We start from the raw sequence: 56,048 nt of genomic DNA, 5'->3' as shown, positions 1-56,048 counted from the left end.
CCGGCGGTAATGCCGCGCGACGGACCGCCGAGGCCGTGGGCCCGCCTCCGACCGGAGGGAGCGATGATAGCGGGTACGCAGGCCGGGCTTCCTTACCGCCCACGCCTGGCACCGGCCGAATCAGGAACCCTGGGCTAGCGCTTGCACGCCTCGCGCCCCACGTAGTCCGCGACCGACCCCGGTGCGACCGGCGCCATGTCCGGGTCGGATTTCGACCGCGCCATGTCGGCCAGCGTGGCGCCGGTGCCCAGGTACTTCACGGTGCTGTTGAGGCAATCGTAGAAGCGCTTGGCGTAATGGGTGCCGCTGGCGCCCGTGCGCTTGGTGATGACGGTGCGGCCGGGCCATTTGCCACCGATTTCCAGGATGTAGTACTGGGCCTTGGCATCGCCGGGGATGCCCAGCGGCCATTCGTAAGCGCAGGTCGCGGCCGAGAACAGAAGCAATGCCGCACCGAGGGCAAGACGTCGCATCGTTATCTCCTTTGGCGCCAAGCCCGGGCCAAGCGGCCACAGCCGGCCGCCACATGATGCGCCCGCCGCGGCGCCAGGTCATGCCGCGCAGCCGCATCGCCCCGCCCTGCCGCCTGCCCTGCCCGAACCCGGGCCTAGCGCGCGCGCCCGCAGGCGGGATGGGTGCGGCCGGCGGTGGGATTGGGCAGCCCGAAGAAGCCGAGGATGTGCGGGGCGGCGCCGTCGATCTGTTGCAAGGGGGCCGCGCTCAGGTCGCCGCGACAGTAGGCCGGGTGGGTCTCGGGCTGGCCGTAGCTGTTGTTGAGAATGAGGAGGGCGGCGCGCTCGCCCGGGGATTGCCCGCCGTGCTTGTCTTCCAGGCCGCCGTGGTCGGACGCCACCACGATCAGCCAATCCTCATTGGCGTAGTTGGGACGAGCGACGAGAGCGTCCAGCACCTGCTGGATCTGCGCGTCTTCCTTGCGGATCATCTGCTGGTAGTGGGGATTGCGCGGCTCGTAACAGCAGACGTGCACGTCCACGTTGTGGAGGTAGTAGAAGATCGCGGTAGGCGCCCGATCCTGGGCCAGCCAGCCTTTGACCGTATCGGTGGCCTGCTGGGAATCTTTGTCGGCGTTGGCGACTACCTGATCCGCGCCCTGCGGCAGCAGGTTATGGGTGATGTTGTACCAATCGCCGACCACCGCGATGGTGGCGCCCGGATCGGCCTGCTCGATGAGGTCGAAGACATGCGGCTTGAGCATCGGCAGGGCTTTGTCGTTGCCGGCGACGCCGTGCTGGTCGGCCCAGAAACCGGTGAAGACGCTGGCCCAGCCGGGGCCGCTGACGGTTTTCTGGGTTCCGCCGGCCAACAGATTGCGGTGGTAGGCGCCGCCGCGCATGAGCGCGGCCAGGGCCTGGGTCTGCGCGCAGCCGTCGCAGGCCAGGGCATCGCCGCGCAGGCCGTCGATACCGATCACCAGGACGTGGCGGTCCAGGGTTGCGGCCGGAGGTTTCGGTGCGGTGGTGGAGCAGGCGGCGAGGAGGAGAACCAGGACCGACCATAGGCGATGCGCGCGCATTGGGGAGTTTTCCTGAGGTTTGACGGGTGGCCCGGCCCTGGTCCTTCAATCGCAACGCACTCGGTCTGGCGCAGGTATGGGCACCGTCCGAGGCTGCGGGTCCGCCTCCGATCGGACGCAACGATGATAGCGGGTACGCCGGCCGGGTTTTACCGCTCACGCCTGGCAGCGGCCGAGTTCAGCCCGCCTCCAGCCCGCCGCGCGGAACTGTATAGTTCCGGCGAGCAAGGCGGGCACGGTGCCCGGCCAAGAAACCTGGGGAATGTCATGGGTCTGGTGCAGGCGGTGGCGGGTGCGGTCGGCGGCGTGCTTGCCGACCAGTGGAAGGACTTCTACACGGTTCCCGACGGCCTGCCGCCGACCGCGGCGCTGTTCGCCGCGGTGCCGCGCGGCACCAATGCCGGCCGCGGTTCGAATACCGGCGGTTCCTCCAACATCATCAGCAACGGTTCGAAGATCGTGGTTCCCGAGGGCTACGGCTTGCTGCTGTTCCAGGACGGCGCGATCACCGGATTCGCCGCCGAGCCGGGCGGCTACGAATGGCGCTCGGACGACCTCAACTCCAAATCCATCTTCGCCGGCGACGGCCTGGTCAGCTCGCTGATCAAGCAAAGCTGGGAGCGCTTCAAGTTCGGCGGCCAGCCGGGCGCGCAGCAGGCCGCGTTCTTCGTCTCGCTGAAGGAGTTGCCGGACAATCGCTTCGGCACGCAGTCGGAAATCTACTGGAACGACGGCTTCCTCAACACGCAGGTAGGCGCGCTGACGCGCGGCTCCTACACCCTGAAGATCGTCGACCCGATTCTGTTCGTGAAGAACTTCGTGCCGGCCACCTATCTGCGGCCCGGCCAGGTCTTCGATTTCACCGACGTCGACAACGCCGCCGCCAGCCAACTCTTCAACGAAGTCGTCGGCTCGCTCGCCCCGGCCTTCAGCCTGTATACGAACGATGCGGACAAGGGCAACCGCATCACCAAGATCCAGCAGGACTCGCTCGGTTTCGCCAAGAGCCTGTCCGATGCGGTGGAAGCGGGCTATCAGTGGAAGTCCGACCGCGGCCTGGCCATCGTCAAGACCGCCATCGTCTCCATCGAGTACGACGCCAACACCCGGGAACTGCTCAAGACCGTGCAGCGCGCCGACGCGCTGTCGGGTGCGCGCGGCAACTCCAACCTGCAAGCCAGCGTCGCGGCGGGCATCCAGTCGGCCGGCGAGAACGGCGGCGCGGCGGGCCTGATGGGCGTCGGCATGGCCACGGGCATGGTCGGCGCAGGCATCGGCAGCCTGCAGCAGCCGGTGGCGCCGGCCGCGGCCGCCGCCGACGATCCGATCGCCAAGTTGAAGAAGGCCAAGGAGATGCTCGACCTGGGCCTGATCACGCAGGCCGACTACGACGCGCTCAAGACCAAGACGCTGGGCCTGTAAACCGGAGCCGCGTAGCCGCCATGTCGAACCCTACCCGTTCGTCGCCGCCGCCGCTGCCGCCGTACACCGGCCCGGGGTCGCCGCAGGACGTACCGCCCCTGCCCGGCAGTTCGCCGCTGGATCCGGCCGCCTTGCCCGAGCCGATTCGCGACGAGCTGCTGGCGCCCGATCCGGTCGCCATCGACACGTCCTCCGACGAGCTCAAGGACGGCCTCAATCGCTGCCCGAAATGCGGCGCATCCGACATCCGCCACAAGCCGGGCAGCGACCTGCTGATCTGTCTGTATTGCCGAAACGAGTGGCACGGCGCACGGGTGGAGGAGGAGTTCGGACTCGGCGAGGGCCTCGACCAGCTCAAGGGCACCGTCGTCGCCTCGGGCGCGCGCGACATCGCGGCCGACGCCGCCAGCCTGATGACCTTCAAGTGCACCGGCTGCGGCGCCGAGGTGACGGTCAACACCGACACCGCGATGACCGCGCGGTGTCACTGGTGCCGGCACGTCTTCGGCGTCAACGAGCAGGTGGCCAACGGCGCGGTGCCCGACGCGGTGCTGCCGTTCCACATCCGCAAGGACGATGCGGTCGCCCGTATCCGTCAGTTCGTGGACAAGCGCCGCTTCTTCGCCTTGAAGGCCTTCAAGGAGCAGTTCACGCCGGAGAACGTCGTCGGCGTCTATTTGCCGTACATGATCGTCGACGGCAAAGCCAGCGCCGACATCGCCGGCGAGGGCGAGATCCAGACGCGCCGCTACACCCGAGGCAGCGGCGACGACAAGAAGACCTATTACGACGCGGACGTCTACCGCGTGGAACGGCACGTCGACTTCACCGTCGACGACCTGCCGCTGGAATCCTCCACCGAGCGCGGCAATCTGGATACCCGGGTCAACACCAACAACATCATCAACACCATCCTGCCGTTCGACACCAAGAACGCGGTGAAGTGGAACGCGTCCTATCTGTCGGGCTTCAGCTCGGAGAAGCGCAATACCGACGTGCAGCACCTGCTCCCGCGCCTGGAGGACCAACTGCTGTCGATCGCCCGCGCTCAGGTCGAGGGGTCGGTGGAGCGCTACGGTCGCGGCGTGCGCTGGGAGCGGGAGCGGCTCGACGTCCACGGCACGCGCTGGGTGTCGATGTACTTGCCGGTGTGGCTGTACTCCTACCACCAGCCGGGCAGCAACGGCGGCATGCTGCATTACATCGCAGTGAACGGCCGCACCGGCGAGACGATGGGCAGCGTGCCGGTGCAGCAGTGGAAGCTGCTCTTGACCGCCATCACCGTCGGTACCTTCCTGGAAGGCATCGCACTCTGGATCGTGGGGAACTCTTAGTGAGCGACGACAGCGGACTGTGGCTGCTCCTGATCGGCCCGGCCGGCGCCGCCGGCCTGTATTGGAGCCTGTACCGGTACTACCGCAACACCGACAAGTCGCACGCGTTCGAACGCGAAACGACGGTCGAGGCCCAGCCGGTGACCGGCTCGGACCAGAAGATCGGCGAGGTGACGGGAACGCGGGAGACGGAGATCGACGGCAACAACGTGCAGGCGTACCGCAAGCGCGTGCAGCGCATCGGGAGCGATACGGGCTGAGTTGTGCCACGCAGTGTCGGCGCCCGAGGAAGGCCCCTCGAGGCCTCCTTTTCGCTTCTTTAGCGCTCCGCCCGCATCCGGTCTATCACCCGCACCGGCGTGGTCAAGCGCCGCCCGCGAGCAGCTCGTCCAGCTGCGCGAACTGTTCGGGCAGGCCTTCGGCCGAACCGGCGAGGGCTTCGTCCAGGGCGGCTTGCGTGGGGTAGAGTTCGTGCAGGGTGACCCGTGTCCTGCCGGCGTTTTCTTCGAACGTCACCGTGGTCACGGCGCCCTGGTCGCTTTCCTCGTTCGTCCACACGATGCGCTGGTTCGGCGTTACGTCTGTGTACGTGCCGAAGAACGCCATCGGTTGCTCGGTGGCGGGATGGCGGAACACGAGGCGGTACTTGCCCCCGGTGCGGACATCCATCTCGCACGAGAGCAGCGACAGGCCCGCCGACTTCGGCACCCACCACTGTTTGAACAGTTCGGGCCTGCTCCACGCCTGGAAGACGATGTGGGCGGGAGCATCGAACGTCCGCATCGCGACGAATTCGCGGTCGGACTTGCGCTCCACGACGGTGCGATCGATTGCGGCGGGACTAGCTTCGTTTCCTTTTGGCATTTGCCCTCTCCTCGCGTTTCAACTGTTCGACTACCTGGTCGAGCGCGTCGAAGCGCGCACTCCAGAGTTGGCGGTGCCGCTCGATCCAGGCGGCTTCTTCTTCCAGCCGACGCTGTCCGAGCTTGCAGGTTCGTACGCGGCCGACCTTCTGAGTGGTCACCAAGCCCGCCTGCTCCAATACGCTGACGTGCTTCTTCATGCCCGTGAGGGTCATGTCGAACTTTTGGGCAAGGTCGCTGATGGAGGCTTCCGAACCCCCAAGGTGCTCGAGCACGCCACGCCGGGTAACGTCGGAGAGCGCGGCAAAGGTCGCGTCGAGGCGGTCTTGATAGTGAACCATATGGTTCACTGTAAGGCGCGCGTGGACGATTTGCAAGCGGATGGCCGCAGGCGGGCGAATCGCGGCCGGCCCCGGCCTCGTGGCGCATGGCCCTGCTGCTTAAGAGGGCCGCCGCCCATTGCGCGCTTGCTTCGCCTTCGGGCTGTCCTTCCGGGCACGGACTCGGTAAAAGAACCGGCACCCGCAGGCGAAGCCGAAGACCCATGATCGACCGCGAACAACTCCATCGGGACGGCTATGCCCTGCTCCGCGGCGAAATTCCGGCGGAGTGGCTGGGCGATCTGCGCCGCGCGTTCGATATGGGCGTGCAGCCATCGGAGCGATGGCCCGTGCCGCGCGGCCCGGACTGGCGCCATTCGCTGCTGGACCTGGATCCGACCGTGCAGGCCGTCTGCCGGCTGCCGCGCCTGCTGGCCGCGGCCGGCGCGCTGATCGGCGAGCGGTTTTTCCTGGCGCAAGTGGAGGGTCGCGAGCCCTTGCCGGGGCTGGGCCATCAGGGGCTGCACCGCGACCTCTCGGCGCGGCGGCCCGGCGATACCGTGAACGCGCTGGCGTTCCTGGACGACTACGGCCCGCACAACGGCGCGACCCGCCTGGTGCCCGGCAGCCATCGCCCGACGCGGGACGCACCGCCGCCCGGACCGGACGACGAGTCCCGCAGCATGCAGGTCGCAGGCGCCGCGGGCGACGTCCTGGTGTTCGACGCCGATCTGCTCCATGCGGGCAGCCTGAATCCCGGCGATCTGCGCCGGCGCTCTCTGCTCATCGGCTACTTCGCGGAATCCAATTACGCACGGCACCTGCAAACGGTGCGGCTGCGCGGCATCCGGATGGACACCGGCGAACGGTTCGAGCCGTAAGGCGCAGTTACGGGCGTCGTGCTTTTTACTTACCAGCCGACACCGGCGATTCCCACATGACAGGTAAGGAGCGAGGCCCCCTCCCGCCGCGGCGGGCGAGAGGGCGCCTTCCTCATGCTGCTCTTGAGGCCTGCGGTTTTGATCGGCGACTTATTGGTAGCGGGCAACAACGAAGGTCACGGGCGAGTTGCCATAGCCTGCCACGACGATCTTGCCGTCGGCCTGTATGGCGAGCCCTTGAACCGCGGCATTCGCGCTGCCGACGGAGGTGACGACAGGCCCGAAGCTGTAGTCCTGGTTGCCGTACGGGTCGTAGCGATTCAAGGTCAGCTGGCGGTAGCTGCCCGCGCTGGAGTAGCCGCCGACGATGATGCCACCGTTGGCATCGATGGCGACATCGCTGCCGATCGCGTTGCCGCTGCCGATGGCGGTAAGGACCTTGCCGGTGCCGGATCCGAAATAGCTGTCCAGCGCGCCGGTGCTGGTGTAACGAACGGCGGCCATTCGATAGTAGCCGCCGCTCGCGCTGTTCGCGTAGCCAGCGGCGACGATGTTGCCATCGCTTTGGATCGCCAGCGAAGTGGCGACGGCGGAGTTGCCGGCGAAAGTGCCGCCCACATTGGTCAGAACCTTACCGCCGGTACCGAAAGTGGTGTCCAGCGCGCCTGTGGTGGTGTAGCGCGTCAACGCGAATACGGTGCCGCCGCTGGATGCGTAGCCGGCCAGCACGGGTTTGCCGTCGGCCTGGATGGCCAGGCTGTTGGCGAGGGCCGAGCCGGTGCCCACCGCCGAGGTGACGGTGCCCGTACCGCCGCCGAAGCTGTAATCCAAGGTGCCGCTACCGGTAAGCCGCGCCAGCGCGAAGCCGGAACCGGCATAGCCCGCAACCCAGATCGAACCGCCCTGGATCGCGACGGCGTAGGCTTCCGACGCCCCCGCGTAGAAATTGACGGTCGCCTTGCCCGAGCCGCCGAAGCTGGTGTCCAGCGAACCGTCCGTGTTGTAGCGAACAATGGTGAAGTTGCGAGTGGAGGTGAAGTTCGGGCACGAAGTGCCTGCAACGACGATCTTGCCGTCGTCCTGCAGGGCGAGTGCGCGCGCCTGTCCCGAGCAACTACCGGACAGCGTGGTGGTGACCTGGCCGGTGCCATTGAAGCTCGCGTCCAGCGCACCGCTCGTCGTATAACGGGCCAGGGCGAACTCGCCGAGTGCGTTCTGGCCGGCGGCAACGATCCGCCCGTCCGCTTGGATGACGACCCGGGCGGCGGCACCGTAGTTGCCGAAGGCGGTGGAGGTGGTGCCTGCCGAACCAAACGTGGGGTCCAGCGATGCGGCCTGTGCGGGCGTTGCCGATGCGCTGGCGGCACCGAAGGCCACGACCAACGAGACCTTCATCGTATTGCTGATCATTGCTTGCTCTCCTTGTTGACTGCGGTTAAGTCCATTTGATTGCTTCAATTTACCGTCGCTCGCTGTGCGGCCAACGGCGTGCCGAATGCGCAAGGTTCGAAGGCGGCCGTGAGGATGCACCGCCTGGCAAAGGTATCCGTGCCCGATTACAGATTTCGCACAAGCAGCCGTGTAGCGCGACTTCCTTTCACGGTTACGAGGGCGGGTCGAAACATCGTTGGCTACCAGAGCGAGCGCGGCGGCCGCCTGCCGTCTACCCGGTTGCGCAAGCGCGACGAGTATCCATCTTTACGTCATCTTGCGACAGTAGAGCGCCCTGCCCCGGCGGCAATGCCAGCGGCCCGACTCATCTGCGGGGATAATCGCTGACGCTCGGAGGAACTGCCGAAGCTGATCCGCACGATCGCCCACAGGCCACTGCCGACGATCAGGCGGGAGCGGACGGACAGGAGCTTTCAGTTGTCACGCCGCTCCGGCAACACCACCCGCACTTCCAAGCCGCCGCCCTGGCGCGGAACGGCCCTCACTTCGCCCCCATGCATTTCGATCGCTCTTCGTGCGATCGCCAGGCCCAGACCTACGCCGTGCGACGCAGCATCGCCGCCCTCCGCACGGGTGAACGGCTGGAAGATGGTTTCCAGCATATGCGTGGGAACACCCGGGCCGCGATCGGCGACCGTTGTCGTCAGGACATGGCCATCTGCGGAGACATGGCTGCGGATCTCGACCCGCTCGCCTTCGGGACTGAACCTGGCTGCGTTCCGGATCACGTTCTCGAAGGCCCGGTAGATCAGTTCGCCATTGACCGCCGCCACGAACTGCCCAGGCGCCTCGATGGAGACCGAACGCCCCGACGCGCGCGCCTCGAAGTCGGCGTCTTCGGCGATGGCGTGCAACAGTTCGATGATGTCCACGCGTTCGGGACTCGCCTTTTCCGCGTCCGCCTCCAGGCGATGCAGGGTCAGCAACTCCTCGATGAGCGCATCGAGTCGTTCGCTCTCCCGCACGATGCGGTTGATCATCGCGTCGGCTTGGGCAGGATCTTGGCGCAACAGGCCGATCGCTGCCTGCATTCTCGTCAGGGGCGAGCGTAGTTCGTGGGAAATGTCATGCAGCAGGATCTTCCGCGACTCGGTCAGCTGCTGGAGCTGCGACGCCATCCGATCGAAATCATGCGCGAGATCGGCGATCTCGTCGCGACGCTGGCCCATCAAGGGCAGTACGCGCGTGTCCAGCCGGCCTGCCGCGACCTGGCGCAATGCCCAACTCAGGTGCTGCAACGGTCGCGCCAGATACCAAGCCAGCGCCAAACCCGTAATCAGGATCGCCACGCCAGCAGCCGCGAGCGGCACCGCCACCTTGGTAACCGAAACCCCTGCCGGGCGCTCCACATTCTCATGTTTTGGCTGCGCCGGACTGGTCAGGTAGAAGTAACCCGCGGTGCCCACGATCGTAAGCGTCGTGCTGATCCACAGGGCGATCACGAGCTTGCGGAACAGGCGGACGGGCTTCCACTCCATGTCAGTCCTCCAGGAGTTGATAGCCCAGCCCACGCACGCTCTGGATCCAAGGTTGGCCGTCCGGCCGCGTACCCAGCTTCTGGCGGATGCTGCTGATATGCACATCGATACGACGGTCGAACCGGGCCAGGGGACGGGAGAACGCCTGCTGGGAGATATCCTGCTTGCTCACCAGCTGCCCGAAATGGCGCGCAAGCACCTCCAGCAAGCGGAATTCGGTGCCCGTGAGTTCCAATGGCGCGCCGCGCCACGTCGCGCGCCGGCTTCCGGGCGAGAGAACGAGCTCTCCGGCCTGCAGCACGCGCGAAGCCGCGGCGTCTTTCGCTTCGCGCCCCTCGGTGCGTCGCAGGATCGCGCGTATCCGTGCCACCAGTTCGCCCGGCGTGCAAGGCTTGGGAACGTAATCGTCCGCGCCCATGTCCAGCCCCACGATCCGGTCGATGTCATCGCCACGGGCCGTGAGCATCAGAATCGGCACCGCACTGATAGCACGTATCCGGCGCAAGGCCTCGATACCCGACAGGCGCGGCATCATGATATCGAGCACGATCAGCGCGTAATCGTTCGACGCCGCCTCGGCGACGCCCATCTCGCCGTCGTGGACGGCCGCGACATCGAAGCCCTCGCGCATCAGGTACTGCGACAGCATCGACGTGAGGTCGACGTCGTCGTCGATAAGCAGGATCTTGACCATGCGGGCAAGTATCCACCTGTTCGCCGGTGGAAATCACCGGTCTTCCAGCGGCTTTACTCAGCTTAACCTCCCCGAACCGCAGTCAACCATCGGCGCTCCCAGAATGCGCGCACGTTTTCATTCCGGACATGCGGCCACCCACCTGCCGGCTGTGGACGAGCCCGAATCGAAGCGCCCATTCCACTACCGCCAGGCCGGGCTTTCCAATGAAGAATCTGCTGTGGTTCGTGCTGTTGACAGGATTTTCGTTCAATGCGTTTGCGCAGGCCCAAGGCGAAAACGAGGTCGCGCGAACTCCCTCGCCGTGGGGCTTGGGTGTGGCGATGGCAGTGTCCGACAGCCCGTATGCCGGAGAAGGGACGCGCGTCATTCCCGTTCCGCTGATTACGTATCGGGGCGAACGGTTCTACTTCAGAGGCGCCTCGGCTGGCTGGATCATGGTGGCGGGCGACGGCTTCGAGCTCGCTGCGGTGGCGAAGCCCCGCCTCGCCGGTTTCGACGCCGAGGATCTCGGCCGATCGGAACTGGCCAGGAACGGCATCGACCGTGATTTGCTGGAGGACCGGGACAATAGCCTCGATGCAGGCCTGGGCATGACTTGGCGCGGGCAGGCCGGCAAGCTCGAAGTCGAGTTATTGGCGGACGTGGCCGATGTGAGCGGAGGCCAGGAGGTTTCCGTGCAGTACGGCTACCCCATCGCCTTGTGGAAGGGGATGCTGACCCCGACCATTGGGATGAAATGGTTGTCCGAGGACATGGCTAACTACTACTACGGTACGCTGGATGCGGAAGTTGCTCGGGGCGTGATCGACTACAAGCCGGGCGCCGTCACGATTCCCCGCGTGGGCATCTCGTACTTCAAGCCGCTTGGAACGAAGTGGTCGCTGCTGGTCGCCGCGCATTACGACTCGTTGCCCGACGAGATCAAGAGCAGCCCCCTCATCGATCCCGACGCTGATGGCGCCGCATCCATGTTCATCGGCTTCTCCCGAGGGTTCAAGACCCGGTGACGAAAAGCATGCAAGCTCCATCGTCATGACCACGTTGGCGATGGGTGCGGGCATGTTGCCGCCGCCCTCCAGCAGCTACTGCCATCCACCGTGCTCAGCCATTTGCTTATTCCGATGGCGGTTAGCCTGTATGAACGACTTCCTGCAATGGATCCGTCGGCGCTTCCTGCCGCAAGTATCCGCAACACGCGCAAGGGGAAGTCTTGGTCATGAAAGGCACCCAACCCTCCGCTCCACGCGATCGCGATGCGCAAGCGCTGCCGCTGGGCGACGCAATGTCCGCTGCGGATCGAGCGAACTCAGGCCGGTCTTCTCGACCTGTGCTTTCCGCCGGCTTGCGGGCGCCGATAACGCGTTCCCGGTCTAGGCCAACATGGGTATCGCCAACGCCTGCTCCACGGTCTTCCGGCGGACAGGGTCTTTTGGGTCGGTCTCGGCCATAACACGTGCTCCAGAACGAAGAATCAGTCGTGGGGTGGCTCACCGGGAAGGACGCCCAGTTGCCGAAGCCCCGTCATCCAATCCTCCGAATGCCAGGTATGTACGATCTTTCCGCCCTTGAACTCGTGGATATCGATCGCCTGGATGGAGAGCTTGCCTTTGCGTGCAGGAAAGCCCAGGAAGGAATGGAGCTGCGTGCCGGTGATGTGCGAGCGGACGACTACTTGATTGCCCTCCTGAACCATGTCCTGGACTTCAATATCGAAATCCGGAAACACGGTAGTCAGGGAAACCATCAGCTTCATGGCGGTTTTCTTTCCGCCACGTTCGACCGATGGCGTCTCGTACCAGTCATCGGCCAGGACGGTTGCAAGCAAGTCGGGATCGTGCTTGCTGAAGGCCTCGTACCAGACGGCCGCCCGCTGGCGATTGTCGATCGCGTGCGCACTCGTCGATGCGCCGGCCGTCGAAACGGCAAGCGCAAGAACAAGGCGACTGAGAAGAGGTTCGCGTCGAACCGCCATCACGGCACCAGGACCATAGGGCCGAACTTCCGGCGTGCCGCAATATCGGCATGAGCCGCCGCGGCCTCCTTCAGGCGATACGCCGTCGCCTCGTAGCTTCCGAACGTACCGGCCCGGTATGCCGCGAACACGTCATTGGCGGCGGTCAGAACTCGGCCTTGCAGCTGCTGCGCCATGGGCCCACCGACGACCCGAACCTTGCGCTCGGATAGCGCTGCCGGATCCAGTTCCGGCGCGCCGGAGGCGGCGCCGATCGAGGCGATCGTTCCGCCATCGCGCACGGACGCCGCCGACGCTTCGAAGGTGGCCTTGCCCACGAATTCGTACACCACGTCGACCCCAGCGGGGGCCAGGCCGCGTATCTGCTCAGCGAACGAAGGGTCGGTCGAGAGAAGGGGGTGCTCCACCGAACTACGAATCGCTGCCAGCTTCCCCTGCGAACCGGTTGTGCCAATGACGCGTGCACCCCGTGCCCGCGCCCAACGTGCGACCAGGAGCCCCACGTTACTGGAGACGCCCTGGACCAGGACGGTATCGCCGGCGCTCAGCTTGTAGAACCCATTAAGTGCGGCCCAAGCGGTCAGGCCTTTCGTGAGGATCGTAGCGGCCTCGACCGAGCTCACGTCCTGCGGGATCGCGAGCAAATCGGCCGCGTTGATCAGGCGGACTTCGGCATAACTGCCGGGCGAAAGAAAATAAGCCACGCGGTCGCCTACCTGGACGTTGTCCACGCCAGGCCCGATCTCCTCGACCACGCCCGCGCCTTCAACCCCTGTAACGCCTGGCAGCGGCATGGGGAAGATGCCTTGCCTGAAGGCCGTGTCGATGAAATTGACGCCGATGGCATCGTGCCGCAGACGGACTTGACCCGCCTGGGGACGGCCTACGAACTCGTCCTCGGGAATCAGAACCTCGGGGCCGCCGTACTGGTGAAATCGAATCGTGGTGGTCATTGCGCTACTCGTTATGGACTAGGCGGGAAGGAGTGGATGCAGGCTAAGCATCGATCTGGCGATGCAAAAGCCTGTATTTCTCGATACCGCCTATCGCTTGCGTCGATAGGTGCCGCTTACGCGGCCGCGGGCTCATTGTTAGCAGCCCGGTGAAACCTGGCGTCCATGCTGAGCGCACCCGGCCCGAAAACGACGATCTGCAAGAAGCCGCCGGCCATGGTCAGATTCTTGAGGAAATGGATGAGCTGGTTCGGGTCGCCGAACGCCGCATGGAAGCTCGCTGCCGTGACGATGCAGAACAAGGCAAGCACGCCGGCCACCAGTCGGGTTCGATAGCCCAGCACAAGAGCGGCGCCACCGATGACTTCGATGACGATGGCAACGACGAGCGCTACGTTTGGTAGGGGCAGGCCGACCGAAGCGATGTAGCCGGCGGTCGCTTCGGCATTGGCGATCTTGCCGACACCGGAGATCAGGAAGATCGCCGCCATGAGTAGCCGGCCCAGCAGGCCAAGCACCGAGGCAAGGCCGGTTGCATCAGAAGCACGATCAGTAACGGACCAGGTGGCCATGGCAGTTCTCGTTGAGTGTTTGGCGGGTTGCGCTCATGCGCGCGGTTTGGGGTTACAGCACGGACAGCAATCCGCCATCAACAAGCAGCGGGATACCGGTCACGTAGCTCGACATGTCCGACCCTAGCCACACCACGGCGTCTGCGATTTCCGAAGGTTTGCCCAGACGGCGCAGCGGCGTCCGCTGGCGGAACCCTTCTGAGGCTTCCGCGACACCAGGCGTACTGCGCAACAACGCTGTGTCGATGGTTCCAGGGCACACGGAGTTGACCCGAATGCCCGATGGCCCCAGCGCATCGGCCATGGCCTTGGCCATCACCACGACACCGCCCTTACTCGTGGAATAGGCGACCGTCATGCCCGCGCCCGCAATACCGCCCATGCTGGCCATAAGCACGATGCTGCCGGGCTTGGAAAGCGATTGCATCTGGCGGGCTGCCGCCTGTGCGCAGAACAGAACGCCGTCGAGGTTAACCGACATGAGCCGGCGATAGTCCTCTTCTGCAACATCCGCGCCATCCGAGCGAAGCGTGATGCCTGCGTTGCATACCATCAGGTCCACGCCGCCGAACTCTTCGGTCGCTTCGACCAGCGCGTCGACTTCTTCACGCTTGCTAACATTGGTACGAACGAAGCGTGTCGTTACCCCCAGCGCTTCGATCTCGCTCGTCGTGGTCGCCCCGCCCTCGCGCGGCGCCTCGACAACGTCCGAAACGATGACGGCTCTTGCACCGTGCTGGGCGGCACCAACGGCAATAGCGCGTCCGATGCCGCTTGCGGCGCCGGTCACTACAACGACTTTTCCTGACAGAAGCTTGCTCATTTCTTCTGACCTTCCTTAGCGGGCTCCAGGTCCTTCTGAAATGACTGGAACGCTGACTCTTTCGGCTTGGCCGTCAACTGCGACTGGAACGTGGCGAAGTCGGCGACTTCCCAGTGTTCCGCCAGCTTTCCGCCTTCGATGCGATAGATCTGAAAGGCGCGGAAGTCCACCTTGTTGCCCGTCGCCTTTAACCCACCAAAGTCGTGCAGCTGGGTGCCGGAGACCCGATTCATCACGGCGACACGGTCGCCCTCGGCGACGATCTGTTCGATCGTCCAGGTGAAGTCGGGGAAGCTGGCTTTCAGGCCTTCGAGGTAGCTGCGGATGACATGGATGCCGGGCGTCTGCCCTTCGAGACGATCGCCGTAGTCGGCCGTAACGATTTCATCCAGATGGCTGAAGTCGGCGCGATTGAAGGCGTCGAAGTAACGGCGCACTACCGCCTTGTTGGCTTCGATTTCGGTGTCGGGCTGCTTCGCCATGACCGGCTGGAAAGCGGCTGACACGAGCAGGGCCGCGAGGGCCAGGCGAATGAAGAAGGCGGGGGTTTTCATGGAGCGCGTGTCCTTAGTCTTCGAAAGCGCGATGGAGTTAAGAAACCGGCGGCAGACCGCCGAGCTGCTGCATCAGCGAGAAGAGGTTCGCCACACCCCAGTGATCGGTGATCTTTCCGTCGCGAACGCGCATCGCGTCGACAGTCTCGAATTGGATCTTTCGTCCGGTCGGCGCGATGCCGAACAGCGGACCGCGGTGCGTTCCGTGATAGGTCTTGAAAGTGGTGACCACGTCGCCGTCCACGGTCTGCCAGTGAATGACGGGATTGAAGTCCGGGAACGCTTCTCGAAGCCGGTGGTAGAGGACGCGGACGCCATCCTTGTCTGGCGTTGTCCCCGGCTGCGGTGTGTGATCGACAAAGTCGTCGGCAAACAGTTCTTCGAACAAGGAGAAGTCGCCCTGTCCCTGTACCTGCTCAGTGTTCGTGCGGACAATAGTCTTGGCCGCTTCGGAGGTTGTGCTACTGGTCATGGATAACTCCAAGTAAGAATGGGGCCGACAGCGGGCGCTCAATGGGGAGGTGCGATCCGCGCCGGCCCGGAACGGTCAGTCGAACAACTTGGCGGCAGTGCGCGCGACCAGTTCGCCCTGATGGCGGGCACCGGCCAGGTCGATTTCGGTGGGCTGCCTGGAGCCATCAGCGCCGGCGACCGTGGTGGCACCATAGGGCGCACCGCCAACGATCTCATCGACGCTCATCTGTCCCTGATGGCTGTAGGGCAGCCCCACGATCGTCATGCCGAAATGCAGAAGGTTCGTGATGATCGAGAACAGCGTGGCTTCCTGTCCGCCGTGCTGCGTAGCCGTCGAGGTGAACGCGGCACCCACTTTTCCGTTAAGTGCGCCGCGCGCCCACAGGCCACCCGTTTGATCGAGGAAGGCAGCCATCTGCGAGGTGAGTCGGCCGTAGCGGGTCCCGGTGCCGATCACAATGGCGTCGTAGTTCTCGAGCTCTGCGACTGTGGCGACTGGCGCCTCCTGATCGATCTTGTAGTAGCTCTTGCGCGCAATCTCTTCTGGAACCGTCTCCGGAACGCGTCGGATGTCCACCGTAGCGCCGGCATTACGCGCACCCTCCGCGACGGCCTCGGCCATCTTTTCGATGTGCCCGTAAGAGGAGTAGTACAGAACAAGAACCTTGGCCACGAGAGTCTCCGAATGTGTTTTCGCGGTGGCGCCAATCGGGCGTAGGGTGCCCGATCGCGTGATGAAGAGAGGGGCGTCAGACGCCGGGGCCAGACTTCCCTGCGAGCAGTTGGAATTCCCACGACAGGTTGGTCGCAGTCGCGCCGCCGTGCTCAAGCAGCGCCGGGATCAGCTTGGCCGCCGACTCTTCGCGCGCCCAGTCGCGCTGCAGTTCCGATGCAAAAACGATCCATGTCATCGGCACGGCACCGGCCTGGATCATGCGAGCAATGCCCATCTCGTGGGCCTCCACACTCGTACCACCCGAAGCGTCCGTCACGAAGTACACCTCGTAGCCGTCACCGAGCGCATGGATCACCGGGAACGCGAGGCACACTTCGGTCCACAGGGCAGCGATCACGACTTTCTTTCGACCGGTACGCCTGACCCATTCAACGCACGCCGGGTCTTCCCAGGTGTTGATTGTGGTGCGGTTGATCGGCTTCTGTTCCGGAAAGACGTCCAGCAGCGGCTTAACGATGTAACCGCCGCGGTCCTCGACCACGCTGGTCAGCAGCGTTGGCACATCAAAGACCTTTGCAGTCTTGGCCAGGGCCACCACGTTGTTCATCAGCAAGGCGGCGTCGATGTTCTTGACGCCACTGAACTGGAATGGCTGATGGTCGATCAGCAGGAGTACGCAGTTGTCAGGAGTGATCAGCGCTTCTTTGCCGACTTTTCCTTCGGTTGAGTTGCTCATACATGCCCTCGCTTCATTGGTGAGTGAGGGTCACGTTACGAGGCAAGTTGAAAACCCGAAATCCGTCGTCGGCGTAGATTGTTCTTACGCCTTTCGGTTAGTTGTCGATCAGTTCGCTATCTGCTGTACTGGAATGCGCACAAAGCGCCACTCAATCCAGGTGGATGATGCCGCGCTTGAGGGCCGTGACGACCGCTTCGGTTCGATCCTGTGCCTGGAGCTTGCTCAGTATGTGAAGCACATGGACCTTGACGGTCGCCTCGGTCCGATGGATGTGTGCGGCGATCTCTTTGTTGCGAAGTCCGCCGGCCATCAGTTGCAGGACTTCTAGTTCGCGGACGGTGAGTTCGATACGCGGTACGTATTGGGCCAATCGACGCGCCACCGCGTCGGGCAGTATCCAGCCTTGCCGCCATACCGCTCGAATGGCATCGGCAACTTCGTTGCGCAGCACATCTTTGAGAAGGTAGCCGCGTGCGCCCGCCTCCAGAGCCCGGTGGATGTCGGTATCCCCTTGAAAAGTTGTCAGCGCAATGATCCGCGCTGTTGGGAACTCCTCCACGATCTTCGCAATGGCCTCCACGCCTCCCATGACGGGCATGCTCAGATCCATTAAGGTCACATCGGGCCGATGCGCTCGATATGCATCCAGCGCCGACGTGCCATCGCCTGCTTCGGCGACCAGTTCCAGGTCTGGATGCAGCGCAAGGACAGCAGCCAAGCCGTCCCGGTAAATGGGGTGATCGTCGACCGCCAGCACGCGAATCCGCCGGGTCTCTTCGTTGACGGCCAGCGGCTGCTTTTTGATGACGGACATGGTTCGATGCTGCTCCTGTTGGGGACCACCGGCAATCCACCTATTGGCTAATCTTTGCAGTTCGCGCGCGCAATCTGCGTATCCGGGTCGCAATTCCCGGAATCCATCGCAACCAGCGCCAGCGAGGCACCCGCAGACGCACTTCGGTACCAGTGCCAGGCTGGCTGTCCAAGGCGATGCAACCACCAATGCACTTGGCCCGTTCGCGGATACCCTGAAGCCCCCAGTGCCCCAGGCGCTTCGCCACCACAGCTGCGTCAAACCCGCGCCCATCGTCGCGCACGGTGATGCGCAAGCTGCTCGGCAGGTACTCAAGTTGGATGACAACGTTGCTGGCTTGTGCGTGCTTGCGCACGTTCACCAGGATTTCTTCCACGATCGAACGGATCTGCCCCTTGATCTCCGCGGCGAACTCGTACGTCGCACCCGGCGCACAGACGACATTCACTACGGTATCGGTGTCAGCGAGAATGCGGTGGGCGCTGACGTGAATGGAGGCGGCCAGGTCGTCTGCTTCGGTCGGCAGTCGAATGTCCCAAACCACCTTGCGTGCGTCAGTCAGCGTACGATCCACCAGGTTCAGGATGCGATCCAGGCTCGCTCTCTCCGGGGACTGCACGCCTAACCGCTGATCGACGGCGTGCAGTTGCAGCGCGATGCCACCGAACCCTTGCAACAGCGAATCGTGGATATCCCGGGCAAGTCGATTTCGCTCATCAAGTATGGCCGCACCGCGAATGCGAAGGGCTGCGCGATGGTACATCCACAGCACGAGCGCCAGGCTGAGGATCACTACGGCGACAAACCATGCCTGGAGGTAGAACGGCGCCAGCACCCGGAGCGTGACGTGGGACTCCCGGGCGGACCATTGCCCGCGTACGTCACGGGCCGATACACGAAATCGATAGATGCCCGGAGCCAAACGCGTGTATGAGGCTACGCGCTGCGTGCCTGCGTCGATCCAATCAGGATCAAACCCATCCAAGCGGTATCGGAAACGCACATCGGGACCGTGCGACAGGTCTAGCCCTGTGTAGCGGATATCTATGCGACGCGTTGCCGGCTCGATCACCAGCTTGTTCAGATCCGTGTGCCGCACGCCATCGGTCGCGACCTCATCGATGTAGACCTTCGGCGTCGCGCCCACGGGGCGGGCCCTAGCAGGATCGACCGAGACGATGCCATGCCCCATGGCGAACCAGAGCTTTCCGCTTGGCTCCCGATAGGACGAGGGATGGGGCCAGGCCGCGGGATCACCTCCCGGCAAACCGTCCAGAGATTTGAAGCTGTCCACATCCACCAAGCCTGCAAGCTTGCCGTCGGCTACCGCGATCAGTTCTGCGATCCGGATGCGAGTGAGACCGCCTAGCTGCCCCAGCCAGAGCCTCCCCCGGTCATCCACCTCCGCCGCGCCTATCCAACTTTCCGGTAATCCGTCCTTGACAGCGACAGTACGGATACGGCCGCCACCGACACGAACAAGTCCCTCGTCCGAGCCCACCCACACGGTGCCTTTGGGTGCTTCGAACAGGACGTTAGGCCTGATGCCGGTTTGCTGCGGCGCGGGCCACGGCACGAACGTCTCGCCGCCTAAGAGATTGATGCGGGTGACGCCCGTCAGGCTCGCGATCCATACCGCGCCGCTGGAGTCTTTGAACAGCCGCAACACGAAGTCGTCTTTTTGCTTGACGCGTTCAAGCCGTCCATCGCGGCCGCGAAAGAGTCCCCGCCAGGTCGCTATCCACAAAGCCCCTGCAGGATCTTCGAGCATATCGGTGACAGGAGGCAGCCCTTTGTAGCGAAGTTCTGCGGGCTGGCCGGCGACAAACCGCGACACGTCGCCGTTGGGACGCCCGACCCACACGCCCCCTTGCCGCGCCGGCGCTAGCGACAGCACCAACTCAGCGGGGCTTTCGCTCACCCGTTGAAACGACGATTCCGGGGCGGCGATACGGCCGTGAAACAGGCCGCCCGTCGGAGGCGTTAGCCACACGCCGCCGTCCGCGTCGCGGAGCATACCGCCTGGCATGTCGCTGGGCAGACCGGTGCGCGCAGTGAACGCTTCCACCTCCAACGGCCGAAATCGATTCAGGCCATCGCGTGTAGCCACCCACATGTTGCCCTGCTGGTCCGGCAAGATGTCGATGACCCGATCGTCCGACAGGCCATCGGCACGCGTGACTGAGCGGAATCGCTTTCCGTCGAACCAATGAAGACCCGCACCATAGGATCCCACCCACAAAGTTCCTTTGGCGTCTTCAGCCATGACTGATACGGCGCCGAATCCCTCGGTAGCCGGCAGTGGAAAGTGTCGGATCTGCCCATCTTTCCACCGGGCAATAGCGGTTTGCGTGCCAAACCAGATCGATCCATCACGGGTTGCGTAAACGCGGCTCGGGTTGCGGACATCTGCACCCGCGGGTAGCGCGACCCGAGTCAGTTGTCCGGCGCGGATGCGGTAGACGGCGCCCTCTCCCGCGGCGATCCAGATGTCACCGTTGTCGTCCACCGTCATACTGCTGCCGGAATAGCTCACTAGCGTTCCGGGGAGTTCGCGCTGGTGACCGCCTCGATCGATGACGAATACCCGGCCACTTCGCGTTACGGCCCACAAGCGATCCTCAGGATCAACGGCCGCTGCATTAATGATGTCAGCCTTGAACGATTCGTTGGTGGAGATCAGTTCGACCTGATCGCCCACTATGCGGAAGAGTCCGCTGCCGCTGCCGACCCACAGACCACCCTCGCGGTCTTGCGCAAGCGGAATGGTGATAATCCGTGTGCGCCCGCGCAGTGCGGGCGAATTGTCGGCGGTGAAGGCCTTGAACCGCACGCCATCGAACCGCACCAGTCCCGACTGCGAGGACAGCCACAGATACCCATCTTGGGTCTGCACGAGGTTGGAAGTGAATGCCAGCTTCACCTCTTCCTGCGAGCGCCAGATGTCGACCTTGTAACGATCAAAGATAACCGAGGCTTGCTGCGCGGCGACGCGGTACGGAAGCGCAACCAGAAGCAACGTCATCAGAAGGACGTAACCCAGCGACGATTTTCGACTGCAACTACTCATGACGAAACCTTACAGGCAGGCCGTCCGCGGCCCGCCCTGAATACGAATGCATTGGCATCAATGCTTCAACGCCTCGATGAATGCACGCCCCACGGGACCGGGCGGCGCATCTTTGCGGTATACCGCCTGCATTTCCAGGCTGGCGCGCGTGCGTGCATTCGCGTGCGTACGGATCTCCACCAATTGCCCTTGGTCCAGTTCCTCTTGAACCATGTGCGCCGGCATATGCCCCCAACCGAAACCGGCCCGCAAAAAGGCATGCTTGGCGCCCAAATCCGCCAATCGCCAAGTCAGTGGCGAGATGACGCCGAAGTTTCGCCCTGACGACAATGGCGTGCGGTCGGTAAGCACCAGTTGCACGTGCTTGCTCAACTCGCCGTTGGAGAGCGGCTTTCGCGATTTCGCCAAAGGATGTGCGGGAGCCACGACGGTGGCGAAAGGTAACAGCGCTAGCGGCTCCGCCACCAGTTCGTCCGGCACGGTGGGTAGCGAACCGATCACGCCGATACGGCAGGAGCCGTCCAGGACCGGCTGAACTACGCCGCCCAGCGCCTCGACATATAGACGCAACGGCGTTCTGGGAAAGAGCTGCCGGCAGTGGCCAACGGCATGGGTGATGGCTGGCATCGGATACATCACGTCCATGGCCACCGACAGTTCCGGCTCCAACCCTTCGCGAATCGAGCGAGCCCGCGCCTTGAAGTCGTCCATGTGGTCGGCGACCGCGCGCGCGTCGCGCAGCAGGGACTGCCCCTCCTCTGTCAATTGCGGGTAGCGCCCGCTGCGCTCGAACAGCGAAACGCCCAGCTGCGCTTCAAGATTCGCCAGCGTGTGGCTGACGACCGACTGTGCGCGTCGCAACTTTCGGCCCGCGGCGGAAAAACTGCCCTGCTCCGCCGCGGCGATGAAGGTGCGGATCTGGTCCAGCGTGACTCCGTCGAGCATATATCTACCCTTTAGATGGATAGCATAGGAAAATATAGGCTACCAAGATACATCGGCCGAGCCTACCGTGGCGTCACTTCCACAGGGATGCCGCCATGACCCGACCGACCCTCAAGCTCGTACAGCCCGAAAGGCCGTCTCCCGCCCGCCGCATCGTGTTCCAGGGACGCGGCAACACCCGGGGGCCGATCACCCGCCTGGTCAACCCCTCCGACCTGGGCCAGCTCATCAAGCCGTTCGTGTTTCTGGACCGCGGCGCCCTTCCGCCGACCGGCGACACCTTTTTCGGCATCCACCCGCATTCGGGCATTGCGACGCTGACGATCGCGCTCAGTGGCGGCCTGCAGTACGAAGATACGACCGGCCAGTCCGGCCAAGTCCCCGCCGGTGGGCTGGAGTGGATGAAGGCCGGTGCCGGCGCGTGGCACGACGGTCGTGTCTATACCGCCGAGCCGCTGCGGTTCTTTCAACTCTGGTTGGCTCTGCCGGCGGCGTTGGAGAACTCACCGGCCGAGGGCCAATACATCCCGCCCGAGTTGGTCGAAAGCGAGGGCCCGGTCACCGTCGTCCTGGGCCGTTATGGCCAGGCGCGCAGTCCCATCCGCTCCCCCGACAACATCCACTACTTCCTGGTTCGCCTTAACGACGGCGAGACATGGCGCTACCAACCGCCGCAAGGGCATACCGTCGGTTGGATCGCCGTTGACGAAGGTGTGGTCAATACCCCTGCGCCCGTCGCCATCGGCGAGATCGCGGTATTCGACGAGTCCGACGCCGCACTCGAATTCACAGCGCAAGGGCCGACCACATTCGTGATCGGCACCGCCATCAAGCATCCGCATGACCTGATCACCGGCTACTACTCGGTCCACACCAGCGCCGATGCGTTGGAACGAGGCGAAGCCGAGATCAAGCGCATCGGCACCAAGCTTCACGCAGCCGGACGGCTTCCCTAGACCCTGCGCGTACTGCCAGCAGCACTCATCGTTTCACTCCCTACCTATCCATCCGGAGAACTCCCATGTCCACCATCGTTTCCACCGCAGCCACCACCTCCAGCATCGCCCGCAGTAGCGCCGAGTTCGTCGGCCGCGCGCTCCTCGTCGTTCTCTTCCTTATGTCAGGCCTCGGCAAGATCAACGCTTACGAGGCCACCGCCGGTTATATGGCGTCCATGGGCGTCCCGGGCTTCGCTCTGCCTGCGGTGATTGCCCTGGAAGTCCTGGGTGCCGCCGCAATCGTCCTGGGCTTCAAGACCAGCATCGTCGCCGCAGTGTTGGCCGGCTTTACCCTGGCGACGGGCCTGCTCTTCCACAACAACTTCGCCGACCAGATGCAGATGATCATGTTCTTGAAGAATCTCTCCATCACCGGCGCATTCCTGATGCTGGCGGCCAACGGCGCGGGCGCTTTCAGCGTCGATGCCAAGTCCGCGAAGTAAGTTCGCTGAACCGGGCGCCGGCCATCCGCCGACGCCTCACCCGAGCTTGGCCATGACATACGCAATCATCGGTTCCGGCGCCATCGACAGTGGCATCGCAACCCAGTTCGACCGCGTCGGCGGACGTTCAAGTTGCGAATTCCCGTGGTCCGACTTCGGCGCAAGACCTGGCGAGTAACTTGGGCTATCGGGTCAAGCCGGCCTCGCTTGAACAGGCGCGGCAGGCGGATGTGATCTTCCTCGCCGTGCCTTTCGCTTCTGCTCTTGCGGCACTGGGGGTTGGGGCTTTTGGCAGGAACGCATCTTGGTGGACGCCACCAATGCCGTGGAATTTCCCTCGTTTCGTCCGAACGACCTGGGTGGGCGCTCATCGGCCCATCGCATTGCCGAGAACCGCTTTGGGAAACAATCCATCAATGAAAATGGGGCTCCGGAGAGCCCCATTTGGGTACTGCGACTTAGGCACTCGTACTAGCAAGTTCCAGCTGCCCAACTAGCGCCTTCAAGGTGCCCGCACAGCTCAGACGCTCAACCGCATTTGCTGTAGCCGCAGTTCAAGCAGGTCGCGCAGCCGTCCATGATGACCACGGCCTTGGTGCTGCACTTGTGGCACATGGTGGCCGAGGGCGGGAAGGACACGCCTTCGCCGGTGACTTCGATATCTTCGGCGTGGCCGCTGCCTTCGCCCGTCTGGACGGGCGCGGAGACGGTTACGTCAGAGTTTTTTTTTGAGCGCTGCTCGTAGGCGGAGCGCTTTTCGGCGATCAGGGCGCGCTGGGCGTCGCTCATGTCGGGGTCGTGCATCATGCCGATCGACTTGAGGTGGTCCTCGACGATGGCGCCCATCTCGGCGACCAGCGAGGGCATGTAGACGCCGCCGGGCTTGAAGTAGCCGCCGCGCGGGTCGAACACGGCTTTCATCTCGTCGACCAGGAAGGTGACGTCGCCGCCCTTGCGGAACACGGCGGACATGATGCGGGTCAGGGCCACGATCCACTGGAAGTGGTCCATGTTCTTCGAGTTGATGAAGATCTCGAAGGGGCGGCGCAGTTCGTGCTCGGTGCCGGCGTTGAGGACGATGTCGTTGATCGTCACGTACAGGGCATGCTCGAACAGCGGCGATTTGATCTTGTAGGTGGAGCCGATCAGGATCTCGGGGCGCTCGATGCGTTCGTGCATCTGGATGACGTCGGCGGTCGGCAGTTCGTCGGCGGCCTTGCGCGCGGCGGCTTCGGACCGGGCCGATTCCTTCGCCTTGTCTTCCGGGGTGACGACGCTGTAACCCTTGATTTTCTTTTCGATCTTGACGGCCATGGGCCAGGCTCCTGTTGCGGTGGTGCTTTTCTAGTTTTGGTCTGTGGTGCGCGGCTGAGGCGCGGCCCTCACCCCGCCCTCTCCCGCGAGCGGGAGAGGGGGAGCATTACGGGCTTACTTCTTCTTCGCGGCCTTCTTGGCGGCCTTCTTCCTGGCCGGCTGCTTGACGACCTTCTTGGCCGCCTTCTTCACGGCTTTCTTGGCCGCCTTCTTCACGGCTTTCTTGGCGGCCTTCTTCGCTGGCTTCTTGGCGACCTTCTTCGCGGCCTTCTTGGCGGCCGGCTTCTTGGCGACCTTCTTGGCTGCCTTCTTAGCGGCCTTCTTGGCCGGCTTCTTGCCGGTGGCCTTGGCCTTCAGCGCGGAGGCTTCCTTCTTGGCCTTGGCGCTGGCCGAGGCGAGCTTCTTCTTGGCGGTGCCGACGGCCTTCTTGGCGGCCTTGCGCGCCTTGGTGGCGGTCTTCTTGACCGACTTCACGGCGTCTTCGGCACGGGTGGCGATGGCGCTGCCGATGTTGGACGCGGTCTCTTTGACGTTCTCGGCGGCCTGGGTCAGGGTCGCCGTCACTCCATTTCCGTTGCTCATATGCCCTCCTCGTGGGCGCTTTCGTCGGCGTTACGTCTTGGCTATGTGTAATCGGGGTGTTACCGGAGCGATCCTATACCCGGTGTGCGCGCAAAAACACTGAACGGCGTCGCGCGCGCCGGCCTGGCTGTGGTGGGCGGCGCCCGGCCGGGGGGGCGCTGCGCGAGGCGTTTGAACGGTCGCCTCCGCCGGAAAACGGGGGATTCTGAGCGGTTGGGGTTTCGGCGTATGCGGGTTTCGCGGAAATCCCCCTGCCCCCCCCTTTTGCAAAGGGGGAAAGGCGAAGGCTCAGAACTTGCCGTAATAGCCTTCCTTGAGCGCGTCGAACAGGTTGGCGGCGGTGTGCATTTCGCCGTCGTATTCGATCTGCTCGTTGCCCTTGACCTCCAGCACGCTGCCGTCTTCGAGCTCGAAGCGGTAGGTGGTGTTTTCCAGGTCGGCTTCCTTGACCAGCACGCCCTGGAAGGCGGCCGGGTTGAAGCGGAAGGTGGTGCAGCCCTTCAGGCCCTGCTCGTGGGCGTAGCGGTAGATGTCCTTGAAGTCCTCGTACGGGTAGTCCGTGGGGACGTTGGCGGTCTTGGAGATCGAGCTGTCGACCCACTTCTGGGCGGCGGCCTGGACGTCGACGTGTTCCTTGGGGGTGATGTCGTCGGCGGCGATGAAGTAGTCGGGCAGCTGGGCGCCGGGCTCGTCGCTGAACGGCATGGCCTTGGCGTTGATCAGCTCGCGGTAGGCCAGCAGCTCGAACGAGTAGACGTCGACCTTTTCCTTGGACTTCTTGCCTTCGCGGATCACGTTGCGGCTGTAGTGATGGGCGAAGGAGGGCTCGATGCCGTTGGAGGCGTTGTTGGCCAGCGACAGCGAGATGGTGCCGGTGGGCGCGATCGAGCTGTGGTGGGTGAAGCGGGCGCCGGCCTCGGCCAGCTCGTCGACCAGCTCCGGCGCCACTTCGGCCACGCGCTGCATGTAGCGCGAGTAGCGCGCGTGCAGCAGCTTGCCCGGGATTTCCTGGCCGACCTTCCAGCCGTCCTTGTGCATCTCCGGACGCTTGCGCAGCATCTCGGCGGTGACGGCGAAGCGCTCTTCCATGATCGGGGCCGGGCCCTTCTCCTTGGACAGGGCCAGGCCCATTTCCCAGCCGGCCACGGCCATTTCGCGCGCGATGCGCTCGGTGAACTCGCAGGAGGCGGCCGAGCCGTACTTCATCTTCAGCATGGTCACGGTGCTGCCCAGGCCGAGGAAGCCCATGCCGTGGCGGCGCTTGCGCATGATCTCGGCGCGCTGTTGTTCCAGCGGCAGGCCGTTGACCTCGACCACGTTGTCGAGCATGCGGGTGAACACGCGCACGACTTCCTTGTATTCCTCCCAGTCGAACTCGGCCTGGTCGGTGAAGGCGTTGCGCACGAACTTGGTCAGGTTGACCGAACCCAGCAGGCAGGCGCCGTAGGGCGGCAGCGGCTGTTCGCCGCAGGGGTTGGTCGCGCGGATGGTCTCGCACCACCAGTTGTTGTTCATCTCGTTGACGCGGTCGATGAGGATGAACCCGGGCTCGGCGTAGTCGTACGTCGAGACCATGATCATGTCCCACAGGTGCCGCGCGCGGATGTGGCCGTAGATCTTGCAGGCGACCAGGCCGTCGTCGCGGGAGATGTAGTTCTTGTGGGTCGGCCATTCGCGCCAGACGACCTTGTCGGCGTCGTCGATGTCGAGGTCGCCGCGTTCCTTGATGTTGACCGGGAACACCAGCGGCCAGTCGGCGTCGGACTTGACCGCTTCCATGAAGCCGTCGGTGATCAGCAGCGACAGGTTGAACTGGCGCAGGCGGCCGTCTTCGCGCTTGGCGCGGATGAAGTCCTTCACGTCGGGGTGGCTGACGTCGAAGGTGCCCATCTGGGCGCCGCGACGGCCGCCGGCCGAGGACACGGTGAAGCACATCTTGTCGTAGATATCCATGAAGGACATCGGACCGGAGGTGTAGGCGCCGGCGCCGGCGACGAAGGCGCCGCGCGGGCGCAGGGTGCTGAATTCGTAGCCGATGCCGCAGCCGGCCTTGAGGGTCAGGCCGGCTTCGTGGACCTTCTCGAGGATGCCGTCCATCGAGTCTTCGATGGTGCCCGAGACGGTGCAGTTGATCGTGGACGTGGCGGGCTTGTGCTCCAGCGCGCCGGCGTTGGAGGTGATGCGGCCGGCCGGGATCGCGCCGCGGCGCAGGGCCCAGACGAAACGCTCGTACCAGTACTGCTGCTTCTCGGAGGTCGGCTCGGCGTCGGCCAGGGCCTTGGCGACGCGCTGGTAGGTGGCGTCGATATCGGCGTCCAGCGCCTCTCCGGTCTTGGTCTTCAGCCGGTACTTCTTGTCCCAGATGTCCTGGGATGCGGGCTGCAGCGGGATGTCCTTGTCAGCCGCTTCCGTCTTGACCGCCTCGAGGCGAACCGTACTCATGCCTGTCCTGTCTCCTTAACTGGGGCGGGCCGTTCGGTTGCGCCCGCCGCCGGGTGAGTCTTGTTGTGATTGCTGGTAATCGGGGTGTGTCTGAATCTGGGTGTTGCCGGTTGCGTACCGCACTTGCCTGCCGCTGCCGCGGTGGTGGCTGGCCACCGACGGCTACGCGCGCGATCGCGCCATTACGCGCCGCGTGCGAGATTGTGTTGATGGCATCGGGCCGAGCTTGCTCCTGTCATGCGCCGCCCCCCGTTGGCGCCCAACCGACCCAAGCCGAACCCCTAAGCTTGGGCTCCCGTCGCAAAGACAACCACTACATGTAGTGTCGAAGCGAGGACTCAAGCTACGCCCGGCCCTGGGCGGTGTCAACGGTTTTTTTGATGGCAGTCACGTGTCGGGACGGGGTCAAACGTCACATGCGCGCCTAACGTAAACGCCTTGCGAATGCGGCCACAAATCGTGTGTAGGCCGTGCATGCGAACCTTGGAACGGGACACTTCATCGCATATTTAGCGCGCTTGACCGACACTTCGTTCAGCTGCGTGTACGCCGCCGGCAACCGGGCCCGTCCTGGCCGGGCCGCGGCGCGGCCCGCCTTCCCTTACGACCCTTATCCGGAACGGTTCCACGATGCGTCCTCGTCCCCTGCCGACCCTGTTCGCCCTGACCCTGGCCGCCGCGTTCGGCGGTTTCGCCGCGACCGCGATCCGCGACGGCCTGGAAACGCCGGCCCAGGCCTCGCCGGCCGCGGCCGCGCTGCCGGCGGTGTCGGCGCTGCCGACCGCGGTGGGCGGCCAGCCGGTGCCCTCGCTGGCGCCGATGCTGGCGCGGGTGACGCCGGCGGTGGTCAGCGTGCACACCAAGCAGACCATCCGCATCCGCAATCCCTTCGCCAACGATCCGATGTTCCGGCGCATGTTCCCGAACATCCCGCAGGAGCGGATCAACGAGTCGCTGGGCTCGGGCGTGATCATCGACGCCAAGAACGGCTACGTGCTGACCAACCACCACGTGATCGAGGGCGCCGACGAGGTCTCGGTGACGCTCAGCGACGGGCGCACGCTCAAGGCCGAGTTCACCGGTTCCGACCCGGACACCGACATCGCGGTGATGAAGATCCCGGCCGACAACCTCAGTTCGCTGACTCTGGCCGATTCCGACGCGCTCAAGGTCGGCGATTTCGTGGTCGCGGTGGGCAACCCGTTCGGGATCGGCCAGACCGTGACCTCGGGCATCGTCTCGGCGGTGGGCCGCAGCGGCCTGCGCGGGCTGGGCTACCAGAACTTCATCCAGACCGACGCCTCGATCAATCCGGGCAATTCCGGCGGCGCGCTGGTCAATCTCAACGGCGAACTGGTCGGCATCAACACCGCCAGCTTCAATCCGCAGGGCAGCATGGCCGGCAACATCGGCCTGGGCTTCGCGATCCCGGCCAACCTGGCGCGCAACATCAAGGACCAGTTGATCGCCAACGACGGCGTGGTGCGGCGCGGTTCGCTGGGCCTGGAGTCGCAGGACGTGGACGCGCGCCTGGCCCAGGCGCTGAAACTGGACGAGCCGCGCGGCGCGGTGGTGACGCGGGTGTTCGCCGGCAGCGCGGCGGCGGCGGCGGGCCTGAAGGCCGGCGACGTGATCCTGGCCGCCAACGGCCAGCGCATCGACAGCCGCGACGCCCTGCGCAACTTCGAAGGCCTGCAGGCGATCGGCGGGCGGGTGTCGCTGGAGGTGCGCCGCGACGGCAAACCGCTGCAGTTGGCCGCGACCCTGCGCGAACAGCCCAAGGCCTACGCGGGCAAGGACCTGGACGAACGCCTCGGCGGCGCCAGCTTCGCCGAACTGCCCGAGCGCCTGCGCCAGTCCGGCGCCTCCGGCGTGCTGATCGAATCGGTGGCGCGCGGCAGCCGCGCCGAGCGCAACGGTCTGCGCTCCGGCGACGTGGTGGTGGCGGCCAATGCCGGCGATTTCGAGGATTTGCCGGGCTTCCGCGCGAGCTTCACACGGCCTCCGGCACAGTTGGTCCTGCGCGTGATGCGCGGCAACGCGGTCGCCAACCTGTTGATGCAGTAATGCGGACCCGGGGATGAGCGATCATCGCGGGACGCGCAGCGCAGACGAGTTCCGCCCTTATCCCAGGAGAATGCAATGAGCCCTACCTCGACCGACGCCATGAAGGCCAACCTCGGTGAAGCCGGATCTCACCTCAAGCAAGCCGCGGCCGACGCCGGCGTGGCGATCCGCGGCGCCGCCGGCGCGGCCAGCGACGAACTCAAGATCGGCAAGGCCAACGTCAAGGCCGATCTGGCCGACGGCGCATTGGCGGGCATCGCCGCGGCCGAGCACGCCGGCGGCGCGGCGCGCGAACAGGTCGACGTGCTGATGGACAAGGGCCGCGACCTGATCGAAAGCGCGGCCGAACTGGTGCGCGAGCGTCCGCTGGCCTCGTTCGGCGTGGCCTTCGCGGCCGGCTTCATCATCGCCAAGCTCGCCCGCGGCAGCGACAAGTAAGAGCGGGCATGCAAACCACGGGGGACCAAGGCCCGCCGCAGCCGCCGGGCGGCGGCGATGCGGATGCGCGCGAGCAGGACGCGGCCGCCCGGGCCGCGCCCGACCTGCTGGAATCGCTGCGCCAGCTCGGCGACACCGGCCGCGCCGGGCTGGGCGCGGCCGGCGACGCCGCCAAGGCCCTGCGCAGCCTGGTCGCGGCGGACATCTCGCTGGCGCGCAGCGCGCTGGGCCGCGCCCTGGCCCTGATGGGCGTGGCGATCGCGTTCGGCGGTTCGGCCTGGTTGCTGTTGATGGCCACCTTGATCGTGTTCCTCAGCCGCACCCTGGGCGTGCCCTGGTCGCTGGCGCTGCTGCTGACCGCGCTGCTGAGCCTGGCGGTGACGGCCTGGGCCGGCTGGCAGGCGGTGCGTTATTTCGAGCACACCCGCATGCAGGCCACGCGCCGGCAGCTGGCGCGGCTGGGCATCGGCGAACTGGCCGACGTCACCCCGACCCCGGGCTCGCCGGAATCGGCGCGCGAGGCCGCGCGGCGCTGGCCGCCGGACGGCCCCGGCGCGGGCAAGGACGAACGCGGCGTCGATCTGACCCCGCCCTGATGCCGCATCCCTCTTCCGATCCATCGCCCTGCGAGGCACGCCCGTGAGTTTCGAACAGCTGATCGCCAAGGTGCACCAGGCCGAAGACGTGGTCGAAGCGCAGGAGCGCCGGCTGGTCGCCCACCTGGGCCGGATCAAGGGTTCCTGGCGCGAGGCCTGGACGCCGGGGCGGATCGTGATCGCCGGCCTGGTCAGCGGCTTCGCGGTGGGGCGCGCCGAACCCCTGCGCGTGGCGGCCAAGAGCGGCGGCATGATGCAGATGGTGTCGATGCTGTCCAGCCTGTTCGCCGGCGGCAGCGCCGGGGTCGCGGCGAGCCAGGCCGAACGCGCGGCCGACAACACCGAAACGGTCGCCGCGGCGGTCGAGGAAGGCGAAGACGCCGTCGTGGCGCGCGCCGAGGCGACGGTGCAAGCTGTGCGTTCCACCGCCGATCCGATCGACTTTTGAACGCGCCCGAACCCGATCCTGCCCCCGCTTCCGACGCGTCCGCGCCGGCCGACGACGAACCGCCCGCTCCCGCGCCGCCGCCGCGTCCGCGCGCGCCCGCCTCGGTGGTGGTGCTGGCGACGCTGGCGGTCGGCGCCGCCTTGTGGGCGGCGCAGGCGCTGATCCTGCCGATCCTGCTGGCGGCCTTCTTCGCCCTGATCGGCAACCCGATCATCCGCGGCCTGCGCAGGCTGTGGCTGCCGCGTTTCGCCGCGGCCCTGATCGTGCTGATCGGCGGCCTGGCCGCGGCCGGGCTGCTGGCCAACCAGCTGATCGAGCCGGCCGGCGAATGGGTGCGGCAGGTGCCGCGCGAGATGAAGCAGCTGGCGCCGAAACTGCGCGAGATGACCAAGCCCATGCAGGAAGCCAACCGCGCCGCGCAGAACATCGCGCGCGCCGCCGGCGGCGAGAGCACGGCCAAGCCGGTGCAGGTGGTCAAGACCGAGCTCAACGATCCGTACAAGTCGCTGACCTCCACGCCCAAGTACGTGGCCTCGGTGCTGGCGGTGGTGCTGCTGACGTTCTTCTTCATGGTCTACGGCGAAAGCCTGCAGCGCAACGCGATCGGGCTGTTGCCCGGCTTGCGCGAACGCAAGATCACGGTCGACATCCTGCAGTCGATCGAGCGCGAGATCTCGCGCTACGTGCTCACCATCAGCCTGATCAACACCGCGCTGGGCCTGGCCCTGGCCGGCAGCCTGTTCTGGCTGGGCGTGCCGCTGCCGGAGGCGCTGCTGTGGGGCACGATGGCGGCGGTGCTGAACTTCGCGCCTTACGTGGGCCCGCTGATCGGCATGGTGACCATGCTGCTGATGGGCTTCGTCGCCTTCGACGAGGCCTGGCGCGCGCTGCTGCCGGCCGGCCTGTACCTGCTGCTGCACACCATCGAGGGCCAGATCGTGACCCCGATCGTGCTCGGCCGGCGCATGCGCCTGTCGCCGCTGGTGCTGATCCTGGCGCTGATGTGCTTCGGCTGGCTGTGGGGCATCGTCGGCCTGCTGCTGGCGGTGCCGATGCTGGTCTGCGTGAAGCTGGTGCTGGCGCGGATCCAAGGTCTGGAGAAGTGGTCCAAGCTGCTGGAGTGAGGCCCGCGGGCGAGAAGCCGCGCCTGAGTGAAAACCCCTAGGCGTTTCGCACGGGATTAGCGCGGCCACGGCGGCTTTACGCGCTAAAATGGTGCGATGACTTTCCCCGTTCGCGCCATCACCCTCGACCTCGACGACACCCTCTGGCCGATCGCTCCGGTGATGGTCCACGCCGAACGCGTGCTGGGCGACTGGCTGCGCGAACATGCGCCGCGCACCGCGCAGCGCTGGCCGACCGAGGCGATGCGCGCCCTGCGCGATCAGATCGCCGCCGAGCACCCGCAGCTGGCGCACGATTTCACCCATCAGCGCAAGCTCACCCTGGAACGCATGCTGCGCGACTCCGGCGACGACCTGGCGCTGGTCGCGCCGGCGTTCGAGGTGTTCTTCAACGCACGCTGCGAAGTGCGGCACTACGACGACAGCGTGGCCGCGCTGGAGCGCCTGGCCGCGCGCGTGCCGCTGGCCGCGCTCAGCAACGGCAACGCCGATCTGCAGCGGATCGGCCTGATGCATTTGTTCCGGTTCCAGCTCGGCGCGCGCGAACACGGTGCGGCCAAGCCGGCGGCGAGCATCTTCCACGCCGCCTGCACGCGCCTGGACAAGGAGCCGCAATACGTCCTGCACGTCGGCGACGACATCGAGCTGGACGTGGTCGGCGCGCAGCGCGCCGGCTTGCGCAGTTGCTGGATCAACCGCGTCGGCGACGACGGCCGCCGCCGCGAATGGCCGCACGCCGGCCTGCGCCCCGACCTCGAATTCGACACCCTCGCCGCGCTCGCCGATTGGCTGGACGCGGCCCAGACTCCGGACACCGCCGCCGCATGAACCTGCCCCTGGGCTTTACCGATTCCGCCGCCGATGCGCTGCCGCTGCATCTGGTCGCGCGCGCCGACTTCGCCGCCTGGCGCGCGACCCTGGCGCCGGGCACCGCGGCCTGGGTGAGCGCGCAGGGCTACGAAGCCGCGGCCGGCACCCTGCTGACCTTGCCCGGCGCCGACGGCGGCCTGGGCGGCGCGGTGCTGGGCATCGGCGATGCGCTGGACCCGTATTCCTACGGCCACGCCGCGTTCGGCCTGCCGGCGCGGACCTGGCGCATCGAGGGCGCGCACGACGCCGCGACCCTGGCGGCGCTGCGCCTGGGCTGGGGCCTGGGCAGCTACCGCTTCAGCCGCTACAAGCAGCCGCCGCGCGCGCCGGCGCTGCTGCTGGTGGACCGCGAGGACGCCGAAACCGACGACCTGATCGCCGCCTGCCTGCGCGTGCGCGACCTGATCAACACCCCGACCGAGCACATGGGGCCGGAACAGCTGGAAGCGATCGCGCGCGCGATCGCGCTGCACCATGGCGCGCAGATCGACGTGGTGGCCGGCGACGAGCTGCTGAGCCAGAACTTCCCCGCCATCCACGCCGTCGGCCGCGCCTCGCACCGCGCGCCGCGCCTGATCCGGCTGAGCTGGGGCGACGCCGCCCATCCCCACATCGCCCTGGTCGGCAAGGGCGTGTGCTTCGACACCGGCGGTCTCGACCTCAAGCCGGCCGACGGCATGCGCAACATGAAGAAGGACATGGGCGGCGCCGCGCACGCGATCGCCCTGGCCGAGCTGGTGATGGCGCGCAAGCTGCCGCTGCGCATCACCCTGCTGGTGCCGGCGGTGGAGAACGCGATCGGTCCGGACGCGTTCCGTCCCGGCGAGGTCATCGCCACCCGCCAGGGCATCAGCGTGGAGATCGACAACACCGACGCCGAAGGCCGGGTGGTGCTGTGCGACGCCTTGACCCATGCCGGCGAACTGTCGCCGGCGCTGGTGCTGGACTTCGCCACCCTGACCGGCGCGGCGCGAATCGCGCTGGGCCCGGACCTGCCGGCGCTGTACAGCAACGACGACGCGCTGGCCCAACGCTGGCTCGATGCCGGCGCCCAGCAGCGCGATCCGCTGTGGCGCATGCCGCTGTGGCGCCCCTACCTGCGCTACCTCACCAGCGCGATCGCCGACATCGCCAACGGCGGCCCCTCGAAGATGGCCGGCTCGGTCACCGCGGCGCTGTACCTGGAGCGCTTCGTGCCGGCCGCCCTGCCCTGGGCGCACCTGGACGTGTACAGCTGGAACGACGCCGACCGCCCCGGCCGGCCCGCCGGCGGCGAAGCCCAGGGCCTGCGCGCGGCCTATGCCCTGCTGAAATCCCAGGCCAGTGCAGGGCCGTAGAGAGGCACGCTAAAAACGCTTTCAGGCACAACAAATACCCGTTAGAGTGCGCGCCTTGGGCCGAGTCTGTGACCGCCGTCACTAATGACTAGCCGGCCGGCAGCAACCAGCGACCGCGGCACCGCCGCGGCCGCCGGCATCCAACGGGGATTCTGGTGAAAACGATACGTCTGGCTCTGACGCTGGCGCTGGCTTGCGCCGCGCTGCTCCCGCAATTCGCGCACGCTCAGTTCGCCACCGGCGGCACCGGCCTGCATCGCTCGCGCATCTTCTGGGTCGACTGGGGCAACAACGGCCAGAACGTCTACAGCGGCGCGACCATCACCCGCGGCTTCAACATCGGCACGCCGGCGACCACCGCCAACCGGCTCGATATCACCTGCACCCTGTCGAACGCGAACACCACCGCCGGCACCCAGGGCCTGTTCGTGTACACCCCCGGCAGCTGGCAGGGCGACGGCCTGGACGAGCTGTACAACATTGGCGGCAACCAGCCCGGCACCGGCACCAATCCCAACACCCTGTCGGTGGGCCTGCGCGTCAACGGCGGCTCGACGGTGGAGTTCGACTTCAACTGCTCGGCGACCCTGGGCGGCGCGCCGTTCGCGCTGACCGGCCTGGTGTTCGCCGACGCCGAGGCCAGCGGCGGCAGCGAATACGTGGCCGCGCGCCTGACCAGCGGCGGCACCCTGCGCGTGATCGACCAGATCAGCCAGTGCGGCAGCTCCAGCACGGTCAACGTGATCGCCGGCACCCCGCAGGAAGTGCGCTTCAACGGCCCGACCGCGCCGCAGAACAGTTGCGAAAGCAACGCCACCGCCAGCCTGCGCGCGGGTCCCTCGCTGGTCGGCTTCGTCGACGGCGCCACCGGCGCGCGCGTGATCGCGCGCGGCGGCGGCGTGTCCGCGGTCGCGGTGGGCGCGGTGCTGGAACTGGAATTCTCCGAGGCGATCCCGGCCAGCTACGGCATCGCCGCGCACGTGCTCAACTCGGCCTGGACCGGCGGCGTCGCCGCCAACGGCGTCAATTTCAACAACCCGGCCAACCTGGCGACCCTGATCTACAACGCGCGCCTGGGCGCGACCGTATCGCCCGACGTCGACGCCACCGGCGCGGTCGGCGGCAGCGACGTCGACGCCCTGCCCAAGACCACCGGCCCGCTGGGCGCCGGCTACGCCAACGTGGCCGCGCCCAACGCGCTGCCGGGCGGCAGCTACACCATCGCCAACGTCGCCTGCGTCGGACCGGCGCAGGTACGCGGCTGGATCGACTTCAACGGCAACGGCGTCTTCGACGGCGCCGAGGCCTCCAATGCCGCCGCCTGCGCCGCCGGCAGCGGCAGCGTGTCGCTGACCTGGACCCTGCCCACCGGCGGCGGCTACGTCGCCCAGCCCACCAGCCACCTGCGCCTGCGCCTGGCGCCGGCCCTGAGCGGCGTCGCCGCGGCCACCGGCGTGTCGACCAACGGCGAAGTCGAGGACTATCGCATCGCGCTGCCGGCGCTGGTCCCCAGCCTGCGTATCGGCAAGATCAGCCAGACCCAGACCGGTACCTTCAACTTCACCGCGACCAACCTCAGCAGCGCCGCCTTCGCGGTGACCACCACCGCCTCGGCGACCCTGGCGACCTCGGCCAGCGCCAACGTGAGCTCGACCGCGGCGGTGGTGACGATCACCGAGGCCGTGCCGGCCGGCTGGACCATCGCCAGCGCCAGTTGCAGCGACGCCAATGCGGCGATCACCGGCAACCCGGCCAGCTTCGGCAGCCTCGCCGGCGCGGTGCTGACCGTGCCGACCAGCGCACTGCGCGCGCGTGCCGACATCACCTGCACCTACAACAACCGTCTGCTCACCGCCGACCTGGCGATCAGCAAGTCCGAGGTCGGCGGCGCCAGCGCCTTCACCCCCGGCGCGACCAGCACCTACACCTTGCAGGCCTGCAACAGCGCCGGTCCGGACGCGGCCAGCGGCGCCAGCATCAGCGACCCGCTGCCCAGCGGCGTGCGCCTGACCGGGCCCTGGAGCTGCAGCGGCAGCGGCGGCGGGGTCTGCCCGGGCAGCGGCGGCGCGCTCGACGACACCGCGGTGGCGGTGGCCGGGATCGATCTGCCGGTCGGGGCCTGCGTCAATGTCAGCGTGCCGGTCCGTTTCAGCCCGAACGCGAGCGACTACTGAGCCGTCCTGGCACGCTCCTGACGCTCAATACCACCTTTCCTGAGCAACAAATGCGCAAATTGCGCTGAGGCAGTACGCTACGGAACAGCAGCCGAGGATGGCCGCGCCGTGGCCGCCGCTACGTGATCCCTGAAAGCGCCCCGCGCATCGGGGCCAACGGCGGCAGCTGCAGATTCGCATGCCGGCACCAGCGCCCTGGCGCCGGGTTCAGGGAGGAAGAGGAATGCTGGATCATGCAACGCGCCGTCTCGGCGTCTTGGGCTTGGCCTTGGCCGCGGCGGCGTTCGCACCCGCCGCAGGCGCGCAGGTCCAACGCACTTTCGTCAATCTGGGTTTCGAGCAGCCGGTGCTGACCGGCAGCAGTTGCTACCTGATCGTCTCCTCCAGCGTGGTGCCGGGCTGGAACACCGACCACCCCTCCAACCTCGTCAGCGGCAGCTGCACCCTGGCCGGCCAGCCCAACGGCGCGGCCATCACCGGCCCGATCGAGATCTGGCGCGGCCCCAGTTTCAGCAGCGTGCCGCCGCGTTCGGGCAACCAGCATGCCGAACTCAATGCCTACGTCGCCTCGCGCCTGTCGCAGACGATCTGCCTGACCAACGGCGAGCGGGTGGACTGGAAGCTCAGCCACCGCGGCCGCAACAGCGCGATCACGCCCGACGTCATGAACTTCACCATCGACAGCACCGCCAACACCGTGGCGGTGCTGTCCAGCACCACCGTGGCCGGCGGCGTCCCGGTCTGCCTGGACAGCGGCAGCGTCGACAACCTCAGCTGCACGGTCGGCGCCGGCGGCAACGGCTGGGCCGACTACTCCGGCAGCTTCAACTGGAACGGCACCAGCGGCAATCACAATTTCGGCTTCCAGGCCGCAGGCGGCAGCGGCTCCGGCAACTTCCTCGACGACATCCAGATCACCCTGCGGCCCTATCTGGAATTCGATCCGGTCACCTACTCCACCCGCGAAGGCCAGGCCGTGCCCTCGCTGCCGACGATCCGCATCACCGGCACCGTGCCGGCCGGCGGCATCACCGTGTTGGTCAACGTCACCGGCGGCAGCGCGACCGCGGGCAGCGACTACAGCGCCGGCGCCAACGTCAACGTCCTGATTCCCGCCGGCACCTACGACGACAACCGCTTCCCGATTCCGATCGCCATCCTCGACGACAGCGTGATCGAGGACAACGAAACCGTGCTGGTGCAGGTGCTGCCCGACGCCGCCGCCTACACCCTCGCCTCGACCACCACCTGCGGCAGCGCGGCCGTGCAGAACACCGCCACGCTCACCATCGTCGACAACGACGTCGACCTGCTCACCAGCAAGACCATCACCGGCAATCCCACGCCGCCCGCCGGCGGCAGCACCCAGTTCACCGTCAGCTATCGCAACAACACCGCACGCCCCACGCTCGGCGATCTCACCGCGCACGATGCGATCGCGACCATCGCCGACGCGGTGCCGGCCGGCCTGACGTTCACCAGTTGGACCTGCGCGGCCAGCAACGGCGGCGTGTGCCCGGCGGCCAGCGGCAGCGGCGCGATCGCGGGCAGCGCGACCTTGCCGGCCGGTGCCGGCGGCGCGGCCGGCGGCCTGATCACCTACACCATCAACGCCACGCTGGGCGCGGCGCAATGCACCGCGGTCGACAACGACGCCAGCATCGCCACCAATGCGCCGCTGGCCGAAGGCAGCGCGGCGCAGGCCGGATACACCACGCCCGTGCCGGGCGGCAGCGCCAACAACGCCGCCAGCGCGACGGTCGATCCGCTGTGCGCCGACCTCACCATCAGCAAGAGCGAAGCCGGCAACGCGACCACCTACACACCGGGCGCTGCCACCACCTACACCTTGCTGGCCTGCAATCAAACCGGCCCCGACGGCGCCAACGGCGCGACCATCAACGACACACTGCCCAACGGCGTGACCCTGACCGCGCCATGGACCTGCAGCGGCACCGGCGGCGGCAGCTGCCCGGCCAGCGGCGGCACGATCGGAGGCAACGCGGTCGCCATCGCCGGCATCAATCTGCCGGTCGGCGCCTGCGTGAGCGTGCTGGTGCCGGTGATCTTCGATCCGAACCCGGCGTCGTATTGAGGCCGGCCGATACCCGTGCGCCGGCTCGCCCCCGGGCTCGCCGGGCACCGCAAGCGCCGTTGTAACAAGATGTTACGCAGGCGCGCGCCGGCTCGGACTGCTGACAGAAACTGACTTCCGGCAGGTTGGCACATCCAGCATGCTGCGGTCACACTAGCCGCTGTTTCGCGTCTAGTGTCCGCATATGAATGCTTCGGCTGATCTGTTAAAGGAACTACGCATAGACCGGAGCGCGCCGCCACCGGCGTCCGGGCCGGGTCGCGGCTTGTGGATCGCGCTGGGCGCGGTCGGCCTGATCGCGGTCCTCGGCGTCGCGGGTTGGGCGGTGTTCGGCCGCAACGCGGCGCCCGAAGTCAAAACCGCCACCGCGGTCGCGGTCGGCAACGGCGGCGGCAGCGCCTCGGTGCTGGACGCCACCGGCTATGTGGTCGCGCGGCGCATGGCTACGGTCTCGGCCAAGATCACCGGCAAGGTGCGCGAGGTCCTGATCGAGGAAGGCCAGCGCGTCGAAGCCGGCCAGATCATGGCCACGCTGGACCCGATCGACGCCGACGCCGAACGCTCGCTGGCCGACGCCCAACTCGGCGCCGCGCAGAGCGACACCGTGCGCGTGCAGGCCCAGCTCAAGGAAGCCGAAATCAACGCCAACCGCCTGTCCGCCCTGGTCAAGCAGCAGCTGGTGTCGCGCGCGCAGTACGACCAGGCCGTGGCCGAGCGCGATTCGCTGCGCGCGCAGTTGCTGACCGCGCAGCGCAACGCCAAGGTCGCCGGCGGCCGCCTGCGCATCGCCGACCTGGGCGTGGACAACACCGTGGTGCGCGCGCCGTTCGCCGGCGTGGTCACCGCCAAGGCCGCGCAGCCGGGCGAGATCGTGTCGCCGCTGTCGGCCGGCGGCGGTTTCACCCGCACCGGCATCGGCACCATCGTCGACATGGACTCGCTGGAAGTCGAAGTCGACGTCGGCGAGGCCTTCATCGGCCGCGTGCAACCGAAGATGCCGGTCGAGGCCACGCTCAACGCCTATCAGGATTGGAAGATCCCGGCCGAAGTGATCGCGATCATTCCGGCCGCCGACCGCGGCAAGGCCACGGTCAAGGTGCGCATCGCGCTGAAGGTCAAGGACCCGCGCATCGTGCCCGACATGGGCGTGCGGGTGAGCTTCCTGGAAGCGGCCAAGCCGGTCGCCGCCGATCGGCCCAAGCCCGGCGTGCTGGTGCCGGCGGCCGCGATCGTGAAGCGCGAAGGCGCCGATGTCGCCTTCGTCGTCGAAGAAGACCGGGTCCGCCAGCGCGCCCTCAAGATCGGACGCAGCCTCGGCGACGATCGCGAGGTCACCCAGGGCGTGTCCGGCGGCGAAACCGTCGTGCTGGACCCGCCCGAGGGCTTGAAAGACGGCGCGCGCGTGCGCGTGGCCGGCGAGTCGGCCGGTGACGAATCCGCCCCCAGCAGCGAATAAGGTTTAAAGCCGGGATTCGAGAGTCGGGATTCGGGATTGGTTGAAGCCGATACCGCCTTTGCGAATCCCCAATCCCGACTCCCGATTCCGGTTTCACAATTGCGAGGAAGTCCAAGATGGATACGCTGGTTTCGATCCGCAACCTCAAGAAGACCTATCAGCGCGGCCCCGAGAAGGTCGAAGTGCTGCATGGCATCAACCTCGACATCCCCAAGGGCGATTTCGTCGCGCTGATGGGCCCGTCGGGCTCGGGCAAGACCACCCTGCTCAATCTGATCGGCGGCCTGGACAACCCCAGCGACGGCGAGATCGAGATCGAGAACCAGCGCATCGACCGCATGAGCGCCGGCCAGCTCTCGCAGTGGCGCAGCAACCACGTCGGCTTCGTGTTCCAGTTCTACAACCTGATGCCGACCCTGACCGCGCAGAAGAACGTCGAGCTGCCGCTGCTGCTGACCAAGCTCAACGCCGCCCAGCGCAAGCGCAACGCCGAGATCGCGCTGCAGCTGGTCGGCCTGGCCGAGCGCGGCAAGCACCGCCCGAACGAGCTTTCCGGCGGCCAGCAGCAGCGCGTGGCGATCGCGCGCGCGATCGTGTCCGACCCGACCCTGCTGATCTGCGACGAGCCCACCGGCGATCTGGACCGCCAGTCGGCCGAGGAGATCCTGGCCCTGCTGCAGTCGCTCAACCGCGACCACGGCAAGACCATCGTCATGGTCACCCACGATCCCAAGGCGGCCGATCACGCGCGCCGCACGATCCATCTCGACAAGGGCACGCTCGCGGCCAACGGCGGCGCGCACTGAGATCCGCACGCCCTCTCCCGCGGGAGAGGCAGCGGGGCGACGGCCAGCGCACAGGCGCGGCCCGCACCCCGACCCGGATTCTCATCCGCTCCTCGAGCCGCTTCTCCCGCGTGGGGAAGGAAACACCTAAAGGAAAGCAGACATGAAATACCTGCACCTGATCTGGGCCGCATTGTTCCGAAGCAAGACCCGCACCCTGCTGACCCTGTTGTCGGTGGTGGCGGCGTTCCTGCTGTTCGGCATGCTCGACTCGGTCCGCGTCGCCTTCAATTCCGGCGGCAGCGTCGCCGGCGCCGATCGCCTGGTCGTGGCCTCGCGGCTGTCGATCACCCAGATGCTGCCCTACAACCTGCTCAGCCAGATCGAGTCGCAGCCGGGCGTGAAGAAGGTCGCCTACGCGGCCTGGTTCGGCGGCATCTACCAGGACCCGAAGAACTTCTTCCCGAACTTCTCGGTCAGCCCGGACTATCTGGAGCTGTATCCGGAGTACGTCGTTCCGGCCGACCAGGTCAAAGCCTGGCAGGCCGATCGCCAGGGCGCGATCGTCGGCGCCTCGCTGGCCAAGCGCCACGGCTGGAAGGTCGGCGACACCATCCCGCTGCAGGCCACGATCTTCCCGACCAAGGGCAGCAACGACTGGCCCTTGAAGCTGCGCGCGATCTTCGAGATCAAGGACTCCAAGCGCAAGGGCGAAGAGAATCAGTTGCTGTTCCACTGGAAATACTTCGACGAGTCCAACGACTACGTGAAGAGCCAGGTCGGCTGGTACATGGTCAAGCTGGCCGATGTGAACCAGGCCACCCGCGTGGCCAAGGGCATCGACGCGCTGTCGGAGAATTCCGACCACGAGACCAAGACCCAGACCGAGCAGGCCTTCAACCAGTCCTTCGCCAAGCAGTTCGCCGACATCGGCCTGATCGTCACCGCGATCATGGGCGCGGTGTTCTTCACCCTGCTGCTGCTGACCGGCAACACCATGGCCCAGGCCGTGCGCGAGCGCATTCCGGAACTGGCGGTGCTCAAGACCATCGGCTTCAGCGACCGCAGCGTGCTGGCGTTGGTGCTGACCGAATCGATCCTGCTGATCGTGATCGGCGGCACCCTCGGGCTGGGCATCGCCGCGCTGCTGATGCCGGGCGTGAGCGCGGCCAGCGGCGGCATCATCCAGCTGCCGACCGTGTTGCCGCAGACCTGGCTGTTCGGCGTGGGGCTGATGATCGCGATCGGCATAGCGGTCGGCTTGATGCCGGCGCTGCGCGGCATGCGCTTGAAGATCGTCGATGCATTGGCCGGCCGCTAAGGAGAGATCGCGATGAAATACCTGATCAATTTCGCAATCGTGGTCCTGCTGATCGTCGGCCTGGCCGTGTGGGTGTTCCTGCCCTGGTACGCCGTGCTCGGCATCGTCGCGGCCTTGTTGCTGTGGCTGTTCCTGAGCAAGCGCGGCCAGCAGACCCTGGCGGTGGCCGGCGTGGGCATCTCCAGCCTGCCGCAGCGCTGGGGCGCGTCCTCAGTGATCGTGATCGGCATCGCCGGCGTGGTCGGCGTGCTGGTGGCGATGCTGGCGATGGGCGAAGGCTTCCAGAACACCCTCAAGCAGACCGGCAGCGACGATACCGCGATCATCCTGCGCGGCGGCTCGCAGGCCGAGACCAACTCGGTCATCACCCGCGACCAGGTGCCGCTGATCTCGTCCCTGGCAGGCATCGCCAAGGACGGCAACGGCCGCGCCCAGGTCTCGCCGGAGCTGTCGCAGGTGATCAATCTGCCCACCGTCAGCGACGGCAGCGACGCCAACGCGCAGCTGCGCGGCGTCGGCGCCGAAGCCTGGTCGCTGCGGCCCAACGTCAAGATCGTGAAGGGCCGCAAGTTCGGCGCGGGCCTGCGCGAACTGATCGCCGGCCAGGGCGCGGCCAAGCAGTTCCGCGGCCTGGAGGTGGGCAAGCAGATCGAGCTGGCCAATCAGAACTGGACCGTGGTCGGCATCTTCGCCGCCGGCGATTCGCACGACTCCGAGCTGTGGGCGGACGGCGAAGTGCTGGCCTCGACCTATCAGCGCAGCGCGTTCCAGTCGGTGACCGTGAAACTGGCCGGCAAGGACGGCTTCAAGCAGCTCAAGGGCGCGCTGGCCGCCGATCCGCGCCTGAAACTGGACGTGCAGACCACCCACGACTACTACGCCAAGCAGTCCGAAGGGCTGACCAAGCTGATCAAAGTCCTGGGCACGGTGATCGGCGCCATCATGGCGATCGGCGCGGTGTTCGGCGCGCTCAACACCATGTACGCGGCCGTCGCCGGCCGCGCGCGAGAGATCGCGACCCTGCGTGCGCTCGGTTTCCGCGGCGTACCGGTGGTGATCGCGGTGATGCTGGAGACCATGCTGCTGGCGCTGATGGGCGGCCTGCTAGGCGCGGCCCTGGCCTGGCTGGTGTTCAACGGCTACCAGGTCTCGACGCTGGGCAGCAATTTCAGCCAGGTGGTGTTCCAGTTCAAGGTCTCGCCCGAACTGCTGTGGAGCGGCCTGAAATGGGCGCTGGGCATCGGCCTGGTCGGCGGCCTGTTCCCGGCCCTGCGCGCGGCGCGCCTGCCGGTGACCACGGCGCTGCGCGCGGCCTGAGCGCGGATCGCAACACGCAGGATCGACGAGGCGCCGTTCGCGGCGCCTCGTTCGTTTTGGGGCATCCATGCGTGCCTTGGCGTAGGAGCGGCGTAAGCCGCGACCCGGCGTTCGACCTGCGTTGCGACTTTCGCCGCGGCTGCGGGTTCGCCGTCGCGGCTTACGCCGCTCCTACCCAAGGCAGCGGGCTCAAGCGGCGGCTGGTACCGCCTGCCGGCGCGTACGCCACACACCCTCGGCGGCGAAGATCAGCAGGCCGATCCAGATGAACACGAAGCCGATCAGGCGCGAGCGGTCGAAGGGTTCGTGCAGCACCAGCACGCCGATCAGGAACTGCAGGGTCGGCGCGATGTACTGCATCAGGCCGACCACCGACAGCGGCACCCGCCGCACCGCGTAGGCGAAGCCGATCAGCGGCAAGGCGGTCAACGCGCCAGCCAGAATCAACAGCAGGCCCAGCCCCAAGCCCCAGCCGTCGAAAAAACCGCCCTGGCCGTGGCTTTCGCCCCACAGCAGCACGCCCAGCGCGGGCAGGAACAGGTAGACGCTTTCGATGCCCAGGCCGGTCACGGCTTCCACCGCAACCAGTTTGCGGATCAGCCCGTAGGCGGCGAACGACAGCGCCAGCCCGATCGCGATCCACGGCGCCTGCCCGTATTGCCAGGTCAGCCAGCCCACGCCGGCCGCCGCCATCGCCACCGACAGCCATTGCACGCGGTTCATGCGTTCGTGCAGCAGGGCCACGCCCAGCACCACGTTGACCAGCGGATTGATGAAATAGCCCAGGCTGGTCTCGATCACGTGGCCGGCGTTGACCGCCCAGATGTACAGGCCCCAGTTGAACGCGATCAGCACGCCGCTGAGCGCCAGCATCGCCGCCTTGCGCGGCTGCGCCCACACGCCGCGCAGCCAGGCCCCACCCTGCTTCCATGACAGCCAGGCCGCGACCATCACCGCGCTCCAGACGATGCGGTGGCCGACGATCTGCAGCGACGGCACCGCCTTGAGCAGATGCCAGTACAGCGGCATCAGTCCCCACAGCACGAACGACGCGGCGGCGATCCACAGCCCGCGCCGTCCTTCCGCCTGCGCCGGGGTCATGCCGGCGGCTCGTTCGTCGGCGCGGGAGCCGGCGCACGCGCCGCGCGCGCCTTGGCCAGGGTAATGATGACCACGCCCACCAGGATCACCGCCATCGCGCCCAGGTCGTGCGAGCTGAAGCGCTCGCCCGCGAGCAGGGCGCCGAACAGCACCGCGATCGGCGGATTGACGTAGGCGTAGCTGGTCGCCAGCGCCGGGCGCACGTGGTGCAGCAGCCAGATGTAGGCGGTGAAACCGAAGATCGAGCCGGCCACCACCAGGTACAACAAGGCGCCGGTGGCGCTGGCGCTGGGCATCGCGCTCATGCGCTCGCCGGTGATCGCGGCCGCGCCCAGCATCCACACGCTGCCGGTCAGCATCTGCGCGCTGGCGGCCATGAACGGCGACGGCAGGTCCTGGTCGCGGCTCCAGATCGAGCCCCAGGCCCAGGCGATCGGCGCGATGATCAGGCACACCAGCCCGAGCGTGGAACCCGACAAGGCGCTGCCGGCGTTTAGCCAGATCACGCCCAGGAAACCGATCACAAGCCCGACCCATTCGATCTTCGACGGGTGGCGGCCGCGCAGCATCGCGAACACGCCGGCGAACAACGGCATCGAGGCCACCGCGATCGCGGCCAGGCCGGAGCCGACCTCGGTCTCGGCCAGGTTCACTAGGCCGTTGGACAGCAGCACCATCCAGATCGACAGCAGCCACAGGGTGCGCCATTGCTTGCGCGTCGGCGGCGCGGTGCCGCGCCAGCGCAGCACGGCGTACATCAGGGCGCCGGCGGTGAACATGCGCAGCGCGCCCAGGATGAAGGGCGGGTAGCTTTCGAGCGCGAAACGGATGGCGAGGTAGGTCGAGCCCCACAGGATGTAGACCGAGGCCAGAGCGAATGCGACCGCGATCGCGCCGGGGGCCAGTCTTGCTGCGGTGGGTGAGGCGGCGCTCATGCGGCTGGGGTTCCGTGGGGGGAGGAAGGGGAGATCGGCGGTGTCAGGCGGATCGATGCACGCAGACCGCGGTGCGGCAGCTGCCGACCTGGCGCCGCACCGGGTCGTGGAAGGTGTCGACGACGAGGAAGCCGGCTTTGCGCATCATGCCAGCCGAGCCCGCGTTCTCTTCGTGTCGCTCGGCATAGCACTCGCGCAGGCCGCGCCCGCGCAACTGCGCCATCGCCTCGTGCAGCAAACGCGCGCCGAGGCCGGCGCCGCGATGGTCGCGATGCACGACCACCTCGCCGATGTGGCCATGGCGCGCGCGCTCGCGGCCGGCGCTCTGGTAGCAGGCGAAGTCGTCGCTGTCGGCGTAAGTCGCTACCGCGACCAATGCATCGTCCGCACTGGCCAGCACCGCATCCACACCGTTGCCGATCAGGCGCAGGTGATCGGACAGCGCGGGTTCGGCGAGGTAGTTCCAGGGACTGGGGCCGTGCTCGCGGATCAGCGCGTGGATGGCGGCGATGTCCGCGGGCAGGGCCGCGCGCAGGCCGTAGCGCTCGGCGCCGGCGCGGACAGGGGGAGCGGTGGGGGCGAGGCGCGGCATGCGGCTCATCAAGAATTTGATCCGATCAGCGTATCGGGGCGGCAGGACAGGCGATTGAAAATTCGCCCGCCTGGACGCAAAATTTTTGCATGGCCCGCACCCCCCTCGCGCTGGACGAACTCGACCACAAGCTGTTGGCGCTGCTGCAGCGCGACGCCGCGGCCACGCTGACCGCGCTGGGCGACGCGATCGGGCTGTCGCCCAGTGCGGTGCAGCGCCGCCTCACCCGCTATCGCAAGCACGGTCTGCTGCGCCAGGTCGCGCTGCTGGACCCGATCGCCCTGGGCAGCACGCTGGCGGCGGTATGGGTGACGATGGAACGCGAGTCGGCCAGCCGCCACGCCGCGTTCTACGCGCGCATGCGCGCCGCGCCCGAGGTGCAGCAGTGCTATGTGCTCGCCGGGCAGTGGGACTACCTGGTGATCCTGGCCACCACCGGCGTCGCCCATTGCCGCCAGGTCGCCGACCGGCTGTTCCTGGACGAGGGCAATATCCGGCGTTACGAAACCCATCTGGTGTTCGACGTGGTCAAGCATGGTCTGGAGCTGCCGACTCGGGATGCGCCGAAGGCGACGCGCAGGCGCAAGTAGGCTGGGGATGCGCAGGACGCGGTAGCCGGGTGGCTACCAGTTGCGGTGTCTGCGGCGGCGAGCGCGTGACGCGATCGCGGCTCACGCCGCTCCCACAGAAGGCCCAAGCTGGGTTAGACGCGTCGTACTTGCTCCCTGTGGGAGCGGCGTGAGCCGCGATCGCCCTGCCCGCGCAAGTCCGGCTACGCCGCACGCTCGCGCTGCAGCAGTTTTTCCTTCAGCGGCAGGCCCCAGCGGTAGCCGCCCAGGGAACCGTCGCCGCGCACCACGCGGTGGCAGGGCACCACCACCGCGACCCGGTTGCCGGCGCAGGCGCGCGCGACCGCGCGCGCGCTGCCCGGCGCGCCGATCGACTCGGCGACCTGCGCGTAGCTGCGGGTCTGCCCGGCCGGGATCTTCATCAGCGCGTCCCAGACCTTCTTCTGGAAGGCCGTACCGAGCAGGTCCACCGGCACCGCCTGGGCCTGGCCGCCGAGGGTGTCGGCGACCGCGCGCAGGCGCGGCGCCAGGAACTCGTCGCGGCCGGCGTCGACGCGCTCGAGCTGGGCCTGCGGAAACTCGGCGCGCAGCTTGGCCTCCAGCGCGGCGGCATCGTCGCCCAGTTCCACCATGCACACGCCGCGTTCGGTGGTCGCGACCAGGGCCGTGCCCAGCGCGGTGCGCGCCAGGCTCCAGCGGATCTGCTCGCCGGCGCCGCCGGCGCGGTAGCGCGCGGGCGTCATGCCCAGGCGCGCCGCGCCGCCCTCGTACACGCGCGAGGGCGAGCCGTAGCCGGCGTCGTAGAGCGCGGCGCTGACGTCGCTGCCTTCGCGTAGCGCGGATTTCAGGGTGCCCAGCTTGCGCTGGGCCAGATACTCGGCCGGACTGATCCCGAACCGCGCCGTGAACCGGCGCTGCAGATGCGAGGCGCTGAGGCCGACCGCGGCGGCCAGCTCGTGCAAGCTCGGCTCGCCGGCGTCGAGCAGGGCGCGGGCGTGGTCGAGTTTGTCGGCGGGAGTGAGATCGCGGAGGGGGGTCATGGCGTTCATGGCCTGCAGGGTACGGCCGCCGGCACGGGCGCGATATCCGATTCTTGCACCCTGCCCGCGCCCGCGTCAGCGCGGGTTCCGGCGGCGCGCATGCCCTGGGAAGGCCCGAGACCGGGCCGGAAACGACGAAGGCGCGCCCTTGCGGAGCGCGCCTTCGCCGGTATCGCCGTCGCGGCGGGCCTCAGTCGGCCCAGTGCCCCGGCTTGTTCGCGGTCGGCAGCACCTGCGCCGACAGCTGACGGTCGTCGTTGAGCAGGCGCACCGCGTCGGCCAGGATCGAGGCCGATTCGCGCAACAGCGGATCCGGACGCTTTTCGGCGGCCTTCTCGCGCGCCACTTCCTGGGCCAGGTTGCGCTCGCTGGACTGCAGGCCGTCGTCGCCGTTGTCGTCGGCCAGCGGATCCAGATCCAGGCCCATGGTCTTGCGCTCGGCCTGGCGCTGCTTGCGCTTGCTGTCGTCGCGATCGCGCTCGGCGCGGCGCTCGGCCTCGTTGAGCGTGATCGACTTCTTGGCGCGCTCCTCGCGGAACTCGGTCACGTCCTGCGACCACCACTGGAATTCCTTGTCGCTGGCGACGCGGCTGTCGTGCAGGGCCGACAGTTTGGGCAGCAGCGGCGCGAAGTTGCCGTAGCGCACGTGCGGCACCGCGGCGATCTTGGTCCAGGGCAGCGCGTTGTCGTAGGTGCTCTCGCCGTACTCGCTGGCGTCGACCGAAGCCGGGAACGACAGATCGGGCACCACGCCCTTGTTCTGGGTCGAACCGCCGCTGACGCGGAAGAACTGGGCGATGGTCAGCTTGACCTGACCGAAGCGCGGGCCTTCGTTGGCCGGCCAGCGGTCCAGGTCGAGCATGTTCTGCACGGTGCCCTTGCCGAAGGTGGTCTCGCCGATGACCAGGCCGCGGCCGTAGTCCTGGATCGCGCCGGCGAAGATCTCCGAGGCCGAGGCCGAACCGCGGTTGATCAGCACCGCCAGCGGACCTTCCCAGGCGATGCCGGAATCGTCGTCGCCGTTGACCTCGATGCGGCCGCCGGACTGGCGCACCTGCACCACCGGGCCGCGGTCGATGAACAGGCCGGTGAGTTCGATGGCTTCGTCCAGCGAACCGCCGCCGTTGTAACGCAGGTCCAGCACCACGCCGTCGATCTTGTCGGCGCGCAGCTTGGTCAGCAGCTTGCTGACGTCGCGGGTGGCCGAGGCGTAGTCGGCGTTGTTCTTGCGGCGGCCTTCGAAGTCCTGATAGAAGCCGGGCAGCTTGATCACGCCGATGCGCTTGGCCGGCGCGCCGTCCTTGGCCGGGATGGTGATGATCTCGGACTTGGCGGCCTGGTCTTCCAGGCGCACCTTGTCGCGCACCAGCACCAGGCGGTTGGGCTTGCTGTCCAGGCCGGCTTCGGCCGGGATCACGTCCAGGCGCACCTTGGTGCCCTTGGCGCCGCGGATCTTGGCGACCACGTCGTCGATGCGCCAGCCGATCACGTCTTCCATTGCGCCGCTGTCGCCCTGGCCGACCGCGACCACGCGGTCGCCGGCCTTGATCTTGCCGGAGTTGCCGGCCGGGCCGCCGGGCACGATCTCGCGGATCGCGACCACGTCGTCCTGCTTCTGCAGCACCGCGCCGATGCCTTCCAGCGACAACGACATGGTCATGTTGAAGTTGTCGGCCGACTTGGGCGTGAAGTAGTCGGTGTGCGGATCGATCGCGTTGGCGTAGCTGTTGACGAAGGTCTGGAACACGTCTTCGCTCTTGAGCTCGGAAAAGCCCTTGGCGAGATTCTGGTAACGCTTGTCCAGGGTCTTGCGGATGTCCTCGGGCTTCTTGCCGGCCAGCTTCAGGCGCAGCCAGTCGTTGCGCACCGACTGCCGCCACAGCGTGTCCAGCGCGGCGGTATCGGCGGCCCACGGCGCCTTTTCGCGATCGAACTCGAAGCGGTCGTTGCCGTCGAAGCTGAAGATGTCCTGCTTGAGCAGCGCCCGCGCGTAGTTCACGCGTTCGTCGACGCGCTGCTTGAAGGTGGCGAAGATCGCGTAAGCCGGGCTCAGGTCGCCGCCGCGGATGGCGTCGTCGAGCTTGGTCTTGTAGGCGTCGAACTTGGCGATGTCCTGGGCGGTGAAGTACTGCTTGCCCGCGTCCAGCGATTCCAGATAGCGCTTGTGCATGTCCGCCGACAGCGCGTCGTCGAGCGCGCGCGGACGGTAGGCGTAGCGACTGTCGGACAACACGCCGTAGACGAGCTTGGCGGCGGTGGCCTGGTCGGCGGTCGGCGCGTTGGTCAGCGCGTTCGGGGCGCCGCCCGCATCGGCACGCGCGAGCAGCGCGAGCGGGGCGGTCAGCATGAAGGCGAACAGAGTGGTCTTGGCGGTCATCGCAGGGGTCTTCATGGCCGAGCTTGGCCTAGGCGTCGAGGATGTAGCGGGATTGGACAAGACCACAGTGCCGAAAGTTGCCGCGGCTGTCACGCGCGGCGGTAACGATTTCCGGCATCCGGGCGCGGATGGCGTTCAGATTCGCGGCGCCGGGCGTTAGAGGGGCGTTAGCCGGGCGTTATCGCGGCACACCGGGGCGGCCCCGCGCTGGACGACAGGCAGGCAGACCCTGCCTGGAAGGGCCATGGGGAGGCTACGGCAGGGGCGGCCGATCCGGGCGGCCTGAGGCCGGCCCGGGACGCCCTCAGGCGGCGGCGAAGCCGGCTTCGATGGCCTGGCGGTCGGCGTGGTAGGACGAGCGCACCAGCGGGCCGGAGGCGACGTGGGTGAAGCCCAGCGCCATGCCGTAGAGCTCGAGCTCCTTGAACTCGTCCGGGGTCCAGTAGCGCAGCACCGGGTGGTGATGCGGGGTCGGCTGCAGGTATTGGCCGATGGTGATCATGTCGACGTCGTGCGCGCGCAGGTCGCGCAGGGTCGCCTGGACCTGCTCCATGGTCTCGCCCAGGCCCAGCATGATGCCGGACTTGGTCGCGACCTCCGGGTGCTGGGCCTTGAACTTCTGCAGCAGGGTCAGCGACCACTGGTAGTCGGCGCCCGGGCGGACGTTGGCGTACAGGTCCGGCACGGTCTCGACGTTGTGGTTGAACACGTCCGGCGGATTGGTATTGAGGATCTCCAGCGCGCGCTCCATGCGGCCCTTGCCGCGGAAGTCGGGCGTGAGGATCTCGATCTTGGTGCGCGGGCTTTCGCTACGGACCGCCGCGATGCAGTCGACGAAGTGCTGGGCGCCGCCGTCGCGCAGGTCGTCGCGGTCGACGCTGGTGATGACCACGTACTTCAGGCCCATGTCGGCGACGGTGCGGGCCAGATTGGCCGGCTCGCTCGCGTCCGGCGGCTTGGGGCGGCCGTGGGCGACGTCGCAGAACGAGCAGCGCCGGGTGCAGACCTCGCCCAGGATCATGAAGGTCGCGGTGCCGTGGCTGAAGCACTCGTGGATGTTCGGGCAGCTGGCCTCTTCGCAGACCGTGACCAGGCGGTTCTCGCGCAGCTTGGCCTTGAGCTGGGCGACCGAATTGCCCGAGGGGATGCGCACGCGGATCCAGGACGGCTTGCGCAGCACCGGCGCGTCGACGAACTGCACCGGCGAGCGCTGGATCTTGTCGCCGCCCAGTTGCTTGGCGCCCGGGGTCATGGTGGTGGACTGCAGCACCGCCGGCGCGTCGGACGCGCCACCGCCGACGACGGTGAGCGGGATGGTCTTGGAGGCGGGATCGGTCATGGCGCTGCGTTAACTCTTGTCGTTTAGCCCCCTCTTCCCAAGTGCGAAAGAGGGCTGAGGCGAGGGCGGGACCGCGACGATCGCGGCGGCTGGCGGAGTCGCGCGCCCTCATCCGCCCTTCGGGCACCGCTCCCGCAAGCGGGAGCGGGAAAATCAGAAGCTCAACGGCTCGGCGGTTTCCACCGTCAGGCCGAACTGCCGGGCCAAGTGATCCACCAGCACCGGCTTGACCGCGTCCAGCCCGGACGGGCCGCCCAAGTCTACCACCGAGGTCACCTGCAGCCCCTGGTAACCGCAGGGATTGATGCGCTGGTAAGGCGACAGGTCCATGGCGATATTGAAGGCCAGGCCGTGGAAGGTGCAGCCGCGCCGGACCCGGATGCCCAGCGCCATGACCTTGGCCCCGGCCACGTAGACGCCCGGCGCGCCGTCCTTGCGGGCGCCCTCGATGTTCCACTCGGCCAGGGTGTCGATCACCGCCTGCTCGATCCGGTCCACGTACTCGCGCACGCCCACCTTGAGCCGGCGCAGGTCCAGCAGCGGGTACAGCACGATCTGGCCGGGGCCGTGGTAGGTGACCTGGCCGCCGCGGTCGACGTGGATCACCGGGATCTCGCCCGGCATCAGCACGTGCTCGTCCTTGCCGGCCTGGCCCAGGGTGAACACCGGCTCGTGCTCGACCAGCCACAGTTCGTCGGGGGTGTCGGCGTCGCGGGCGTCGGTGAAGGCCTGCATCGCGCGCCAGACCGGCTCGTAAGGCTGGCGGCCCAGGTCGCGCAGTTGCGCGGCCGGCGGGCCGCGATCGCCGCCCAGCACCGCCGCCACGGCGTCGATTACAGCGTCCACTTCACTTCCGGGTGGTCGCGCAGCACCTGGTGGGCCAGGTCGTACTGGGCGCGGTCGGCCGCGCGGAAGCTGATCCGCACCGAGACGTATTTGCCGCTGCTGGAGTGCTTCCACTGGATGGTTTCGGCTTCGACCTCGATGCCGGCGTCCATCAGCAGGCGCGGCAGTTCGCGCTCCAGCCCGGCCTCGGCCGTGCCCATGGCGCTGAGCTCGAAGGTGCCGGGAAACTGGAAGCCGTGGTCGGGGTTGTCGGATTGGATGTCCATGCGCGAATTATGGGTCCCGGGGCCGCCGAACCCAAGCCGAGCGCCCGGCCGCAGCGTTCCTGCGGTGAAACGACGGCGGCCGCGGATTCGCGACTGCTAGGCTGGATGCCAATCGCCGGAACGCCCATGGACGCCCCCACCGACCCGATCGCCGCGGCCTATGCGGCCCCGCGCAGCGCCGTGCTGACGGCCGACGCCGCCAGGCGCCCCAGCACCGCATGGTGGCTCTACTTCGCGGCGCTGGCTTTGTTGTTGTCGTTTTTCTTGGGCAAGACTGCGTACGCATGGGCGACGGCCGGCGTTCCGCCCTGGCCCGCCCGCGTGGGCCAACTGATCGCTCCCCTGTGGCTGACCTGTGGCCTGGCGGGCCTGTACGGCTACATCCGCGCACGGCGCACCGGGCCCTGCTGGCTGTGGCAGGTCTATCTGGTGCTGAGCCTGATGCTGCTGGTGCTCGTGCTCGGGCTGCAGTCCCTGCTGGTATTCGCCCCTGGCCAGGAACCGCTGAATATCGGTACCGTGCTCGGCTTGATCGGGTCCGCGTTGGTCGTGCCGCTGCCGCTTGCGCTGAATCGCTACGTCGCCGACTACCAGCGGCTTTGAATGGGCCTCCGCTGCTCAGGCACGGCAAGTTCCACCGCCTGCGCGTGGCATCGGCCATCGCGGCCACAAGGACAAGGTCACTCCGTGGGTGTTGGAGCGTCCCGGCCGCGACGACGAGGGATGGACGGCGCAACGCCTGCCACGCCGCGAGCCGCCGTCAACGCGGGGCCTTGCTAGGCTCGAATTCGGGGCGTTCACCCGAACTTACGCGGGCTGCGCCAGTCAAATCGGACGCGCCGGTCCGCGGAGGCCGCAGAAATGAATATCGCATCGCTGTGGTGGGGACTGCTGTTCGGCTCGATCGGGCTGGGTTATTTCATCTACGGCAAACGCCAGGGCGCGCCGGTGCCCTTGCTGTGCGGGCTGGGCCTGATGGTCTTTCCCTACTTCGTCTCCAACAACTGGGCGATGGCGCTGATCGGGACGACGCTGGCGGCGATTCCGTATTTTCTTCGGATCTAGGCGGTCGCACGCCGATGCCGCTGCCGGATCGTTGCGCGGCCGTAGGATGCGGAGCCGGATCATGGCTCGGCCGTAGGATGCGGTTCGCTGCGCTCACCGCATCCTAGGTTGACTGCGGATCGACGCGCGTGCCGAGTCTGAGCTAGGCTCGAACGCATGCTCCTCCATCGCGCTCGCCGCACGGGCGTGCCAAGACCATGCCGCCACGCCATCTGCTCGTGCTCGACCTCGACGAAACGCTGATCCATGCCAGCGAAGTCGAACTCGATCGCGCCGCGGATTTCCGCGCCTGCGGTTATCACGTCTACCGTCGCCCGCATCTGGCCGAGTTCATCGACTACGCCCTGGGCCGCTTCGAGGTGGGCGTATGGACCTCGTCCGGGCGACGCTACGCCGACGCGATCGTGGCCGAACTGTTCCCGGCCCAATCGCTGCATTTCGTCTGGGCGAGCGAGCGCTGCTCGATCACGCGCGACTGGACCACCGGCGAATACCTCAACCGCAAACCACTGAAGAAGCTCAAGCGCCGCGGCTATCGCCTGGAGCAGGTCATCGCCGTGGACGACACACCATCCAAGCATGCCTACAACTACGGCAACTTGGTGTGCGTGGAGGAGTATCTGGGCGCCAACGCCGGCGACGACGAGCTGCTGTGGCTGATGCGCTACCTCGATCGGCTGTCCGGGGAGCCGAATGTGCGCCGGATCGAGAAGCGGCGTTGGCGGGAGCGGCTGCAGCGGGAAATGCCGGGCGACGGCGACCCGGATCCGCAGCCTCATCGCGACGATGGGGTTGCGATCGCGGCTCACGCCGCTCCCACAGGAAGCGGCTGAGCGCAGCAACGAAAAGGCCGGCTTGCGCCGGCCCTTTCATCACGCTGCGATGCGGTCGCTCACTCCGACTCCCACCACATCCAGAACTCGTCCCACAGGCGCTTGAAGAAGCCGCCCTCTTCGACCGCGTTGAGCGCGACCAGCGGGCGCTGGGCGATGACCTTGCTGTCCAGCACCACCTTGACGGTGCCCACGGCCTGGCCCTTCTTGATCGGGGCGACCAGGGTCTTGCTGACGTCCATGCTGGGCTTGAGCTGGGCGTACTTGCCGCGCGGCACGGTCACCAGCAGCGGCTCGGCGACGCCGAGCTGGGCTTCGTCGGCGCTGCCCTTCCAGACCTTCTGCTTGGCGATGGACTTGCCGGCATCGTAGAGGCGGTGGGTTTCGTAAAAACGGAAACCCCAGTTCAACAGCGCCTGGCTGTCGACGGTACGCTGGTCGTCCGAGGTCGAGCCCATCACCACCGAGATCAGGCGCTGGTCGCCGCGCAGGGCCGAACCCATCAGGCAGTAACCGGCGCCGGAGTGGTGGCCGGTCTTGATGCCGTCGACCGAGGGGTCGCGCCACAGCAGGCGGTTGCGGTTGGACTGCAGGATCGGGCCGACCTTGAGTTCCTTGATCTTGTTGTACGAGTACGCGACCGGGAAGTCGTGGATCAGCGCGCGGCCGAGCAGGGCCAGGTCGCGCGCGGTCGAGTAATGGTTTTCCTGCGACAGGCCGTGCGGGTTCATGAAGTGCGTGTTCTTCATGCCGATGCGCGCGGCGTACTGGTTCATCAGCGCGGCGAAGGCGTCCTCGCTGCCGGCGACGTGCTCGGCCAGGGCGATCGCGGCGTCGTTGCCGGACTGCACCACCATGCCCTTTTCCATGTCGATCAGCGGCGCGGTCTTGTTGACCTCGAAGCCGGAGTAGCTGCCGTCGGTGGCCGCGCCGCCCTTGCGCCAGGCGTTCTCGGTCATCATCACCTGGTCGCTGTCCTTGATCTTGCCGCCCTTGAGCTCGGCGGCGATCACGTAGCTGGTCATGACCTTGGTGATGCTGGCCGGCTCGACCCGGGTGTCGATGTTCTCGCCGGCGAGCACGTTGCCGCTGGCGGCGTCCATCAGCACCCAGGCGCTGGCCTTGATCGCCGGCGGCGGCGGCACGGGCAGCGAATCGCTGGCCGGCGGCAGGGCCGCGGCGGGCTTCGGGACGGGCGACTGCGCGAAGACCAGGCCGGCGGTCGAGGTGACCAGGCAGGCCGCGACGAACGCGGCGAGCGCGGCGGCGCGAGGGGTGAAGCGGGCTTTCATCGTTCAACTACTCCGGGCAGCCGGTCTCGTGCCGGCCTGGGCTGGGAATTCTGCGCTGGAATCGCCCGTCCGGGGCGCTCCAGATCGGCGGGGCCGGGCCTGCGCCCTGCCCCTGCGTTCGATGCGGCCGTCCCGGGCCGCGATCGACGGCGGGACGTCCTGTCCCGCGCCGCTCCGGACAGGCCGGAGCGAGGTGTAACTCCTGGCGCGCTCAGTCGCGCACGCGCTGCGGTTGTCCGAAGCCCAGACCGACGATGCGCGCGGCAAGTTCCGGCGCGGCGGCGGCCTGCAGCGGACCCACGCGCAGGCGCCAGACCTTCTGACCGTTGGCGTTGCCGTCGAGCAAACGGGCCTCGTCGATGCCCGCGCTCTTGAGCATGCCCAGGGCGCGGTCGGCGTTGCTGCGCGCGCTG

Annotated in this window: 55 protein-coding genes and 1 pseudogene (1 of these 56 cut by a window edge); 25 read left to right on the top strand and 31 right to left on the bottom strand. The window is 67.0% G+C overall.

Annotation, left to right across the window (positions count from 1 at the left end; all coding sequences use genetic code 11):
- Positions 1-134: 134 nt before the first annotated feature.
- Together V1318_RS05675 and V1318_RS05670 are read right to left on the bottom strand one after the other, a co-directional pair.
- Positions 135-473, bottom strand: coding sequence for a hypothetical protein (locus tag V1318_RS05675; protein ID WP_332938506.1), 339 nt, complete (start codon positions 471-473; stop codon positions 135-137).
- Between the two features lie 134 nt (positions 474-607).
- Positions 608-1,534, bottom strand: a complete 927-nt coding sequence (locus tag V1318_RS05670; RefSeq protein ID WP_332938504.1) for an alkaline phosphatase family protein — start codon at positions 1,532-1,534, stop codon at positions 608-610.
- Between the two features lie 267 nt (positions 1,535-1,801).
- Here V1318_RS05670 and V1318_RS05665 point away from each other — a divergent pair, with 267 nt between their 5' ends.
- From V1318_RS05665 to V1318_RS05655, 3 genes are read left to right on the top strand one after another with little or no spacing between them, the layout of a single operon-like run.
- Entirely contained in the window at positions 1,802-2,956 is a 1,155-nt protein-coding gene (locus tag V1318_RS05665; protein ID WP_332938503.1) for an SPFH domain-containing protein, read from the top strand.
- A 20-nt stretch (positions 2,957-2,976) separates the two neighbouring features.
- Complete coding sequence (locus V1318_RS05660; RefSeq protein WP_332938502.1) at positions 2,977-4,290, top strand: TFIIB-type zinc ribbon-containing protein; 1,314 nt, start codon at positions 2,977-2,979, stop codon at positions 4,288-4,290.
- Complete coding sequence (locus V1318_RS05655; RefSeq protein WP_332938501.1) at positions 4,290-4,550, top strand: hypothetical protein; 261 nt, start codon at positions 4,290-4,292, stop codon at positions 4,548-4,550. Before V1318_RS05660 ends, V1318_RS05655 begins: the two co-directional genes overlap by 1 nt.
- 103 nt (positions 4,551-4,653) lie before the next feature.
- Here V1318_RS05655 and V1318_RS05650 read toward each other — a convergent pair whose 3' ends face one another.
- Positions 4,654-5,106, bottom strand: a complete 453-nt coding sequence (locus tag V1318_RS05650) for an SRPBCC family protein (protein WP_332938499.1) — start codon at positions 5,104-5,106, stop codon at positions 4,654-4,656.
- A 25-nt stretch (positions 5,107-5,131) separates the two neighbouring features.
- Complete coding sequence (locus V1318_RS05645) at positions 5,132-5,494, bottom strand: metalloregulator ArsR/SmtB family transcription factor (RefSeq protein ID WP_332938497.1); 363 nt, start codon at positions 5,492-5,494, stop codon at positions 5,132-5,134.
- 203 nt (positions 5,495-5,697) lie between these two features.
- Between V1318_RS05645 and V1318_RS05640 the strand changes: the two genes are divergently transcribed.
- Positions 5,698-6,354, top strand: coding sequence for a phytanoyl-CoA dioxygenase family protein (locus V1318_RS05640; protein ID WP_332938495.1), 657 nt, complete (start codon positions 5,698-5,700; stop codon positions 6,352-6,354).
- A gap of 150 nt (positions 6,355-6,504) precedes the next feature.
- Here V1318_RS05640 and V1318_RS05635 read toward each other — a convergent pair whose 3' ends face one another.
- The 3 genes from V1318_RS05635 to V1318_RS05625 form a co-directional block, all read right to left on the bottom strand.
- Positions 6,505-7,764, bottom strand: coding sequence for a delta-60 repeat domain-containing protein (locus tag V1318_RS05635; protein WP_332938493.1), 1,260 nt, complete (start codon positions 7,762-7,764; stop codon positions 6,505-6,507).
- Positions 7,765-8,219: 455 nt separating this feature from the next.
- Positions 8,220-9,284 (bottom strand): ATP-binding protein, encoded by a 1,065-nt coding sequence (locus V1318_RS05630; protein ID WP_332938491.1) that lies wholly within the window; start codon positions 9,282-9,284, stop codon positions 8,220-8,222.
- 1 nt (position 9,285) lies between these two features.
- Positions 9,286-9,978 (bottom strand): response regulator transcription factor, encoded by a 693-nt coding sequence (locus V1318_RS05625; protein WP_332938489.1) that lies wholly within the window; start codon positions 9,976-9,978, stop codon positions 9,286-9,288.
- Positions 9,979-10,184: 206 nt separating this feature from the next.
- Between V1318_RS05625 and V1318_RS05620 the strand changes: the two genes are divergently transcribed.
- Complete coding sequence (locus V1318_RS05620) at positions 10,185-10,988, top strand: MipA/OmpV family protein (RefSeq protein ID WP_332938487.1); 804 nt, start codon at positions 10,185-10,187, stop codon at positions 10,986-10,988.
- 464 nt (positions 10,989-11,452) lie between these two features.
- Here the strand turns inward: V1318_RS05620 and V1318_RS05615 are convergent, their stop codons facing one another.
- From V1318_RS05615 to V1318_RS05565, 11 genes are all read right to left on the bottom strand, one after another.
- Positions 11,453-11,953, bottom strand: a complete 501-nt coding sequence (locus tag V1318_RS05615) for an ester cyclase (RefSeq protein ID WP_332938485.1) — start codon at positions 11,951-11,953, stop codon at positions 11,453-11,455.
- Complete coding sequence (locus V1318_RS05610) at positions 11,953-12,906, bottom strand: zinc-binding dehydrogenase (protein ID WP_332938484.1); 954 nt, start codon at positions 12,904-12,906, stop codon at positions 11,953-11,955. Before V1318_RS05610 ends, V1318_RS05615 begins: the two co-directional genes overlap by 1 nt.
- A gap of 116 nt (positions 12,907-13,022) precedes the next feature.
- Positions 13,023-13,478 (bottom strand): DoxX family protein, encoded by a 456-nt coding sequence (locus tag V1318_RS05605; RefSeq protein ID WP_332938482.1) that lies wholly within the window; start codon positions 13,476-13,478, stop codon positions 13,023-13,025.
- A gap of 52 nt (positions 13,479-13,530) precedes the next feature.
- The gene (locus tag V1318_RS05600) at positions 13,531-14,301 is read right to left on the bottom strand and encodes an SDR family oxidoreductase (RefSeq protein ID WP_332938481.1); all 771 of its coding nucleotides are present in this window, start codon (positions 14,299-14,301) and stop codon (positions 13,531-13,533) included.
- Entirely contained in the window at positions 14,298-14,855 is a 558-nt protein-coding gene (locus tag V1318_RS05595; RefSeq protein ID WP_332938479.1) for an ester cyclase, read from the bottom strand. The genes V1318_RS05600 and V1318_RS05595 overlap by 4 nt, the downstream gene beginning before the upstream one ends.
- A 37-nt stretch (positions 14,856-14,892) precedes the next feature.
- The gene (locus V1318_RS05590) at positions 14,893-15,327 is read right to left on the bottom strand and encodes an ester cyclase (RefSeq protein ID WP_332938478.1); all 435 of its coding nucleotides are present in this window, start codon (positions 15,325-15,327) and stop codon (positions 14,893-14,895) included.
- Between the two features lie 75 nt (positions 15,328-15,402).
- Positions 15,403-16,002, bottom strand: coding sequence for an NAD(P)H:quinone oxidoreductase (gene wrbA / locus V1318_RS05585; protein ID WP_332938476.1), 600 nt, complete (start codon positions 16,000-16,002; stop codon positions 15,403-15,405).
- Between the two features lie 76 nt (positions 16,003-16,078).
- Positions 16,079-16,741, bottom strand: a complete 663-nt coding sequence (locus V1318_RS05580; protein WP_332938474.1) for a hydrolase — start codon at positions 16,739-16,741, stop codon at positions 16,079-16,081.
- Between the two features lie 151 nt (positions 16,742-16,892).
- Positions 16,893-17,558, bottom strand: a complete 666-nt coding sequence (locus V1318_RS05575; protein WP_332938472.1) for a response regulator transcription factor — start codon at positions 17,556-17,558, stop codon at positions 16,893-16,895.
- Between the two features lie 40 nt (positions 17,559-17,598).
- On the bottom strand, positions 17,599-20,583 hold the full coding sequence (locus tag V1318_RS05570) for a two-component regulator propeller domain-containing protein (RefSeq protein WP_332938470.1): 2,985 nt from the start codon (positions 20,581-20,583) through the stop codon (positions 17,599-17,601).
- A 102-nt stretch (positions 20,584-20,685) separates the two neighbouring features.
- Positions 20,686-21,573 carry a LysR family transcriptional regulator gene (locus V1318_RS05565; protein ID WP_332938468.1) on the bottom strand — a complete coding sequence of 296 codons (888 nt, stop codon included), beginning with the start codon at positions 21,571-21,573 and terminating at the stop codon, positions 20,686-20,688.
- A 95-nt stretch (positions 21,574-21,668) separates the two neighbouring features.
- Here V1318_RS05565 and V1318_RS05560 point away from each other — a divergent pair, with 95 nt between their 5' ends.
- Positions 21,669-22,529, top strand: coding sequence for a pirin family protein (locus V1318_RS05560; RefSeq protein ID WP_332938466.1), 861 nt, complete (start codon positions 21,669-21,671; stop codon positions 22,527-22,529).
- Positions 22,530-22,594: 65 nt separating this feature from the next.
- Complete coding sequence (locus V1318_RS05555) at positions 22,595-23,014, top strand: DoxX family protein (RefSeq protein WP_332938465.1); 420 nt, start codon at positions 22,595-22,597, stop codon at positions 23,012-23,014.
- Positions 23,015-23,542: 528 nt separating this feature from the next.
- On the opposite strand, the gene V1318_RS05550 is transcribed toward V1318_RS05555, so the two are convergent.
- The 3 genes from V1318_RS05550 to V1318_RS05540 form a co-directional block, all read right to left on the bottom strand.
- Complete coding sequence (locus tag V1318_RS05550; RefSeq protein WP_332938463.1) at positions 23,543-24,328, bottom strand: NrdJb; 786 nt, start codon at positions 24,326-24,328, stop codon at positions 23,543-23,545.
- A 114-nt stretch (positions 24,329-24,442) separates the two neighbouring features.
- Positions 24,443-24,910: a hypothetical protein gene (locus V1318_RS05545; RefSeq protein WP_332938461.1), complete on the bottom strand. Its 468-nt coding sequence runs from the start codon at positions 24,908-24,910 to the stop codon at positions 24,443-24,445.
- Between the two features lie 288 nt (positions 24,911-25,198).
- Positions 25,199-27,352, bottom strand: a complete 2,154-nt coding sequence (locus V1318_RS05540; protein WP_332938459.1) for an adenosylcobalamin-dependent ribonucleoside-diphosphate reductase — start codon at positions 27,350-27,352, stop codon at positions 25,199-25,201.
- A gap of 630 nt (positions 27,353-27,982) precedes the next feature.
- Between V1318_RS05540 and V1318_RS05535 the strand changes: the two genes are divergently transcribed.
- The 13 genes from V1318_RS05535 to V1318_RS05475 all read left to right on the top strand — a co-directional run bounded on the left by V1318_RS05535 (position 27,983) and on the right by V1318_RS05475 (position 43,380).
- Entirely contained in the window at positions 27,983-29,419 is a 1,437-nt protein-coding gene (locus tag V1318_RS05535) for a Do family serine endopeptidase (protein ID WP_332938458.1), read from the top strand.
- Between the two features lie 75 nt (positions 29,420-29,494).
- Positions 29,495-29,857: a hypothetical protein gene (locus tag V1318_RS05530; protein ID WP_332938456.1), complete on the top strand. Its 363-nt coding sequence runs from the start codon at positions 29,495-29,497 to the stop codon at positions 29,855-29,857.
- Between the two features lie 8 nt (positions 29,858-29,865).
- Positions 29,866-30,453: a phage holin family protein gene (locus tag V1318_RS05525; protein WP_332938454.1), complete on the top strand. Its 588-nt coding sequence runs from the start codon at positions 29,866-29,868 to the stop codon at positions 30,451-30,453.
- 43 nt (positions 30,454-30,496) lie between these two features.
- Complete coding sequence (locus V1318_RS05520; RefSeq protein ID WP_332938452.1) at positions 30,497-30,901, top strand: hypothetical protein; 405 nt, start codon at positions 30,497-30,499, stop codon at positions 30,899-30,901.
- Positions 30,898-32,025, top strand: a complete 1,128-nt coding sequence (locus tag V1318_RS05515; RefSeq protein WP_332938450.1) for an AI-2E family transporter — start codon at positions 30,898-30,900, stop codon at positions 32,023-32,025. Before V1318_RS05520 ends, V1318_RS05515 begins: the two co-directional genes overlap by 4 nt.
- 96 nt (positions 32,026-32,121) lie before the next feature.
- Complete coding sequence (locus tag V1318_RS05510; protein WP_332938449.1) at positions 32,122-32,853, top strand: HAD-IA family hydrolase; 732 nt, start codon at positions 32,122-32,124, stop codon at positions 32,851-32,853.
- Positions 32,850-34,232, top strand: a complete 1,383-nt coding sequence (locus V1318_RS05505; protein ID WP_332938447.1) for a leucyl aminopeptidase family protein — start codon at positions 32,850-32,852, stop codon at positions 34,230-34,232. The genes V1318_RS05510 and V1318_RS05505 overlap by 4 nt, the downstream gene beginning before the upstream one ends.
- Positions 34,233-34,387: 155 nt before the next feature.
- Positions 34,388-36,406, top strand: a complete 2,019-nt coding sequence (locus tag V1318_RS05500) for a CshA/CshB family fibrillar adhesin-related protein (protein WP_332938445.1) — start codon at positions 34,388-34,390, stop codon at positions 36,404-36,406.
- A gap of 223 nt (positions 36,407-36,629) precedes the next feature.
- On the top strand, positions 36,630-38,501 hold the full coding sequence (locus tag V1318_RS05495; RefSeq protein WP_332938443.1) for a Calx-beta domain-containing protein: 1,872 nt from the start codon (positions 36,630-36,632) through the stop codon (positions 38,499-38,501).
- 184 nt (positions 38,502-38,685) lie between these two features.
- Entirely contained in the window at positions 38,686-39,957 is a 1,272-nt protein-coding gene (locus V1318_RS05490; RefSeq protein WP_332938441.1) for an efflux RND transporter periplasmic adaptor subunit, read from the top strand.
- A 116-nt stretch (positions 39,958-40,073) separates the two neighbouring features.
- Positions 40,074-40,763 carry an ABC transporter ATP-binding protein gene (locus V1318_RS05485; RefSeq protein WP_332938439.1) on the top strand — a complete coding sequence of 230 codons (690 nt, stop codon included), beginning with the start codon at positions 40,074-40,076 and terminating at the stop codon, positions 40,761-40,763.
- Between the two features lie 142 nt (positions 40,764-40,905).
- Positions 40,906-42,063: an FtsX-like permease family protein gene (locus V1318_RS05480; RefSeq protein ID WP_332938437.1), complete on the top strand. Its 1,158-nt coding sequence runs from the start codon at positions 40,906-40,908 to the stop codon at positions 42,061-42,063.
- Positions 42,064-42,075: 12 nt separating this feature from the next.
- Positions 42,076-43,380: an ABC transporter permease gene (locus V1318_RS05475; RefSeq protein ID WP_332938435.1), complete on the top strand. Its 1,305-nt coding sequence runs from the start codon at positions 42,076-42,078 to the stop codon at positions 43,378-43,380.
- A gap of 189 nt (positions 43,381-43,569) precedes the next feature.
- On the opposite strand, the gene rarD is transcribed toward V1318_RS05475, so the two are convergent.
- The 3 genes from rarD to V1318_RS05460 are packed head-to-tail and all read right to left on the bottom strand — an operon-like array spanning position 43,570 to position 46,017.
- Positions 43,570-44,481: an EamA family transporter RarD gene (rarD, locus tag V1318_RS05470; RefSeq protein WP_332938433.1), complete on the bottom strand. Its 912-nt coding sequence runs from the start codon at positions 44,479-44,481 to the stop codon at positions 43,570-43,572.
- Positions 44,478-45,416, bottom strand: a complete 939-nt coding sequence (gene yedA, locus V1318_RS05465) for a drug/metabolite exporter YedA (protein ID WP_332938431.1) — start codon at positions 45,414-45,416, stop codon at positions 44,478-44,480. Before yedA ends, rarD begins: the two co-directional genes overlap by 4 nt.
- A 43-nt stretch (positions 45,417-45,459) precedes the next feature.
- Positions 45,460-46,017, bottom strand: coding sequence for a GNAT family N-acetyltransferase (locus tag V1318_RS05460; RefSeq protein ID WP_332938429.1), 558 nt, complete (start codon positions 46,015-46,017; stop codon positions 45,460-45,462).
- An 80-nt stretch (positions 46,018-46,097) separates the two neighbouring features.
- Here V1318_RS05460 and V1318_RS05455 point away from each other — a divergent pair, with 80 nt between their 5' ends.
- Entirely contained in the window at positions 46,098-46,598 is a 501-nt protein-coding gene (locus V1318_RS05455; protein ID WP_332938427.1) for an Lrp/AsnC family transcriptional regulator, read from the top strand.
- A 182-nt stretch (positions 46,599-46,780) separates the two neighbouring features.
- Here V1318_RS05455 and V1318_RS05450 read toward each other — a convergent pair whose 3' ends face one another.
- The 5 genes from V1318_RS05450 to V1318_RS05430 form a co-directional block, all read right to left on the bottom strand.
- The gene (locus V1318_RS05450; RefSeq protein WP_332938426.1) at positions 46,781-47,617 is read right to left on the bottom strand and encodes a methylated-DNA--[protein]-cysteine S-methyltransferase; all 837 of its coding nucleotides are present in this window, start codon (positions 47,615-47,617) and stop codon (positions 46,781-46,783) included.
- A 190-nt stretch (positions 47,618-47,807) separates the two neighbouring features.
- Entirely contained in the window at positions 47,808-49,994 is a 2,187-nt protein-coding gene (locus V1318_RS05445; protein ID WP_332939004.1) for a carboxy terminal-processing peptidase, read from the bottom strand.
- Between the two features lie 304 nt (positions 49,995-50,298).
- Positions 50,299-51,333 carry a lipoyl synthase gene (gene lipA / locus V1318_RS05440; protein ID WP_332938424.1) on the bottom strand — a complete coding sequence of 345 codons (1,035 nt, stop codon included), beginning with the start codon at positions 51,331-51,333 and terminating at the stop codon, positions 50,299-50,301.
- A 153-nt stretch (positions 51,334-51,486) separates the two neighbouring features.
- Entirely contained in the window at positions 51,487-52,167 is a 681-nt protein-coding gene (gene lipB / locus V1318_RS05435; RefSeq protein ID WP_332939003.1) for a lipoyl(octanoyl) transferase LipB, read from the bottom strand.
- A complete protein-coding gene (locus V1318_RS05430; RefSeq protein ID WP_332938422.1) occupies positions 52,167-52,445 on the bottom strand; it encodes a DUF493 family protein in 279 nt (92 codons plus the stop codon). Before V1318_RS05430 ends, lipB begins: the two co-directional genes overlap by 1 nt.
- A 126-nt stretch (positions 52,446-52,571) precedes the next feature.
- Between V1318_RS05430 and V1318_RS05425 the strand changes: the two genes are divergently transcribed.
- The 4 genes and pseudogenes from V1318_RS05425 to V1318_RS05410 all read left to right on the top strand — a co-directional run bounded on the left by V1318_RS05425 (position 52,572) and on the right by V1318_RS05410 (position 54,343).
- Complete coding sequence (locus tag V1318_RS05425; protein WP_332938421.1) at positions 52,572-53,048, top strand: hypothetical protein; 477 nt, start codon at positions 52,572-52,574, stop codon at positions 53,046-53,048.
- An 11-nt stretch (positions 53,049-53,059) separates the two neighbouring features.
- Positions 53,060-53,166: pseudogene (locus V1318_RS05420) on the top strand (aminoacyl-tRNA hydrolase); the annotation flags it as partial.
- Positions 53,167-53,306: 140 nt separating this feature from the next.
- Positions 53,307-53,510, top strand: a complete 204-nt coding sequence (locus tag V1318_RS05415) for a hypothetical protein (protein WP_332938420.1) — start codon at positions 53,307-53,309, stop codon at positions 53,508-53,510.
- Positions 53,511-53,707: 197 nt separating this feature from the next.
- On the top strand, positions 53,708-54,343 hold the full coding sequence (locus V1318_RS05410) for an HAD family hydrolase (protein WP_332938419.1): 636 nt from the start codon (positions 53,708-53,710) through the stop codon (positions 54,341-54,343).
- A 59-nt stretch (positions 54,344-54,402) separates the two neighbouring features.
- On the opposite strand, the gene V1318_RS05405 is transcribed toward V1318_RS05410, so the two are convergent.
- Complete coding sequence (locus tag V1318_RS05405) at positions 54,403-55,635, bottom strand: D-alanyl-D-alanine carboxypeptidase family protein (RefSeq protein WP_332938418.1); 1,233 nt, start codon at positions 55,633-55,635, stop codon at positions 54,403-54,405.
- Positions 55,636-55,846: 211 nt separating this feature from the next.
- On the bottom strand, positions 55,847-56,048 hold the final stretch of the coding sequence (locus tag V1318_RS05400; RefSeq protein WP_332938417.1) for a septal ring lytic transglycosylase RlpA family protein. 1,229 nt of this gene lie beyond the right edge of the window; 202 of the gene's 1,431 nt are visible here — the last part of the coding sequence; its start codon lies beyond the right edge, outside the window — the gene reads right to left on this strand; the stop codon is at positions 55,847-55,849.

This window comes from Lysobacter sp. CCNWLW3, from assembly GCF_036697405.1.
Taxonomy (GTDB): Bacteria; Pseudomonadota; Gammaproteobacteria; order Xanthomonadales; family Xanthomonadaceae; genus Lysobacter.
The sequence above is the reverse complement of the archived record's forward strand: the minus strand, read 5'-3'. Positions and strand labels throughout refer to the sequence as shown.

Coding starts and splice junctions, on each gene's coding strand:
- V1318_RS05630 (WP_332938491.1), bottom strand. CDS start 9,284: ATGGAGTGGAAGCCCGTCCGCCTGTTCCGCAAGCTCGTGATCGCCCTG.
- V1318_RS05605 (WP_332938482.1), bottom strand. CDS start 13,478: ATGGCCACCTGGTCCGTTACTGATCGTGCTTCTGATGCAACCGGCCTT.
- V1318_RS05595 (WP_332938479.1), bottom strand. CDS start 14,855: ATGAAAACCCCCGCCTTCTTCATTCGCCTGGCCCTCGCGGCCCTGCTC.
- V1318_RS05565 (WP_332938468.1), bottom strand. CDS start 21,573: ATGCTCGACGGAGTCACGCTGGACCAGATCCGCACCTTCATCGCCGCG.
- V1318_RS05660 (WP_332938502.1), top strand. CDS start 2,977: ATGTCGAACCCTACCCGTTCGTCGCCGCCGCCGCTGCCGCCGTACACC.
- V1318_RS05620 (WP_332938487.1), top strand. CDS start 10,185: ATGAAGAATCTGCTGTGGTTCGTGCTGTTGACAGGATTTTCGTTCAAT.
- rarD (WP_332938433.1), bottom strand. CDS start 44,481: ATGACCCCGGCGCAGGCGGAAGGACGGCGCGGGCTGTGGATCGCCGCC.
- lipA (WP_332938424.1), bottom strand. CDS start 51,333: ATGACCGATCCCGCCTCCAAGACCATCCCGCTCACCGTCGTCGGCGGT.
- V1318_RS05635 (WP_332938493.1), bottom strand. CDS start 7,764: ATGATCAGCAATACGATGAAGGTCTCGTTGGTCGTGGCCTTCGGTGCC.
- V1318_RS05530 (WP_332938456.1), top strand. CDS start 29,495: ATGAGCCCTACCTCGACCGACGCCATGAAGGCCAACCTCGGTGAAGCC.
- V1318_RS05575 (WP_332938472.1), bottom strand. CDS start 17,558: ATGTCCGTCATCAAAAAGCAGCCGCTGGCCGTCAACGAAGAGACCCGG.
- V1318_RS05600 (WP_332938481.1), bottom strand. CDS start 14,301: ATGAGCAAGCTTCTGTCAGGAAAAGTCGTTGTAGTGACCGGCGCCGCA.
- V1318_RS05415 (WP_332938420.1), top strand. CDS start 53,307: ATGAATATCGCATCGCTGTGGTGGGGACTGCTGTTCGGCTCGATCGGG.
- V1318_RS05445 (WP_332939004.1), bottom strand. CDS start 49,994: ATGACCGCCAAGACCACTCTGTTCGCCTTCATGCTGACCGCCCCGCTC.
- V1318_RS05475 (WP_332938435.1), top strand. CDS start 42,076: ATGAAATACCTGATCAATTTCGCAATCGTGGTCCTGCTGATCGTCGGC.
- yedA (WP_332938431.1), bottom strand. CDS start 45,416: ATGAGCGCCGCCTCACCCACCGCAGCAAGACTGGCCCCCGGCGCGATC.
- V1318_RS05480 (WP_332938437.1), top strand. CDS start 40,906: ATGAAATACCTGCACCTGATCTGGGCCGCATTGTTCCGAAGCAAGACC.
- V1318_RS05455 (WP_332938427.1), top strand. CDS start 46,098: ATGGCCCGCACCCCCCTCGCGCTGGACGAACTCGACCACAAGCTGTTG.
- V1318_RS05425 (WP_332938421.1), top strand. CDS start 52,572: ATGGACGCCCCCACCGACCCGATCGCCGCGGCCTATGCGGCCCCGCGC.
- V1318_RS05670 (WP_332938504.1), bottom strand. CDS start 1,534: ATGCGCGCGCATCGCCTATGGTCGGTCCTGGTTCTCCTCCTCGCCGCC.
- V1318_RS05580 (WP_332938474.1), bottom strand. CDS start 16,741: ATGAGCAACTCAACCGAAGGAAAAGTCGGCAAAGAAGCGCTGATCACT.
- V1318_RS05410 (WP_332938419.1), top strand. CDS start 53,708: ATGCCGCCACGCCATCTGCTCGTGCTCGACCTCGACGAAACGCTGATC.
- V1318_RS05560 (WP_332938466.1), top strand. CDS start 21,669: ATGACCCGACCGACCCTCAAGCTCGTACAGCCCGAAAGGCCGTCTCCC.
- V1318_RS05610 (WP_332938484.1), bottom strand. CDS start 12,906: ATGACCACCACGATTCGATTTCACCAGTACGGCGGCCCCGAGGTTCTG.
- V1318_RS05525 (WP_332938454.1), top strand. CDS start 29,866: ATGCAAACCACGGGGGACCAAGGCCCGCCGCAGCCGCCGGGCGGCGGC.
- V1318_RS05485 (WP_332938439.1), top strand. CDS start 40,074: ATGGATACGCTGGTTTCGATCCGCAACCTCAAGAAGACCTATCAGCGC.
- V1318_RS05645 (WP_332938497.1), bottom strand. CDS start 5,494: ATGGTTCACTATCAAGACCGCCTCGACGCGACCTTTGCCGCGCTCTCC.
- V1318_RS05510 (WP_332938449.1), top strand. CDS start 32,122: ATGACTTTCCCCGTTCGCGCCATCACCCTCGACCTCGACGACACCCTC.
- V1318_RS05460 (WP_332938429.1), bottom strand. CDS start 46,017: ATGAGCCGCATGCCGCGCCTCGCCCCCACCGCTCCCCCTGTCCGCGCC.
- V1318_RS05490 (WP_332938441.1), top strand. CDS start 38,686: ATGAATGCTTCGGCTGATCTGTTAAAGGAACTACGCATAGACCGGAGC.
- V1318_RS05550 (WP_332938463.1), bottom strand. CDS start 24,328: ATGGCCGTCAAGATCGAAAAGAAAATCAAGGGTTACAGCGTCGTCACC.
- V1318_RS05590 (WP_332938478.1), bottom strand. CDS start 15,327: ATGACCAGTAGCACAACCTCCGAAGCGGCCAAGACTATTGTCCGCACG.
- V1318_RS05450 (WP_332938426.1), bottom strand. CDS start 47,617: ATGACCCCCCTCCGCGATCTCACTCCCGCCGACAAACTCGACCACGCC.
- V1318_RS05675 (WP_332938506.1), bottom strand. CDS start 473: ATGCGACGTCTTGCCCTCGGTGCGGCATTGCTTCTGTTCTCGGCCGCG.
- V1318_RS05665 (WP_332938503.1), top strand. CDS start 1,802: ATGGGTCTGGTGCAGGCGGTGGCGGGTGCGGTCGGCGGCGTGCTTGCC.
- V1318_RS05405 (WP_332938418.1), bottom strand. CDS start 55,635: ATGAAAGCCCGCTTCACCCCTCGCGCCGCCGCGCTCGCCGCGTTCGTC.
- V1318_RS05625 (WP_332938489.1), bottom strand. CDS start 9,978: ATGGTCAAGATCCTGCTTATCGACGACGACGTCGACCTCACGTCGATG.
- V1318_RS05430 (WP_332938422.1), bottom strand. CDS start 52,445: ATGGACATCCAATCCGACAACCCCGACCACGGCTTCCAGTTTCCCGGC.
- V1318_RS05505 (WP_332938447.1), top strand. CDS start 32,850: ATGAACCTGCCCCTGGGCTTTACCGATTCCGCCGCCGATGCGCTGCCG.
- V1318_RS05615 (WP_332938485.1), bottom strand. CDS start 11,953: ATGGCGGTTCGACGCGAACCTCTTCTCAGTCGCCTTGTTCTTGCGCTT.
- V1318_RS05495 (WP_332938443.1), top strand. CDS start 36,630: ATGCTGGATCATGCAACGCGCCGTCTCGGCGTCTTGGGCTTGGCCTTG.
- V1318_RS05540 (WP_332938459.1), bottom strand. CDS start 27,352: ATGAGTACGGTTCGCCTCGAGGCGGTCAAGACGGAAGCGGCTGACAAG.
- V1318_RS05570 (WP_332938470.1), bottom strand. CDS start 20,583: ATGACGTTGCTTCTGGTTGCGCTTCCGTACCGCGTCGCCGCGCAGCAA.
- V1318_RS05545 (WP_332938461.1), bottom strand. CDS start 24,910: ATGAGCAACGGAAATGGAGTGACGGCGACCCTGACCCAGGCCGCCGAG.
- V1318_RS05640 (WP_332938495.1), top strand. CDS start 5,698: ATGATCGACCGCGAACAACTCCATCGGGACGGCTATGCCCTGCTCCGC.
- V1318_RS05535 (WP_332938458.1), top strand. CDS start 27,983: ATGCGTCCTCGTCCCCTGCCGACCCTGTTCGCCCTGACCCTGGCCGCC.
- V1318_RS05555 (WP_332938465.1), top strand. CDS start 22,595: ATGTCCACCATCGTTTCCACCGCAGCCACCACCTCCAGCATCGCCCGC.